Origin of the sequence: Microcoleus sp. D2_18a_D3 (assembly GCF_036702455.1) — a bacterium.
GTDB lineage: Bacteria > Cyanobacteriota > Cyanobacteriia > Cyanobacteriales > Microcoleaceae > Microcoleus.
Genome location: NZ_JAUBTK010000007.1, coordinates 1 through 57671, shown reverse-complemented (window position 1 = coordinate 57671; position 57671 = coordinate 1). Strand labels below are relative to the sequence as shown.

Here is a 57671-nt window from a genome sequence, read left to right as displayed (position 1 = left end):
CTCTCGGTTTGGTAATTGCTTTGGTTTTTGCGATCGCCGGTATCGCCTTCAAAATCTCTGCGGTTCCCTTCCACCAGTGGACTCCTGACGTTTATGAAGGTTCTCCTACACCCGTTGTTGCCTTTCTTTCTGTCGGTTCCAAAGCAGCAGGTTTTGCCCTAGCAATCCGCTTGTTAACAACTGCTTTCCCCGCACTTATCGAACAGTGGCAGTTCGTGTTCACGGCCTTAGCCATTCTCAGCATGGTGTTGGGAAATGTGGTTGCCCTCGCCCAGACTAGCATGAAGCGGCTTTTGGCTTATTCGTCGATCGCCCAAGCCGGTTTTGTAATGCTGGGTTTGATTGCAGGAACAGAAGCCGGTTACTCCAGCATGATATTTTATATGTTGGTTTACCTGTTTATGAACTTGGGTGCTTTCGCCTGCATCATCCTGTTCTCGCTGCGGACTGGAACCGACCAAATTAGCGAATACTCGGGTTTGTACCAAAAAGACCCGCTGTTAACTTTAGCCTTAAGTATTTGCCTGCTTTCTCTCGGCGGAATTCCGCCCCTAGCTGGATTTTTTGGCAAAATCTATCTGTTCTGGGCTGGCTGGCAAGCAGGACTTTACGGCTTAGTTATTCTGGGATTAATTACCAGCGTAGTTTCGATTTACTACTACATCCGCGTTGTCAAGATGATGGTAGTAAAAGAACCTCAAGAAATGTCAGACGCGGTGAAAAATTATCCCGAAATTCGCTGGAACCTTCAGGGAATGCGGCCTTTGCAAGTCAGCGTTGTACTCACTTTGGTTGCGACAACATTGGCGGGAATTTTGTCGAACCCTTTGTTTAATTTGGCTAATGATGCTATTACCAAAACTCCCATGTTGCAGTCGGCATTGAGTCATGTGCAACCTGTTGTGGGTGCGAAACTTGAATCTAACTTGGTGTCTCGCCGGGATTAATTTTTCCTGGTTTTGAAATAGTGGAAAACGCCTGACTCTTTGAAGTTGGGCGTTTCTTTTTTGTTGTGATATACTTAGGACTAATGCCAACTGGGGACTATCGACTTGTAGGGTGCATCAGACTTTCATTATCAACGGGTAATCAAGAGTTTACGCTATGACGCACCTTACTAATTATGACACTTGCGTAACTCCTGATACTGTTAATTATGATTTTTAAGCGCAGATTAACGCAGATTAACGCAGAGAAAAGTGGGTAATTGAGAATGACTAAAGAACACCTATACCGCATCAACACTGTTTGGACTGGTGCCAGTCAAGGTTCTACTTCATCTTACGACGCTTATTCTCGTGAGTATGCCATAAATATTGAGGGTAAGCCACCATTTGTGGGTTCGGCAGATCCGACTTTTCGGGGCGATGCTTCTCTGTACAATCCCGAAGATTTGTTGTTGATGGCACTGTCAGCTTGTCATATGTTGAGCTATCTTGCTTTGTGCGCTCGTGCTGGCATTAGGGTAGTCTCTTACTCGGATGCAGCGACGGGCAAGATGGCGCAAAAGGATGGAAAGATTCGGTTTACCGAGGTAATTTTGCATCCGCTGGTAACAATCGAAGCTGGTGACGATTTGGAAAAAGCCCGCAGTTTGCACGACAACGCACATCATGTTTGTTTTATTGCTAATTCGGTGAATTTTTCGGTGCTGCATGAGGCAAAAATGCTAGTAAAAAATCAGCCCAACAAGTTTTATACTGCAGATGAGTATAGAAAGTTAGAGGAAACTGCCGAGTTTATAAATGAATACCGCGATGGAGAAATTGTACAAATTGCAGGCAGCACGATTAATCGCAGCCAGATTAAAGGCAATATCTGTGCTGGTTTGCATACTGCTTTGCGGGGGAAGAATGCAAAAGTATTTATCAGCGGTTTGCGGTTGTGGATTCCTCGGTACCGACGCGGAACTTACCCGGATCTGATGGTGATTGAAGGGGAGCCAGTTTTTACCGAGGGGCGCAGTGATGAGATCCTCAATCCGATGCTCATCGTGGAAGTGCTTTCTAAGTCTACCAAAAATTTTGATCCGGAGGATAAGTTTCGGCTTTATCGATCTATCCCTGAATTCCGTGAATATGTGTTAGTCAATCAATCTGAGTTTTTAGTCGCACAATATATTAAAACCGAATCAAATGAATGGTTGTTTCGGGAATATGAGGGAGAATCAGCAATAGTTTCCTTCGCTTCAGTGGAAGTGCAAATGTCGATGCTCGATATTTATGAGCTGGTTGTATTTGAAACCCTGGAAACGGAAGTACAAGAAGAAAATTAATGCTATTGGGGGATGCGAATATCAAGAAACTCGACTGCTGAATCAAATTTATTCAGTAGTAATCGAGATTGTTACCAAGAAGTCGGGGATTTCGTTGGTTTGCACGTGAGTTTCCAAATTTAAATTAAGAGGAAAATTAGATGAATGTAATTTGGTTACTGTTAAAGGCTTCTTGGTTAAATGTTTCCATCGCCATACTCACAGGCTTAATCAGCGGCGGTTGCAGCGCTATGTTAATTTCCCTAATTAATCGTGCAATCAGCGACAATTCCAATGGTAATTTAGTCGGGTATTTTGCGGGATTAGCAATATTGGCTCTTTTGAGTGGCTTTGTATCCCAATTTTTGTTAATCTACCTTTCTCAAGAAGCTGTTTACAATCTGCGGCTGAGTTTGAGCCGTGGCATTTTGTCTACTCCTTTGCGGAATTTGGAAGAGTTGGGCGCTAACCGCTTGCTGGCCACTCTCACGGATGATGTGGGAACTCTTTCTAATACTATATTTTTGATTCCTTTTCTCTGTGTTGATATCGCTGTTGTCGTGGGCTGCTTAACTTATTTAAGCACGATTTCTGGGACGGTTTTTGTTGTGGTATTTGGTTTTCTGGTGCTGATGATTGGCACGGTGCAGTTGTTGCTCAGCAAAATGCGGAAATTCTTCGATTTAGCCAGAGAAGAACAAGATATATTATTTAAGCATTTTCGCAGTATTACGGATGGAATTAAGGAACTAAAACTGCATTCCTTGCGCCGCCAAGAGTTTTTTACGGAACAATTGCAGGTGAGTGCTGATGCTTCCCGCGATTATAACGTGACTGCTTTGAATACTGGTGCAGTTGCGATTGGAGTGGGTCAGTTGCTGTTTTTTATGCTGATGGGTTTGTTGTTATTTGCCTTACCCAAATTTGTGCCTGTTTCTACTCCGGTTTTGTCAGCTTACATTCTGACAAGTACCTATTTGATGTCTCCGTTTAACAATATTTTGCAAAGGTTGCCGGCGATTTTTCGTGCTAATACTTCTGTGGAAAAGATAGAGAGAATGGGATTGGCTTTGGCGAGTCAAGCTGAGATAAATTCTGTGGTTAAAGCGCCTGACACGGCTCAGTGGGGTACGCTGGAGCTAAATCGAGTAATTCACAGCTATCCGGGAGAAAAAGAAGACAGCAATTTTAGTTTGGGCGAGCTGAATTTGAAGTTTCATCCGGGTCAATTGGTGTTTATAATTGGCGGAAATGGCAGTGGGAAGTCTACTTTAGCTAAGTTAATCACTGGTTTGTACATTCCTGAATCGGGAAAAATTCTCCTAGATGGTCAGCCAATTACTGAGGAAAATCGAGAGTGGTACAGGCAGCATTTTTCTGCGATTTTTTCTGATTTCTATCTGTTTGAAAGGCTTTTGGGGATGACTAATCACGATTTGGACAAGCAGGCTGCTGAATATTTGCGAGAGTTTCATTTGGAAAATAAAGTTGAGGTGAAAGATGGAGTTTTGTCAACTACGGCTTTGTCTCAGGGACAGCGAAAGCGGCTGGCTTTGCTGACGGCGTATTTGGAAGATAGACCGATTTATTTGTTTGATGAATGGGCTTCGGATCAAGACCCGTTTTTCCGCGATATTTTTTACAAGCAGTTGCTACCGGAGTTGAAGCGGCGGGGGAAAACGGTGTTTGTGATTAGTCACGACGATCGCTATTTTGATTTAGCCGATCGCGCAATTAAACTAGATTACGGTAAAGTAGAGTATGACCGATCAAATGGATAAGTACCGAATTGTCGAAACTTTGACCGAAAGCCAGGTTTCCGACTTGATGGATTTGTACAAAAACGAGTTTTGGAGCGACAAGCGGACGCGGGAGGATGTTGTGAAAATGCTGGCGGCGACTGATGTTATCATTGGTTTTGTCGATGAGAGCGATCGACTAATTGGCATTACCCGCGTCATTACCGATTTTGTCTACAGAGCGATGATTTTTGATGTCATTATCAAGCCTACACACAGAAAAATGGGACTGGGTGCGAAGTTGATGGATGCAGTTTTAACTCATCCCGAATTGCAAGCTGTCGAGCATTTTTATCTGAATTGTTTGCCGAACATGATGCCGTTTTACGAGCGTTGGGGTTTCTCGGATGATGTGGGCGAACTTAAGTTTTTGCGGCGAACAGCAGGCTGAACTCAGCCCTTTGAAAGCCCCAATCTTTCTAGAATTACGTCTTCTTTGAAACCCACTAAAACAGCCGTTCCATCTTTAACGAAAAGAGGACGTTTCAGCAGCATCGCATCCTTAGCAAAAGCCTCTACCCAATCTTCGCTAGTCCAATTATTCTTGTCGTCGCCCAAAGCGCGGTAAGATTGACCGGAAGTATTTCGCATGGGTTGAAAACCCAAAGCAGCTACCCAGCTTTGAATTGTTTCGCGAGTCGGCGGCTGTTCTTTTGTGTTAATGAACTCGTAATTAACATCGCTATCTTTGAGCCACTGGAAAGCTTTTTTGCAGGTTCCGCAGTTCGGGATTCCGTAAACTTTAATTGACATAATAATGAGTGTTGACTGTTGACTGTTGACTGTTGACTGTTGGCTAATAACAACTAGCAAATGACTACTGACTAATGACTACTGACTAATGACTACTGACTAATGACTACTGACTAATCTAGCTTGTTGAACCCATTTTTGCACGCGATCGACTGAAGGAGTCAAGTCATTGCGCTGCATTGTCGCTACGTGCAGCCTTAAAACTTGTTGGTGTAATCTCTCCACGGGCATTTGAGCCAATTGAGCCGGAGAAGCAACGCCGGCGTGAAGTAACAGCCCGCAATATTGACAGCCTACACTCGGAATTCGAGCCAAATTTGCCATCGCTACCCATTTATTAACATATTGAATGTTAATCTGTAATTGATTGGCTAGCAACACTTTCGCCGCTTGCGTTTTCGTCAGGCGAATTAGTTGTCCGGTTGTGGTGATGCTGCACTCTTCCAGTTGAGATTGGTTTTCCTTGCTCAATCCCGGTAAATGTGCGATCGGCCAGTCGCGTACTTGCAAGGAACTTTGAGGAGCTTTCTGAGCAGTTTTCATGTTTTTTCAGTGAATTTTACTTATACTTTAAAGTCTAAATTATAAAACAGTCAATAGAGGCGATCGCTCATGTCACAAAATCAACCACAACCAAACAAACGAATTTGGCTGGTGGCGGCTGTTGCCGCCTTGCTGCTAATTGTCGGTGGAGTAGCACTTTCAGCCTTTTTGTCCTCGCGTCCAGACAGCATCCCGGCCCAAGAAAAGCAGGATGATGATGACGACAAAGACGATAAAAAAGACAGCAAGCAAGACGATAGCCAGAAAGAAGATAAAGATTAGACTTTGTGCAAAAATGGCTGCTAATTTTGACCTCTGGACTTTATTTATTTAATGCCAAGAATTGAATGACTGAAGTCCTTACTGCAAACCCAAGTCTAAATAATCGGTTTTTACCCATGAAAATTACAAACAGCGATAAATTGTTAGCAAATAGTTTACACCAACGGCGGCAAAAACTGGCTAGTTTAATTAATTTTCCGGTAATTTTATGGTCAGGGCGCAGCATTCCTCGCAATTATCCGGCACTTACTTATCCCTTTCGTGCCAGCAGTCACTTTCTATATTTTGCTGGTTTGCCCTTAGAAAATGCTGCCATTCGCTTAGAATCGGGCAAATTAGAATTGTTCTTAGATGACGCACCTGCTAGCAGCACTCTTTGGCACGGAGAAATGCCGAAAAGAGCTGAAATTGCCGAAATAATTGGGGCTGATGCTGCTTTTCCAATGGCCGAATTGAAATCGCGAGCGACAAATGCAGCAACAATAGCAATTCAGGATTCTTGGACTCAGTTGCAACAGTCTCAAATTCTCGCTCGCCCTCTGGCACCGCCCAACTCGCCAACCGGAATCGACCTAGAATTAACCAAGGCCATCATATCTCTGCGCCTGAGCCACGATGCAGCCAGTTTGGTCGAATTGCGTCAAGCTGCCGCTGTCACTGTAGAAGCTCACAAAGCGGGAATGGCGGCAACTCGAAATGCTCAAATTGAAGCAGGGGTGCGCGCTGCAATGGAAAGTGTCATCATCTCCAAAAATATGACCTATGCGTATCCTAGTATCGTGACTGTGCACGGGGAAGTTCTGCACAGCGAACATTATCACAATCCCCTACAAACCGGAGATTTGTTGTTAGCAGATGTTGGTGCAGAAACATCAACAGGATGGGCGGCTGATGTGACTCGCACTTGGCCGGTTTCTGGGAAGTTTTCTCCGACTCAAAGAGCGATTTATGATGTAGTTTTGGCAGCACACGATGCTTGTATTGATAAAATTAGTCCGGGGGTGGAATATCAAGACATTCACCTGTTAGCTGCTCGAATTATGGCGGAAGGATTAGTTGATTTGGGTATCTTGCGCGGCTCGGTTGAAGATTTGGTAGAAATGGACGCTCACGCGCTATTTTTTGTGCACGGAATCGGACATTTAATCGGTTTGGATGTTCACGATATGGAAGATTTAGGAGATTTGGCTGGCTATGAAGAAGGAAGAACGAGAAGCAGTCGGTTTGGGTTGGGGTTTTTGCGGCTGAATCGAGTTTTGCGTCCGGGAATGCTGGTATCGATCGAACCGGGATTTTATCAAGTTCCGGCAATCTTAAACAACCCCGAAAACCGCGCTAAATATGAAGATTTTGTTAAGTGGGAGGAGTTGGAAAAATTCGCCGATGTGCGGGGGATACGCATAGAAGATGATATACTTGTCAGCGAAAAGGGTAGAGAAGTATTGACAGGCAAATTGCCCACAAAAGCTCCGGAGATTGAGGAGTTAGTTGCGCTAAATACGTAAGTAGAGCCGAGTTCGATCGCACATACGCAGTTCTATACAGGTGTGAAAAAAGATAAAAATGAAGAAGGGTTGGTCAAGGAATCTTTTGATATTAGTTAAAAAAGTGGTCTCGCAAGTCAGAAAATTCGCTGCACTAATACTTCCACGCATTGTTCGCAAACCTATATCCTCGCGGCCGCCGATGCAAGCTGCACCTTTGCCCAGCAACGAAGAAGAGAGAATAGAAGCACTTCACCGCTACAACATTCTCGACACAGAAGCCGAAGCAGCTTTTGATGATCTAACAGCTTTAGCATCCTATATTTGCGGCACTCCTATTGCTTTAGTAAGCTTAATAGATTCTAACCGACAGTGGTTTAAATCAAAAGTCGGTCTGGAAGCGCCCGAAACTCCGAGAGAGTCAGCTTTTTGCGCCCACGCTATTTTAAATCCCAATGAATTGCTAGTTGTACCCAATGCTCTAGATGACGATCGCTTTGTCGGCAATCCGCTAGTAACTTCCGATCCAAATATTCGGTTTTATGCTGGAGCACCGCTAGTAACCCCTGACGGTTATCCGATCGGCACTTTGTGCGCGATAGATACAGTTCCTCGCAATCTCACCCCAGAACAGCTAGAAGCGCTGCGGACTTTAGGACGGCAAATTATTACCCAAATGGAGTTGCGAATAAATATAACTAAATTAAAGCGCGCACAGCTCAAGCACAAACAAGTAGAAGAAAAACTCCGTTCTACAGACGAGCAAATTGTCAATTTTTTAGAAGGAATGAGCGATGCTTTTTTTGCTTTCGACACCCAGTGGCGATTTACTTACGTCAATTATAAAGCAGCGCAATTTTTGCAGCGCTCGCCGGAAGAACTTTATGGTAAAAATTTTTGGGAAGAGTTTCCAGAATTAGTTAATTCTGATTTTTATGAAGAGTATCATGGAGCTGTAGCGAAACAAGTTGGAGTGAGTTTTGAAAAATATTATCTTCCCTTAAGAGTGTGGTTGGAAGTCCGGGCTTTTCCTAGTCACGACGGCATTTCTGTGTTTTTTCACGACATTTCCAAGCGCAAGAAGATGGAATCTGCACTCAAGAAAGAACAGAGGAAAACTGACGGTTTACTGCTAAATATTTTGCCCGGACCGATCGTGGATCGGTTGAAGCACGAACCGGGGGTAATTGCAGACAAGTTTGAAAAAGCAACAATTCTTTTTGCTGATTTGGTGAATTTTACCCAAATTTCTACCACCATGTCCGCAACTAAATTAGTGTACTTGCTGAATGAAATTTTCTCAGCTTTTGACCAACTGAGTGAGAAGCACGGCTTAGAAAAAATCAAGACGATCGGGGACGCTTACATGGTAGCAGGCGGCATTCCCATTGAACGCCCAGACCACGCAGAGGCGATCGCCGAAATGGCGCTGGATATGCTAGCAACAATTCAGAAATTAAATGTGAAGCTAGACGCGAAATTTGACCTCCGCATCGGGATTAATAGCGGCCCGGTGGTAGCAGGGGTAATCGGCACTAAAAAATTTATTTACGATTTGTGGGGAAATGCGGTAAATACAGCCAGCCGCATGGAATCTCACGGCATAACAGGTCGCATTCAAGTCAGTCACTATACTTATGATTTGCTGCAGGATAAATATGAATTTGAAGATCGCGGCGAGATCGAGATTAAAGGTAAAGGGCCAATGCAGACTTATTTGCTGACGGGTAGAAAAACAGCAAGCGATCTCAAAATTGCAGATATTGACTAAAGTGCCAAATAGTTTGCTAAAATTCTCCATAGTTGATTATTGAGAGGAAGTTTTGTGTTTGCTATTAAACGAGCGCTCAAACTGAATAACAGAGAAGCGACCGTGATGGCAAAACACGCAGGATTCCGGCGCGTAGTATTTAACTTTGGGCTGAGCTTGCGGACTCAAATGTATAGCGAAGGGAAATTTACCGACTCGAAGGTGATAGGCGAAGTCAAGAAAGTTCTCACCAACTACGTCAAGAAAAAGCCTGAATTTGCTTGGATGAACCAGTTATCTAGTCGAGTTTACCAAAATGCGTTAATCGATCTAAAAGATGCTTTCAATCGTTATCGCTCTGGGAAAGCAGGTCATCCAAGATTCGCCAGCCGCAGAGACAGTCAATCCTTTACAGTCGATTCGTCTAACGGCAAAGTTTTGTTGGTCGCTGGTAGCACCATTAAAATCCCTACGCTGGGAACTTTTCGGCTTTTTGAACCATTAGAATGTGGTTTTATTTCTCAAACTTTTACGGTTTCAAAAGAAGGAAGTCGTTGGTTTGTGTCATTCTGTGTTGATGCAGAACGTTTGCCTGTTCAACAATCTGAAAGCTCTGTAGGAATCGATGTAGGCATTAATTCTTTTGCCACGCTGTCAAATCAGCAGGTATTTGATGCGCCAAAGCCGTTAAGAGCCAGTGCGAAAACCAAACTTGCTAAATTGCAACGCCAAGCATCAAAACAGGTAAGAGGTTCTCAAAACCAGCGTAAAACCTACGATAAAATCCGTCGGCTCCATGCACGGCTAGCTAATATTCGTTTAGATTTCCTTCACAAGTTGACAACTCCCACCGTTAAAACTTTCAAGCTAATCAAGATTGAAAACTTGAATGTTCAAGGAATGATGGCGAATCACAAGTTAGCTGGAGCAATATCTGATCTCGGTTTTTACGAGTTCAAACGTCAACTTGACTACAAGTCAAAAATGTATGGAGCTAATTTAGTGTTGGTAGACCAGTGGTTTCCTAGCACTAAGACTTGTTCCAATTGTGGTACAAAAAAAGAGATGCCACTAAGCGTTCGGACTTGTGATTGTCCTGCTTGTGGCATATCTTTGGATCGTGATTTTAACGCAAGTTTAAATATTTTAAACTGGGAACCCTCGGCAGCCAGGGGGATAGCCTACTTATCTTGGGATTAGCCGTCTACCCAACAGCGTAGGAAGTAAACTCCGAATTGTGTCTAAAAATGGGTTTAGACAAGTTTAGGTAAGTTTTACAAAGCAGTAAATAAAACTAAGACTTGAAAGTACCTGATTGTTGAGGGAAACTCTGCAGGCTGCGATTAATCGCCTCGAAGGCGCCATCGCCCGCTCGGCAGAACGGCTGCAGCAGAGCAGCCAAATAAGATTATGCTATAGACAGAGATATCGCAGCAATCCGAGGCGCGGTACTCGACCTTATAAAAATACTAAGTTGAAGTCGTCGGAGCCTTTAATAATGGTTCAATTTCATATTCAAACCGATAGCGATATTCCAGCATCCACCCAACTATTCAATCAAATCAGGTTTGCGATCGCCTCGCGACAATTTCCGCCCGGACACCGCTTGCCCAGCACCAGACAGCTAGCCATGCAGACGGGTTTGCACCGCAACACCATCAGCAAAGTATACCGCCAGCTCGAAAATACCGGACTCGTAGAAGCCCAAGCAGGATCGGGCATTTACGTCCGCGCTCAAGGCAACGAAGTTGTAGGCAACAAACTCAAATCTCCGATCCTCGAAGAATATCCCCTTGCCAACAAAATAGTGCAAGGAAGTATCGATCAACTGCTGGAACAGGGCTGTACGCTCAACCAAGCGAGGGAATTATTTTTGGCCGAAATTGACTGGCGGCTCAGGTGCAGCGCCCGAGTGGTCGTCACAGCCCCCACAGAAGACATCGGCGTGGGTGAACTGATGGCGAAAGAACTCGAACAAGCTCTCCGCATTCCCATACAGTTAGTGCCGATGGAACAGCTAGGTACTTTTTTGGATCAAATCTCTTCGGGAACTGTGATCACCAGCCGGTATTTTATCGGAGAAGCAGAATCGATTTCGGCACCTCGTTCGGTGCGAGTGATTCCCGTAGACATCTACGACTACAGCCAGGAAATCCAGTTAGTCGGGGGTTTGCCGAAAGACAGTTATTTGGGTCTCGTCAGCCTGAGTCCGGGAATGCTACGATCGACCGAAGTCATCATCCACAGCATCCGGGGAGAGGATTTGCTGGTGATGACGGCCTTGGTGTCAGACGAGTACAAGATTAACTCGATCGTGCGATCGGCCAGAACAATTTTTTGCGACCAACCGAGTTTTGCTACAGTTAAAGCTGCCATCAATGCGGCTAGAGAAGATATTATTCGTCCCCCGCAACTGATATGCTCCGAAAATTACATCGGATCTAAGTCGATTAATTTGCTCAAGCGCGAGTTGGGCTTGGGGTAAGTCAGCAGTCATTAGTCATTAGTCATTAGTCATTAGTCATTAGTTATTAGTTATTGGTAGCCACTCACAAATAACATCGGACAAATAACAAATAACAATGCCCAATGCCCGATGCCCGATGCCCAATGCCCAATTCCGAATGCCCAATGCCCAATGCCCAATGCCTAATGCCCAATTAGCAAATACAATTATCCATGACAATTGAAATCCAACCTTCAATTAATGTTAAAACGGCGATCGAAAGCCGACGGGCCGCGCGCAGCTTCCAACCCGATCCGATTCCCCCAGCAATATTGGCAGAGATTTTGCGATTGGGAGTGCGATCGCCCTCTGGTTACAACTTGCAGCCTTGGCGGTTTATCGTACTTCAAGACCCAGCCAGCAAAGAAAAATTAAAAGCTTGCGCCTTCGATCAGCGCCAAGTGGTAGAAGCCCCAGTAGTATTAATCTGTTGTGGCGATCGGCGCGCCGCCCGGCCCGAAAACACCGAAGCCGTCATCGAATTGGGCAAAACCACAGGCGCAATGAATGACAATTTAGCCGGTTATATGCGACAAGCAATCCCGCAATTGTTCGATAACCGTCCCTGCTTCGACTCCCTAGAAGCTTGGACAAACAGACATACAATGCTCGCAGTAGCCCACTTAATGATTGCAGCTAAAAGCTTTGGGGTAGACAGTTGTCCGATGGAAGGTTTTGTCAGCGCTAAGGTGAAAGAAGCCTTTCAAATTCCCGAAGAAGTAGATGTTTGCTGTTTGCTGCCGCTTGGTTATGCAGCAGCACCTTTGAAACAATATGGCGGACGTTTTGACGTGACTCAAGTTTATTACAGCGAAAGTTATGGACAGGCTTTGCAAGCTGAGATTTGAGAGTTAAGATTTTGTGGCGACTTGAATTTTCAGAGTTAAGATTTGGAATGAATCGGGGTCAAAGTTCAAACAAATCAAAAATCCCGACTGTTCTGCAATCTAAAATCTAAAATTCAAAATCTAAAATCGAAAGTGGTGAGATTAGACAGAGGAGAAAATATGACAGCAGCAACGCGACAAAGCAACGCCCAAATTCTAGAAGTAAAATTGCAGCAACACTTGCAAGCAGCCGGATTTAAAAACTTACCGCTTTATATTAGTTGTGATTTTCGAGATGAATCTTTAACGGTTGTGGGAGAACACCCGCGCAGTTTAGTTCTCAAAGCCAAACCGACTTTTGCGGTGTTAGAAGCAGCAATTCTCGAAATAGAACCCGAATCTATTCAACAGATTGGACTTTGCCTAAAAATTACCGGGCAAAAACAGCCTTATGCTTTCCATTCTTTTACCATGCACCACCCGGTTTTGTCAAGACCAAAAGCAGTGCTGTTGTTCAAAAAAACCGAGAATCCCCCCGCCGAAGAAACCGGGATAGTCTTAACAGAAAATGCGACCCAGACGGCGGATGTTGAGGAGGAGATACCGTTAGAAACCGATGAGAAAGATGCGTGGGATGAAGAATATTTCCCCAATTTGTCTGAGAGTTCCAGCAATTCCGAGCCGATCGCCTTTAAGGTAGCTGCAATCCCGGCAGATATTGCAGACAATCCCTTCAATCCGCTGGATATGGAAGCGGTAACAGTTGCCCAAAAACCCAAGCATTCACCGTTGGCGATGCTGGCTGCAGCAGGAATGGTCAGCATGGCGGCGCTAGTTTTGGCAGGCGGTTATTATATGCTGAGTCGGCCCTGCGTCATCGGAGGATGTAGTGCTTTAGCTAATGCCAAACAGTTGAGCGAGAATTCGACGAAGACGCTGAAAACGTCAAAAGTTGCCAACAGCCCCCAAGAAGCGCAGCGACAGTTAAAACAGGCGATCGCCCTTTTGGAACCGATTCCCTCATGGTCAATTCATCGCGGTGAAGCTCAAAGCGCTCTGGAAATCTACCGTTCGCAAAATCAGAATTTAAACTCTGCGATCGATGCAGCGCGCCTCGCACAGTCAGCAGCCCAGAAAACCCAAAATCCGCCTTATTCTGCCGAGGACGGGCAAAAAGCGCAAGCTCTGTGGCAAAGTGCGATCGCCGAACTCGGAGAAATCCCCCCAGACAGCCCTGTTTATCCATTTGCTCAGAAAAAGTCAAAAGAATACCGGAAAAATTTAGCAACTGGAAATCGGCAGTTAAGCACAGAGAAACAAGCCGAAAAAACGCTGCTCGCCGCCAAAAGTACAGCCCAAATAGCAGAAGCTCGCGAAGCAGTAGCTCATACAGCCGAGACTTGGGCTCAAGTGCAATCAGGTTGGGAAGAAGCCCTAGACATCCTATCAGCAATTCCCACTAGCACGACATCTTACCAACAAGCTAAACTGCTAGTTCCCAAATACGAAACCAAACTTTCAGAAGCTCGCGAGCGCAAAAATGTCGAAGGAATTTCGGAAAATGCGTATACTCAAGCTGTGACTTTAGCAGCGGAAGCTCAAATTTTTGAAGGCAAAAACGCCTGGTTTAAAGCATCTGAATACTGGCGGAGAGCTTTGAGTTACGCGGAGCAAGTGCCGACGGCAACTTCCTATTCCCAGAAAGCCCAACCGCTGATCGCTTCCTACAAAACTTCCTTGCAGCAAGCAGAAGTAAGGTTGCAGGAAGAAAGAAACCTGCAAAAAGCCCGCACCGATTTAGATAGAACTTGTAAAGGCAACCCCAAGATTTGCGACTATACTGTTAGCAAAGATTTGATTGCGGTGCAGATGACTCCAGGTTACGTGCAGAAACTGCAACAAACTTTCATCCAAGCGAACAACAACAATGCTACTAAGACTCGTCAAGCTGTAGAAAAGCACGTTCAAACATTGCAAAAAGCTTTGGAGGCGATCGCCGAAAACGCCAAAATCCCGATGCAGGTGTACGATGGCGAAGGCCAGCGGATAGGGAGTCACGAACCGAAGTAAGCTTTTACGGCATTTAATTTTAGTTTTTGGGGCGGGCTAGGAGCAACGCCCCACTCATTGTTTCAAGAAACAGGATAGTTAAAATTAGATCCGCGCCAACAACTTAGAACATCCGAACACACACTACAATTTCGGCAATCAAACTGTATAAAATAATATTAGCAATCAAATGCTAGAAAAGCTCAAACTTCATAACTTCAAAAGTCATCAAAATACAGAACTTAATTTTGATAATTCACGCCTACACGCACTCGTAGGACAAAACAGTTCTGGTAAAACATCTGTTTTGCAAGCATTGCATTATCTCAGTCGGCTTGCTAATTCATCATTTGACAATATTTTTCAGCATGAAAGAGCGCCTCAATTTATTACAACAATTGGGCAAGATAATATGTCTGTTACTGCAACTGGTTTTTGGAAAAACCCCGAGCGAAATAATTGGGAAGCTTCCTATAACTGGATACAAAAAGTTAATCATTCTTGGTATCCTACAGCATCATGGAAGGCCGATAAAAACCAGGAAGATAGGAAAGTAATGTCTAAAACTTCCTTCATCACTACGGAAGAGCCAATTCAGCAATTTTTGAGAAACGCAGTTCATCTTAAGCTCGTAGCCAGTAATCTTGCTAAAGCAGCTTACAGTGATGCAATTACACCGCGAGTTGAGTTCGATGGTTCAGGCTTAGCACCTACCTTAGACTATCTTCGTGACGAAGCTCCAGATAAATTTCAATCTTTAGAGAAAATGTTGAAACGGATTGTACCAGGTGTACGCGAGGTAGGGGTGAGGCGAGCTAAAGTTATGGTCAATCGCCAACGCTTAATCGAAGTCGATGGCAAATCTATCTCCTACGAAGAAAGTCAGGAAATTGTAGGGAAAGAAGTTGTCCTAGATATGAATACTGGTAAGCGTATTCCAGCCCATGCTATTAGCGAAGGAACAATGCTCGCTCTCGGATTATTGACTGTTTTGATGAATCCCAATCAACCTAATTTAGTGTTACTAGATGATGTCGAACAGGGACTCCACCCAAAAGCGCAACGAGAATTAATCGCTGTTTTTAAGGAAATTATTCAAGAAAACAGCAACCTGCAAATTATTTTTTCGACACATTCTCCTTACATTGTCGATGAACTTATTCCTTCTCAAGTTCATGTATTAAGTAACAACAATTCAGGTGTGACTCGTTGCAAACGCTTGGATGAACATCCTGATGTAGAATGGGCAAAACAAACTTTAACCACCGGAGAATTCTGGGATGCGGAGGGAGAAGATTGGGTGGTTGCAGGAGAAATAAATGATTGAGTTTGTGGTGATTGTGGAAAGTAGCGCAGATGCAAGAACCGCTACTAAATTAGCCGATCGCGTTTTAGTAGAAAAAATTGATTGGTTAGAACCTGAGATGCTGCAACATCTATTTCACTGGAGTGGTTTAGAAGCTGGCACAGACAATTCTTGCTGGAAAAATATCGATGATATAACTAAACGTTTTTCCGATCAATTTAAATTCCCCACCATCAGATCAAATGGAAGGTTTAAAACGGATGGTCAATCAGCTAATAAAATTATGAAGTTAATCAGCTTTATACAACACAAACAAAAGAGAGATATTAAAGCCGTTATTTTTATGCGTGATTTAGACAATCAACCTCAGCGAAGAGAACATATCGAGCAAGCACGTTTAGAACAGATCGATCAACAACCTAAATTAGCAATTATTATTGGTACACCCGACAGAATGCGGGAAGCCTGGGTTTTGAATGGGTTTATTCCATCTAATCAACAGGAAAAACAAATTCTTCAAGAGATAACGACCGAATTGACGTTTAATCCTTGTGAGGAGTCACACAGACTACGCTCTAACTCATTGACAGAACCCGATCGCATTAGAAATCCTAAAGTTGTTGTCGAAAAGCTAACAGGTGGCAGAATGGAGCGCGAACAACAGTGCTGGGAAGAGACGCCTCTGGAATATCTGCGAGAAAAAGGTGTTCATACAGGCTTAACAGCCTATATTGATGAAATCGAGGAACGATTAATTCCAATCATTGGATCTGCTGAGTAAGATCAGCCCGATATTCCCTAAACCTCTCCCGACCGGATCTTGTGGTCGATAAAGTCACGGGCGCGGCGGGTTTATGATATTTATCATTTGTATGGGAGACATTGGTGAACCCGCCACTACGGTAATCATAATCAATTTACATCTACAATTACCAATTAACAATTACCATTTTATCAATTGTGCATCTTGATTGAAAAACTTCCGGGACAATCCCTCAGTCAACAGCCAAGTTGCAATTACAGTTGCCAGCGCTAACACAAACATAATCAAAATTTGGTAAGATGCTGCATCGAGAGGACTGACACCGCTCAGCATTTGACCTGTCATCATCCCGGGTAAACTTACGATTCCTACCACCGTCATTGTATTTAAGAGCGGGATTAATCCAGCTTTGATGGCATCTTTGCGGTACTGTTTTACTGCTTGCTGCGGCGTCGAACCTAAACTTAAATGCGTTTCTATTTCTAACTGGCTGCTATTAACTGTACTGAGAAGTCTTTCGCCCGCGATCGCCCCGGAGTTCATGGCATTGCCCAAAATCATACCCGCTAAGGGAATCAGGTATTGCGGTTCGTACCAAGGGTCAGGTTGTAAAATTAGCAAGTTTGTATAGGCGAGAGTCAAGGCCGTACTGATAAAAATTGAACCCCAAACTAAGGGCAGTAAGTTCTTGATTTTTTTGCTGATGCGGTTGCTGGCAACCATGCTAGCTGTTGTCAGCATGATTGCTAAAACTGCTAAAACCAGCCAAGGATTTTTTCCCTCCGGATCAAATACGACTGCGAGCACGTACCCGACTAAGATTAGCTGGATCAGGGTGCGCCCTGCCGCGATCGCGATCGCCCCCTCCAATCCCAATCCCTGCCACGCCGAAAGCCCGATCGCGATCGCCACCATCCCCAAAGCCCAACCCAAATCTGTAAAATCTAGCAGAATTAACACCGGCCCACCCTTTCGATAATGTGATTGTTTGACTGTCCAAATATAAGATATTGCAATAAAGGTTTCTGAGAAACAGTTTTGCTGCAAGAATTTGCTTTGATAATGCTTGAAATTTATGGTGTGAAGAGTGAATAATGTTCCCCCCCTCGACTTAACCCGCCAATACGCCCAGATTGGCGACGAGATAACCGCTGCGGTGCAAAAAGTGCTTGCCTCTGGCGGCTACGTAGGCGGCCCGGCCGTGAAGAGTTTTGAACGAGAGTTCGCCGACTACACTGGAGTTTCCGAGTGCGTTGGCTGTAACTCTGGCACGGATGCGCTGATTTTGGCCTTGCGAGCTCTCAAAATTGGCCCTGGCGATGAAGTGATTACCACTCCTTTTACCTTTTTTGCTTCGGCTGAGACAATTAGCGCCGTCGGCGCAACTCCAGTATTTGTCGATATTGACAGCGATACTTTTAATCTGGATGTCGAGCTCCTCGAAGCGGCAATTACCGACAAAACCAAGGCAATTATGCCAGTGCACATCTTCGGTCAACCGGTAGACATGACTCGGTTGATGGAAATTGCGACTCGACACAATTTAGCCGTAATTGAAGATTGCGCCCAATCTGTCGGGGCCGAGTGGCAGTCTCGAAAAGTCGGCAGCATCGGCCATGTCGGCTGCTTCAGTTTTTATCCGACCAAAAATTTAGGCGCTTGCGGTGACGGTGGCGCGGTGACGACAAACGATCCTGCCCTCGCAGCTTCGATGCGAGTGCTCAAAGAACACGGACAGTCTTCTAGGTATTTCTACGAAGAAATCGGGTACAACAGCCGTTTAGATGCCCTGCAAGCGGTGATTCTCAGCATTAAATTGCGGTATCTCGACAGTTGGAACGCCCAACGGCGGGAGAAAGCGGCACTTTACAGCGAATTTCTCTCCCGCGTGCCCGGAGTTGCCGTCCCCAAAGAATTGCCGGAAGCAAAAGGAGTTTGGAATCAATACACGATCCGGCTGACAAGTCCAGAAGAGGCGCAAAATTCCTCTGGCAATTTCCGGGACTTGGTGCGGGCTCAGTTGCAGGAAGCTGGCATCGGTTCGATGGTTTACTATCCGTTACCTTTGCACCTGCAACCTGTTTACAAATCTTTGGGCTATTCTGCCGGTCAATTGCCACAGGCTGAGCAAGTTTGTCGCGAAGTCTTGTCTTTGCCGATGTTCCCGGAACTGTCGAGGGATCAACAAGAGCGGACGATTTATGGTCTGAAAGATTGCTTGGCAAAGGCCGATCGCATCCGGTAGCTTGGGCGCGATGGCATCAGCGAGGGAAATGCAGGAGGAGAAAAGAATTGCAGGGTTGCATTGCTGCGAGAATGTGCAGCGGTCAGGGAGAGCTGTTAAGTATTTTGACTGATCACTTGTACTTTTATGTACTATATTTAATGAAAAGAAACAAATTTAGGCTAGCAATCCGCCTCGAACGGGTGCATTTTCCGCTCGCCTAAAACTTGAAATGCGATCGGTCAATGATGAAGAAGGAAGTTCGGCAACGGATTCTGTAACGGATGTAACGGATGTAACGGATTTCAGGAAGAAGGAAGAAGGAAGAAGGAAGAAGGAAGAATAAAGAATAAAGAATGTTGGAACTTTCGACTTCTAATCCCCGATGCCCGATGCCCGATGCCCAATGCCCGATGCCCGATGCCCGATGCCCGATGCCCGATGCCCGATGCCCGATGCCCGATGGCCGATGCCCAATTCTCAATTTAACCTGTAATTTTCAGAAGATAAGAGGAAAATAAACGAGTGCCTCAGTATCAATTCACTCAGGCTAGACGCTACGATCCACAAGCGATCGCTCAGTATTACCGCAACCGTCCTTGGAAAGCAATTTGGCGCGCAATAACCGTTATTTGGTCTTTGGCAGGCTTTGTGCTAGGGATGCTGTGGGACAGTTGGCAGCACGAAGTCGCAGCACACCAGCCGGAACGGGCCGCCCACCTGCGACAAATACTCACTCGCTTGGGCCCCACTTTCATTAAAGTCGGTCAAGCCCTTTCTACCAGACCGGATTTGATCCGCAAAGACTTTCTTGAAGAATTGATCAAACTTCAGGATCAATTGCCGCCGTTTGACTCGGTGCGCGCTTTCGAGATTATTGAAGCGCAACTCGATCGCAAAATTAGCGAAACCTACAGCGAAATCTCCCCCGAACCTGTCGCCGCGGCAAGTCTTGGTCAAGTCTACCGAGCTCGCCTCCTCACCGGGGAAGCAGTAGCAGTCAAGGTTCAGCGACCGAATTTGCTGCCAGTCTTGAGCCTTGACCTTTATTTAATGCGCTGGGCCGCTGGATGGTTGGGCCCCTTGTTGCCGCTGAATCTCGGTCACGACCTTTGTTTGATCGTCGATGAATTCGGTATCAAATTGTTCGAGGAAATTGATTATATCAATGAAGGCCGCAACGCCGAGAAATTTGCTACAAATTTTGCCGACGACCCGACAGTAAAAGTTCCGAGCATTTACTGGCGTTATACTTCAAACTGCGTTCTGACTCTCGAATGGATTGACGGCATCAAGCTGACAGATATGGAAAGTGTTAAAGCCGCAGGTTTGGATACCGATAGTTTAATTGAAGTCGGAGTCCGCAGCGGTTTGCGGCAGTTGCTGGAACACGGATTTTTTCATGCTGACCCTCATCCGGGAAATCTGTTTGCCTTAGCGGACGGCCGCATGGCTTACATTGATTTTGGGATGATGGATCAGATGGAAGAAACAACTAAAGAAACTTTGGTTGATTCTGTCGTTCATTTGATCAACAAAGATTACTTACAATTAGCCAAGGATTTTGTCAAACTTGGCTTTTTGACACCAGATACAGATATTATGCCGATCGTTCCGGCGTTGGAATCTGTACTGGGTGATATCGTCGGCGAAAAGGTGTCAGATTTTAACTTCAAGACGATTACAGACCAGTTTTCGGAGTTGATGTACGATTATCCTTTCCGGGTGCCGGCGAAATTTGCCTTAATTATTCGCTCTCTGGTGACAGAAGAAGGTTTGGCCCTGACGCTGAATCCGAATTTCAAGATAGTCGAGGTGGCGTATCCTTATGTAGCGCGGCGTTTGTTGAACGGAGAATCTCCGGCACTGCGGCGGCGACTGATTGAGGTATTATTCAAAGATGGCAAATTCCAGTGGAACAGGTTAGAGGACATGATCGCGATCGCCCGATCGGATCGCAGTTTCGACTTGCTCCCCACAGCACAACTAGGCTTGCAATTTTTGCTGTCCGAGGAAGGCTCGTTTTTGAGACGCCAGCTAATGTTAGCTTTGATTGAGGACGATCGAATCCACACCGAAGAAGTTCGCAGCCTGTGGAACTTAGTCAAGGAAGATTTGCAGCCCAGTCGCCTGTTCAACGTTGCTCTAGGCGCTTTGACGGAGTTTTCCACAGCAGGAGCAGCCGCGCTAACTCGATTTTAATTAGAAGGAAGAAGGAAGTTCGGCAACGGATTCTGTAACGGATGTAACGGATGTAACGGATGTCAGGAAGAAGGAAGAGGGAAGAAGGAAGAAGGAAGAAGGAAGAAAAATAATTCTACTCTTGCCCATTCCCATTCCCAATTCCCCATTCCCCATTCCTAATTCCCAATTCCCAATTCCCCATTCCCAATTCCCCATTCCCAACTTCCAATTACCCAAATTAAGGAATTATTCGTGTATTATTTTCCAGAACCTCCCTATTTTTTAATGTCGGCTGGATTACTAGCAGGTATGGCTTCCGGCGTAGCATTTGAAGCAACTCTCAAACAATCGGTACAACAATGGTCTAAAAATCGTTCTACTCGCACCTTGGCTAATCTGCCAAGGCTGCAATTGGTCATACCTTTTCTGGGAATGGCGGGCGGTATTTGTGTATTTTTAGCTTCTGGGATGGAGATTTTTGGCTTCCCAAAACTACTTTGTTATGCCCTAGCTTTGCCACTGACGGTACTCACTGGCTGGCTAGTTTGGACTCAGCTAGGTAAGCTTTTGATCGAGTTAGAACGCGGAGGTTCCCAAGCGCTGGATTTAGATTCTTTTGAACAATGAAAGTTAACTATCAACCTCTTTTGTGAGAAGCAAGGGGGTTGATAGTTATCTAAGATTATCCTATTTGATGCTTTTTGAACCGCAGAGAACGCAGAGAACGCAGAGGAATAGAAAGAAGAAGATGACAACTTAGGCAATAATTAGTGTAAAACTTTTAAAATCTAAAATCTAAAATCTAAAATCTAAAATCTAAAATCTAAAATCTAAAATCTAATGAGTATTGTTATTGTTACGGGTGCGGCGGGATTTATTGGCTCTAACTTAGTAGAAACTCTTTTAAATCGAGGGGACACTGTGATCGGTGTTGATGAGTTCAACGATTATTACGATCCGGATCTCAAGCGCAAGAATATTGCACGATTTGAAAAGTATCCGGGTTTTGAATTGGTGGAAGGGGATATTTTGTCTCTAAATTGGCGAGGTCTTTTATCTGATGCTAAGGTAATATTTCATCAGGCGGCGCAAGCAGGAGTTCGTGCTAGCTGGGGCGATGGTTTTCGCAGCTATACCGATCGCAATATTAACAGCACTCAAGTATTATTAGAAGCGGCTAAAGATGCGCCAAGATTGCAAAAGTTTGTCTATGCTTCTTCTTCTTCAATTTACGGCAATGCTGAATCTTTTCCCACGAATGAAAACGCTTGTCCGCAGCCGGTTTCTCCCTACGGAATTACGAAATTAGCCGGTGAACGTTTGTGTGGGCTTTATTACAAAAATTTTGGTCTTCCGACTACTTCGCTGCGCTATTTTACTGTTTACGGGCCGAGACAGCGCCCCGATATGGCTTTTCACAAGTTTTTTAAGTCGATTTTGTTTGACGAGGCGATTTCAATTTTCGGCGACGGATTGCAAACGCGGGATTTTACTTTTATCAGCGATTGCGTTGCTGCAAATTTAGCGGCGGCTGAGGTTGCGGAAGCTGCGGGGGAAGTTTTTAATATTGGTGGGGGAAGTCGGGTGGTTTTGAAAGAAGTTATTGATACAATAGAGAGAATTGTCGATCGACCTATTCGGATAGATTTTACTGAAGCTGCTAGGGGAGACGCGCGGCACACTAGCGCGGATGTGTCCAAAGCCCAGAAAATCTTAGGTTATCAGCCGCAGGTTGCTTTAGAAGAAGGTTTAAGGCGCGAATGGGAGTGGATTCAGTCTTTGTACAGTTAGATGCTATCTATCCCAGAAATTCCGCAACTTAAATTGAACATTATTAACTTTTTGAATTCCCCAACTTTTGAGATTTCTCTGCAAGCGAACTAGCAAATTTGGAGGCGTGAGTTTTGGTTGTGTTTGCGGCGAATTCAAATAGCGGTAGTGCAGAAATACATCTCGGTACGGAATCTCAATATCTTCGCCAGCACACAATCGAGTAAACTTTGCAGCCGAAATACTCATGTAGTGCAAGTAAGTCAGCCGCCGCCCTTTATCGTATAGAACATAATCTATCACATCAAATTGAGAAGACCAATGATTGCCCGTTACCTCTGCAGGTTGACGATAAGCAAAGTTATAAAAAGAGATGTCGCTACAGGCGACTAAATAGTTAAATAAAGGTTGGTCAGTTCCGCGCAAAGACAAAATTTCTGCTTCGCCTGAAGTTAATTTATCTAAAAGTTGGCTTGAGTTATGCCGATTTAAAATGCCTTTTTTTGAAGCAAACCAACCCGCACAAAAAATATGAGATTGCAGTTGGTTAATGTTTAAAATATTGGGCAGTCTTTCCGAGGATAAGTCAAATACATAATTCATGTCTGATTTGTATTGAAAATCGTTGGCTACCCAATCATATTCATCAAGTTTTTGATAGATGTAATCCAGAGAACCCATTAACAGAGTGTCGCAGTCAAAATAGACAAATTTGTCAAAAGGGCCGTCAAAACAGCAAAATTTTCGGTGCATTTCCAAACAGTGAACTTGCCGCCAACCTTTAGCCTGCCAAACTTTTTGAGCCTTGCAGTGAGATGTCCAAGCTTGAGTCGCAAAGTCTTCCCAGAAATCGATGGAATCGGTATTTTCAAAGAGGGTGACATTGCGTAGGGTGGAAATGTGCGATCGCACTTTTTTCAAGTTATCATCGTAGGGAATGATGCAAACAGGAATATTTTTTGCCCCATTGACTTCGAGGCTGTTCAATAAAGCGACTAAGTGGTCAAAAACAACATCGTTTGCTAGAATATAAATGCCATCAGTCATCGGATTTTAGATTTTAGATTTTAGATTTTAGATTGAAGAATTGTACTCATTCAAAACTTGTCTGGTGTCAAAAACACCCCCAAATTTATGAATTGTGGAACAGGCATCTTGCCTGTTCTTCAAAGCTTGTCTGGTGTCAAAAACACCCCCAAATTTATGAATTGTGGAACAGGCATCTTGCCTGTTCTTCAAAGCTTGTCTGGTGTCAAAAACACCCCCAAATTTATGAATTGTGGAACAGGCATCTTGCCTGTTCTTGAAAGCTGGTTGATAATAAGACAACATATGATTTTATCCTCACCTAGTGAAAGCACGAAATATTTTTTGCACGAAATTTGGTGGTTCCTCATTGAGATAACGATAATGTTTCCAAAGATTCCAATAAGGACTACCCGATTTAATTGTTATTCCCGCCCAGTGAATATATTTTAACCTTTTGCCTTGGTCATAAAGAACATAATCTATTTCTTGAAAATGCTTGGAACCAGCCCAGCTTCCCGGTTCGCTTGCTGAATCTTTAACAAGGTTGCAGCGCTTGGGAATCAGCTTAAGAATCATATAATTTAGTAGAGGTTGGTCTGTAACATTTTGAGTAAAGTCAAAATATTCTCGATGCTGCGAACATTCTCGCAAAATTCCATACATTTGCGCTTCTGTAATAGTTCCTTTTCTAGAAGCCCAAAAACCGCTGTTGAATACATCTTGAAGCTGTGAGTCGGTAAAGATATTCTGTTCTTTTACAGCGGGTGAAAATACATTTCGCAGTTTTTCGCTGAGGTGGTGGTAGTCGCAGCAAAAAAAGTCTACTTCTGATAGTTTGTTTAAGTTGTCTGCGATGTCTTCAAAGACGATGATATCGGTATCGATGTACAGAAATTCGTCAAGGGGGCCAAACCAGGCGGCGAGTTTTCGCATTTTGTTGGGGAGGGCTAAAAAGTTGCGATCGAACATTTGGCCAATTTCTCTGGTAAACTGTTCCACCAACTCCAGATTTGGGAACAATTGCACCCCGTGGAGACTGCTGAGTGCGGCTGCGACTTGCTGATAATTGTCGTCGAAGGGAATCATAAAAATTGGTACTTGACAATTGTACAGACGTATGCTGTTTAAAAGGGCGATCGCGCTTTCGAGCACTTTATCATTCGCAACAATATAAATACCGCGACTCATACATTTATCCTCAACCTTCTCAATACCCTTTTTAACAAATTCGGCGCAGAAACCTCAGTATAAGACTTTGGCGCTTGGGCAAAAATCGGACGCTTGGACGGTTCGCGGAGATAGCGGTAATGCAGGAACAAATCGCGATAGGGAAACTCAATATTTTCGCCCGCACAAACTCTCCGAATTAAATCCGGCGGCACACCAATATAATGAATGTAAGTAAGTCGGTTTCCCTTGTCGTACAAAATCTGATCTTGCTCTTCAAAATGTTTGGAAGTGACGCTGCACCCAGTTTTTTCGCCATCCGGGAGGCTATAAGCAAAATTATAGCTATTCATCCCCGTTTTCATCACCATATAATTGATCAACGGCTGTTCTCCCGCACCTTCATAGAGAATTTCCACCTCGCCCGATTGCAGTTGAGCTAACAGCCATTCCCTAGTATTTATATCAAACAATCCTTGCTTGCTGGCGTAAAATCCAGAACAAAATATTTCCGAGTCGATCCGATTTTGCTCAAAAACTTCGAGGAGTTTTAGTGACTGAATATTGTAGACTTTAGTGGGGTCGCGAAATTGAAAATCATAAACCACAAAATCCGATTCCTCTAACTTCTGAAAAACCGCATCAAGGGAATTCATCACCAAAGTATCGGCATCCATGTAGATAAACTTGTCAAACGGGCCGTCGAAAGCGCAAAAGCGTCGGTGTGCGCCGTAAAGCCGGAATTTTTTGCGGTTCAAACGCTCGGGTGCGGCTGCTTCCATGAATTTGTCCCATCGCTGAATAGATGCGCTATCTTCATAAATAAAGACGTTGGGACGGTTAACAATTTCAGCTTGGATTTGCTGTATCTGGTCGTCGAAAGGATAAATACAGACCGGAGTATTTGAGCCTAAGATAACTTCAACACTGTTGAGCAAGGCAATTAGTTGGTCGTAAACTGTATCGTTGGCTAGAGTGCAAATTCCATTCATATCTATAGTCTCGCGAAGGCGGACTTTCTTTGTGTCGTTGCGGTTTCAACCGCCGAATCATTTAGTAAAATGGTAGAGAAGGGCGATCGGGGGAAAACTAGGAAATAGGAATATCCAAAGAACAGGCTACGCGAAAACCCCAGTATTTGCTCCCAAGACTTGACAAATACCAATAACGACTCATGCTACGGCAATAGAAAGCATCATCTTCCCAGGAACCGCCACGCAGAACTCGGTTATCATCTGTACCAGTTTCCCAAGAACTCCCGTCACAAGGCGCGTCGATGTAGCTACTGTGCCGCCTATCACTACACCATTCACAAACGTTCCCGTGCATATCGTAAAGTCCAAAAGCATTCGGAGGAAAACTCCCGACATTAGTTGTTCGAGGAAAACTCCCGCCATTAGTTTTTTTTCGACGGTTAACTCGCGATTTTGGAAAACGACAGAACTTATTGGGCGTGTAATTCGCTAGATTGAATGTAATAGTTTCCCCAAAATGAAATGGGGTTGTTGTGCCGGCTCGACAGGCGTATTCCCATTCTGCTTCACTCAGGAGGCGATACTTTTTCCCGGTTTTTTGCGATAGTTTGCCACAGAATTCGACGGCATCATTCCAGGATACTTGTTCTACAGGACGTTTTTCACTTCTGAAATGGGAGGGTCTGTTTCCCATCACTGCTTGCCACTGTGCTTGGGTGATGGGATATTTGCCTGCATAAAAAGCGGGTACTGTTACTTGATGCTGCGGACTTGCAAAATCATCTATAAGTTTCTCTGTTACGGGCGAACCCATTATAAATGTGCCACCTGAAATATAAACCATTTCCAGCATAACTCCGTTACCTAAGTCTTCTGGGAAGAAGCGAGCAGAGGACGTATTACGACTATTTTCTGTTCCTTCAGCATCAACGGTAATGACATCAAACTCAAAGATAGGCAAATAGTTTGGTAAATGCAACTTTTCCTTTAAATCTTCTCTATTTTGCAGGACCCAATATGCAGCCAACTTCACCTTCATTGATTCATCTTGCAGTGCCCCCATTATTAAATCTAAACCTGCATCTCCATATTTGAGCGCTTCAGACAGTGCAGCAATCTTCACCTCGACAATCGGTGAAGCCAAACGACTCTTAACGCCGGGAATCCCTCCTAAAACGGCTGCACCCAATGGCACTTGAGATTCACCGCCGAGCACGGCATCGTATTCTCTGGGTTGATTTTGGTTTTCTGTCATGGCGCTATTTCCTAAGATGCAAAGTTAGACAGCCAATTGAGCAAGTTTAATTCATGGAGAATGATTTGTCTGGCTTCGGCAATTTTATCCCTGGCTTCATGCCAATAATCCGCATTAGCCACAACCTCTTTAATAAATTCTACTCCTTTCTCATCCAAACTCGGCAGCCGCAGAAAACTCCCTGCCGGCAACAATTTATCTGCCGCCGAACCGCCGTAATAAATTGGCAAACACCAAGCTAACAAAGCATCCCAAAGCTTCTCGCTGACATACCAATCGTTTTCGGCATAATTTTCAATAGCTAAGTTGTAATAGTATGGCGCGACAGCGTGCCATTTATTGTTCATAGTGCCGTTCCCGCGCGCCCAAGTTGGCAAGTTTCGCCCGTAAAGGTCAAAATCCAATTCTTCTGATCGCAGCAATTTAATAAAGTCTAATCGGTGGCGGTGATTGGCGCTGCGGCTAACACCTGAAGTAATCCAAGAACAAGATTTAGTTTTCGGCGGCGCAGGCATTTCATCGAGTTCTCGAAACGAGTTAGAGTGATACCAAATCGCGGGCATATAATCGGGTTTTGGGGCGAAGTCGTCGGGCCCGGAAACGTAACCGCAATAAAGTTTGGCTTGTTCGTAGTTGGCTTTGGTAATCTCAATTACTTCTGGTAATGGCGGCTCGCGGATCAGGTAAATTATGCGTTCCTTGGGGACACCGCGCAATTTTTCTCGAACGTCATTTTCTTGGTTTTGATGCCTGTACCGACGTATTTTCTCGACCCACGATTGCTTTTTGGGCTGTTGGGGAAAGTCGAATTGATACATGAGTAAAAAGTCTGGTTCTGGGTGGTTAGCGAGCATTTGAATGTTGCCCCATTTGCCGAAGTTTTGGGGGGTTTGTTGCCACAGCCAGTCGCTTTGGTTCATGCCTGGGTAGGTGGTGATTGTGCCGATGATTTTTTGGTTCATATCTAATAATAAATCGGGTTTTTGCGTGTGGGCGGGGCGGGTTTATGAGATTATTAATTTTAGGCGATGATTGTTGGTAAAACCCGCCCCTACGGATTTTAAAATTATCGGAGGAGGATTAATGAATGATTTGCGATCGCACTTGGTCATCCACATAACCCATAATTTTTTGTATCCTATTTTCCCAGGAAAATTGCTTGACCAAATTCAATGTTTCTGCATAGCCTTCGCTTTTCCTCGGATATTTGGTTAAACAATCTCGAATGCTTTGCGCGAACTGGTGCGGGTTATCCGGTTGGCACCAAGTTGCTGCTATATTTCCCGATTTAAATTCCTTTAAAGATGCAATCTCCGTCGCTACAATCGGAGTTCCCGATGCCATATAATCGAAGAATTTTAAAGGAGATGTGAACGTCGCAGCCTCTGTCAAACAGTGAGGGTGAGTCAAAACATCGGCTGCTTGCAGCAAGCTAGCCAGTTGATTTTGAGGGAGGTAGCCGAGAAATTTAATGTTGTTAACTTGCTTGGATTGGGCTAATTGCTGGTAGGCTGTTACTTGGGATGAATCACCGCCCGCGATCGCAAATTGAACCAGCGGCAGTTCCTTAGCCACATCCACCAACATATCAACACCTTTAAACGGGTAAAGTCCCCCTGCATAAACTGCTAAATGCTGTCTGTCATCTTCTAATAATTGCTGTCGCCAATTCTGGGCAGCTTCTGTTTGTCGGGCGTGAAACAAATGGTTAAAACCGTTGTGCAGCGTAATTACTTTTTCCGGCGGCATTCCATTCTTAATCATGCTTTCTCGGACAGTATCGGCAACAGTTACAGCAATTTGAAAGAGAGGATTGCGAACGATTTCTGATTCAAATTGCTTGTTTTCATGGTGGTGCTGTTCGTAGATAGCGAGAATACCGTTTTTAACTGCTGCTTTGACAAAGTTCCAGTCGCGGGTGTGGACAATTTTAGTTGATTTAAGTAGGTGAATCGGTAAATAGTATTTTGATACTATTGTACTGGAACTCGTCCACTTGCTGTCCCAAAGGTCGATCGGCCACGGCATCGGTAAATCTGCTACTTTTAATTTATCTTGAATATTGTAAATTTTGGCAAGTTTGTCATCGGGTTTCCTGGGTTGAAAAGGAAAAAGCAAATCAACTGGATTCAAAGCACTCCAGCCTTTGCGGAGGTATACCAAGACTGCTGGATAACCGAGATTTGCTGCGGCATTAGCAGAGTGTGCAACTTGAACTAAGCTGGCTACATTGGGTTGCGGCAAGATATTTCGGGTAAAAAATACATAATATTTGGACATGGTAATTGGTAGTTAGTAATTAGTAATTGTTGACTGTTGACTGTTGACTGTTGACTGTTGACTGTTGACTAATGACTAATGACTAATGACTAATGACTAATGACTAATGACTAATGACTAATGACTAATGACTACTGACTACTGACTACTGACTACTGCCAACTGCCAACTGACTACTTTTTAACAGCCTGACGCTTAATAGTATTTTCTATAAATTCTAAAGTCGTGAAAATATTAGCAGCCGAGTGAAATGATTCTCTGATTAACTCGTCTCTTTCTTCGGGAGAGTCTACCATTTCATCTACTAGCATTTTGAGGTAAGCTATCATGGGAGTCAGGCGAGTGCGAATTTCGTAAGAACCTCTAATTAGAGCTTCATCGCGAGCGGTTTCTTCGGCAAATTGCACTGAATACAAGCGAGTGTAGTATCCTCCTTTTGCTAGCAATTCTTCGTGGGAACCCATTTCTACTACTTGCCCGCGATCGATCACGGCGATTTTGTTGGCTTTTTGGACTGTGGAGAGGCGGTGGGCGATTACCAACGTTGTGCGATCGCAGCTCAATTTCTCGATCGCCGCTTGCACGTACCTTTCCGAAACCGTATCCAGCGAACTCGTTGCCTCATCTAAAATTAAGATTTCCGGGTTTTGCAGCAGGGCTCTAGCAATTGAAATTCTCTGACGCTGCCCTCCCGATAAAATCACGCCCCGATCGCCAATTTGAGTATCTAACCCATCGGGCAACAGTTGGATAAACTCGTAAGCATTCGCTCCCTTCGCCGCTTCCACAATTTCTTCCTCAGTCGCATCGGGCTTAGCATAAGCAATATTTTCGCGCACTGAAGCATTAAACAAAAACGTATCTTGGCTAACAATACCCATCGCTTGTCTGAGACTTTTCAGCTCAAATTCGCGCAAATCCCTGCCATCTAGCGAGATATGACCTTCAGTAGGATCGTAAAATCTCGGCAGTAAATCTGCCAAAGTTGACTTGCCAGAACCCGAAGTTCCTACCAAAGCCAAAGTAGTGCCGTGAGGTAGAAATAAATCAATTCCTTGCAAAACTAAATTTTTGTGGTTAGGATAACTAAAAGATATTTTATTAAAATGAATTCCCGATCGCAAATGAGTGTAAGGCACAGAACCGTTGAGCATAAATGGCTTGTCCTCGCAGCTCAAAAAATCATTAACCACCTCTACACTAGCCGAGGTATTAGCAAATTGACTGCGCCCGCTATTCAACTGAGAAATTAAAGGAATTAACCTAAAAAGTACCAATAAGTAGGTTAATAAAATTGTAGCAATAGACTCTATCTCATTCGCAAATATTGTGCGACCTATAAATACAATCAAAATTATAACTATCAAATTAACAACTTCGTTAATTGGGGCGATCGCCGCATAATTTACCTGAGCCTGAAAATCCGCTTGTTCTCGCCTTTGAATTAAATGCTTGATCCGCTGATACTCCCTTTCCTCGTTCCCAGTTGACTTGACCAGCCGAATCCCCGTAATGGTTTCGAGCACCCTAACCGAATAATCTTTCGACATTTCAGAAAGCAGGTGGCCAAAATGCTTGGAACGGTTAATAATATATTGATTTGCCCAAGCAACTAACGCCAGCAAAACTGTAGCTGTCACCGTCAGTTTCCACGAGATAGAAAGTAGCAGACCCACAAAAACCAAAACCGTGATTGACGTAGTAAACATTCCGATGGCCGTACCAACTGCACTAGCAGTCCGACCAATCTCTCCGCCCAATCTATTAATTAAATCCCCGACTTTAGTTTTAGAGTAAAAATCTAGATCTACTTCTAACAACAACCGCAAACCTGCTTCTCGCAAATCAAAAGTCAGAGAGCGCGTCAGAGAAGTAGCTACTAAAGTATTGATATAACTCGCAACATTTTTTAAAAAAATTGCCAGCACAACCGCCCCGGTCATCAACATTAAACGCTGATTTTCGGGCATTCCCTCAAAGGGATACATCAAAGTTTTAATGAGAGATGGAGCGCCGCGCAGCTCGATAGCGTGATCTAAAAAACTTAAAAGCACTGGTACAATCAGAGTAGTGCTGATACCGTTGAATAAAGCGCCAGAAAAGCCCAGCATCACAGTTAAGATAATCCTGCCGGGATATCGTCTGGCAAATTTTAGGAGTAGCTTATTGGCAGACATGAAGCATTCCCAGCTAAACAGTACGGCCTCTCAAAATCTTCTTTAATAACAGCCAGCTTTTCTTCCTCCCGTGAGTCGGTTTAAAATAACATTTACATACCTGCGATTATATCTGAAAGTATCGGTTTCATTGCTTGAATACTATATTTTTTCACACATCTTTCCCGAGCTTTCATTCCTTGTAAATTAGCCGCTGTCAAATTTTGAAATATCCATTGAATTTTTTGTGAAATTTGAGCGGGAGAACCCGGATCGACTAAATAACCCGTTCCCCCTAAAATTGCTGGAATATCCCCCACTCGCGTAGACAAAACAGGCTTAGCCATTGCCATGCCATCTGTCAGCTTGAGCGGAAACTGAGCCACGGCTGTGAGAGTTTCTCGCTGAGGAACAACGACAACATGAGCCGCCGCTACAACCGACGGCATCGTCTCCACTGGAAACCTTGGCAGTTTAATAATCCAACGCCCCCATTGTTTCACAAGTTTATCATCATAATCATCATAAGGACTCCCGCCGACGATCGCTAATTTTAAATCGGGTTCATTTAACTGTTCGAGGGCCATCAAAACATCCTCAACACCTTTGTGAGGTCGCGGCGCACCGGGAAACATTAAGATTCTATACCCGGACAAGCCGTAACGCTGTCTGCTCAATTCAGGATTGTATTTAGCAGGGTCGAACATTGCAGTATCCTTACCATTAGGCAAATATACGCCACCAAAACGCTGTTTTAGAAACTCAGTATCAACGGTGACTGCATCAGCGCGGGAAACTAAACTTTCCATCCACTGAATATACAGCGGATGATCGGGTTCTCTCAACTCACCATTGTCTTTAAAAATATCTCGATAAAGCTGTTTAAAAGAAGGACGGTATTTCCATTCATCTCCGCCGTACCAGCTAAGTTCCCAGTCGTCTATATCTAAAATCACAGGGCGGTTAGTATCCATTTTTTTTAGCAGTGATAAACCCAAGCTTGTAGGTTTAGGTTTGACTGCATAAATAATATCCCCATCTATTTTTTTCAAAAGTTTTTGAGCATCCATCAAAAACCCCGGATATTTTTTACCAGGTATCGCACATACCGGGATGTCTCGCGGAGGAATAGCATACAATTCCTTGCCACACTGAAATCCAACAACTTCTACATCACATTTAAGATTGAGCAAGACTTGAGCTAAGAGAAAAGCACGAATTGCACCTCCTCCTGACAAATCGCTCACTACTAATGAAACTTTCACTGAGTATTTTGTTTAAAACCTTGGTTTGATTTTCCTGCTTAACCGAGCTTTTGTCAAGGCTATTAGGACTGGCGCCCTCCAGACCAAAGAAACCGGGTTTGAACCAGGGGAAAGGACAGCAACGAAGTATTTGGGTAAAAAACCCAGTGATGCACTTGGGAGTGTTATTCCAGCCAGCAATACTTATTCTCAGTAATTTTTGGGTATGTTGAGGCTAATTTATTTTTAATTTTTGCAGAAATTTTGTTGCTTTTGATGCCGTTTGATAACAAACTTTAATTATTTTAAACGCCAGGGATTGTTAAGTTGATTTGGTAAAAATATTTTAGCTGTGCGATCGACTATTCTAGTAAAGAGCGATCGCGTCACGTTCTTCGCGTACTGAGGGCGGTAAGGATAAGTGCAGTGCATTACTTTAATCGGTTTGTCGATCGTATAAACATCTTTCCACTTATCCAAGTAGTTGTAAACCGGGGACAAAGTTGTCATTTTCGGTTTCACCGATTCAACAGCCGCCGCAAAAGCGCCTTGGTCTTTCAATAGTAGCACATTTTGATGCGCCACTACCCTATCGAAATATTTCTTAAAGTTTGTGAACAATTCCTGAGTTTTACTGCTTTTCGTAAAAGCGATAAATCCGCCATTGTATTGAATGCTATTTTCATTTAGCGGCAACCCGACAGACTGCAAAGTTGACAGAATATCCTGCTTGACTCTTAATAAATTTGCTGCTTTAGCAATCGCAGGCTGCACGTCTTCTGTTACCAGCAAATCTACTTCATCAAGATAGTCAAAAACTTCATATATTGGCGATAGCAAACAAATATCGCAGTCCAGATAAATAGTTTTCTCAAAAGGAGATTGTTGATACAAAGCCAGCTTAGCTTGTCGCGATGCTAAAACAGGATTTTCGTGTTTCGGTGCGGCCTGCAATCTCACATTTCCGAACACCAAAAGTAAGGGATATAAAAATCGCGGGACTCTATCTATTAAAATAATAATTGGTTCGCTGTGAAACTTCCTGACTGAAGCTAGAAAATGTATGCAGTCTTGAAATGAGTACAATCCAATTAAAATGGTGATAAATCCTCTCTCCATATCTTTTATCTAGCGATAGTAAAAATCGAAATTTAATAAGGCAATTAACTGTGTTTTTAATAACCGATAGAGATATTGCCAATGCTCAAACTGCAATTTCTCCCCAACTTTATCCCAAAAGGTTCTTACTTGATTTTTTTGCCAGTCCCAATGAGCAAAAGAATGCTCCATAATTTGAGCGAGTTCCTGCCACCCGTCATTACGAATATTCCACCCAACTTTAGCAGTTGCTAACCCAATGGGATTACCGTCTTTTGTTTTGACTTTTTGCACTTCAAAAAATCTTCCAATCTTTCCCCATTCTTGAATAAACTGAATTTCTTTCCCATTGTCTCTGGCAATTACGAACAAATTTTCTTGAACAAAACTTACCTTTTTCAAGGGTATTTCTAGCTTTTTTGCTAATTTATGAATTGCCTCTTTTCTCCCAGGCAATGATTGATTTGGTGGATGTTCTAGAATGGGAATAAACCCTTTACAAGTAATTCCTGACATCCATTCTCTCTCCGGCACTTTTCCTAGGATTCTTGTATCTGCATCCACAAAGATTGTCACTCGGCATAATTCTAAGGCTTTTTTTAGTGCAAATCGTTTATCATTATAACAATAATCTACACCTTCGCGACTTTTTTTAAAGGCGAAAACATTCGTCAAATTTTGAAAGTCATTTGGGTAGTCAGTACAAACAACTAGCATCGTCCCTAGAGAATGAGTTTCTAAGTCGGCTGCTAGTTGTTTGGCTAATTCGCGATACTTTTTCCCAAAAGCTAAGGTGCAAAAACAAAAATCTTTGTGACTGTTTAACATTATTTTTGACTCAATTTTTGCACTTGTTTTATTTGAGTTTATGCTAACTGTGACGCTTTTGATGCCACTGCCAAGCATGGGAGATAATATCCTTGATGTCTGGATATTCAGGAGACCAACCCAAGGTTTCGATCGCCTTTTTGCTGCTACCAACTAAAGAAGGCGGGTCTCCTGGACGCCGATCGCACTCAACAGCCTTAATCTCTTTTCCCGTCACTTGACGAGCCGCTTCTATCACCTCTTTCACCGAAAACCCGCCGCCGTTGCCCAAATTAAAGAAATCTGATTTGCCACCATTTAACAAATATTCTAATCCTAAAATGTGAGCCGATGCCAAATCGTTAACGTGAATGTAATCCCGAATGCAAGTACCGTCAGGAGTATCGTAATCCGTGCCAAAAATCGCGATCGAATCTCGTTTCCCCAAAGCGGCGAACAACACCAGCGGGATCAGGTGAGTTTCTGGATTGTGATCCTCTCCTAACAACCCGTTAGGGTCAGCCCCAGCCGCGTTAAAATAGCGGAAACAAACAGACTTGAAATCATACGCAGCGTCAAAATCAGACAAAATCCTTTCTACCATTAACTTAGTAGCACCGTAGGGATTGATCGGGTTTTGTGGGTGGTCTTCTGTGAGCGGAATTTTCTGCGGTACACCGTAAGTCGCGCAAGTAGAAGAAAACACAAATTTCTTCACCCCAGCAGCGATCATTGCTTCCAAAAGCGTAATAGTGCCGATGACATTGTTGCGATAATATTTAGCTGGGTCGGTAACAGATTCGCCCACGTAAGCGTAAGCAGAAAAGTGCATTACCGCATCAATCTTGTGCGTAGCAAACAAGTTGTCTAGAAGAGTGCGATCGTTCGTATCGCCAACTACCAACTCGACCTGCAAAGCCTGATCTACTATATCTCTGTGACCGTAAACTAAATTATCCAAAATCACCACACCGTAACCGGCGTTTTTCAGCGCTAATACCGCGTGAGAGCCAATATATCCAGCTCCGCCCGTCACCAAAATAGTTTGTTTTTCTGAACTCATTTTCTTCTGCCTGTTTTTGTAGCTGGGATTGCCAAGAGCCTTGTTACTTTGAGACTTCCACATCAGACGCTTTCACACTCCGCGTGAGCCGGAGAATTAAAGCGAAATATATAGGCTTTGCTGTGCGGGACGGGACGATCGCACTCCTAAAAAACGCTTTTTACACTCCAGATAGATGCTGACTGTGCAAGTCTTTCTGTTCACTCGATAAACTTGAGGCGACCAATTTGGATATAATCAAATATCCGATTGATTTGATGTCGATCCTCTTCTGAAATTTTATCATCTGACAGGATAGCCGAAGTCAAAACTAAGTGTTCCCTGCGAGTGATCTTGCCAGACGCTACAATCCGATCGACTTTTTGAGAAATTGTTAAGTTCGATTTGTTGTGAGATGTTCGCATTTATTCGATCGCTTTTATGCCAAAATAGTTAAAGCCGATTGCAGTTCATGACCCAAAAATGGTGCGTACCCGACCGCAAATCAATTTGCTCAACAGCAGAAATAACGTATCAGAAACGTATCAGAGTTTTACTTCCCAAGATAGATATGCGGACTTAATAAATCTGCAATCAGCCTTCGGATAGCGTTCAGACTAACTTAATTATATAATATTTTTCCTAGAGAGGCACTTTTCTATGCAGGTTTATCGGCTTCCGGTACTGTCCGACAATTACATTTTCTTGCTGCACGACCCCGATAGCCACACAGCAGCAGTCGTCGATCCAGCGCGATCGCAGCCAGTGTTAGAGCAACTGCAAGCACTCGGAGCCGAATTAACCGCAATTTTCAATACCCACCACCACAGCGACCACGTAGGCGGCAATCAGGAACTGATCGATCGCTTTCCCCAAATTAAAGTTTACGCTGGCGCAGAAGATAGAGGCAGAATACCCGGACAGCAAGTGTTTTTACAAGCGGGCGATCGAGTTTCTTTCGCCAACAGAACCGCCGAAGTCTTCTTCCTACCCGGCCACACAAAAGCTCACATCGCCTACTATTTCCCCCCCAACAACCCCAGCGAAACCGGCGAGTTGTTCTGCGGCGACACTTTATTTGCTGGAGGCTGCGGCAGGCTCAAAGAAGGCACTCCCGCCCAAATGTTAGCCTCTCTGCGGCAACTGCGAAACTTGCCTGATAGTACGAGAGTCTGGTGCGCCCACGAATACACGCTGAACAACCTGCAATTTGCCTTGAGTGTGGATGGCGACAATCCCGATTTACAGCAGCGCTTCGCCGAAGTCAAGGAAGCGCGCAGTCGATCGCAACCTACAATACCATCATCGATCGGCCTCGAAAAAAGCACAAACCCATTTTTGCGCTGGGATTTTCCCAACCTCCAATCAGCCGCCAACACCCGCGATCCAGTGCAAACCTTCGCTCGATTGCGCGGCATGAAAGACCAATTTTGACCGAAAGCATCCAGGATACAAGCCCCCGGATTCATCCGTGGGGTCAATGCTTCAATGCTTCAATTCTAAAATCTAAAATCTAAAATCTAAAATCGATTGACCTTAACGTTTTTGTTGTTTCAGGTAACTCTTAAACTTGAGTATCGGTTCGCTCAACCACCTGTCAAGTCTTTGGTATTTTAGGTGAAAGCTCGACAGCCCCTTAAACTTATTTTGGATTTTTTCCAGTTCGTCCTTAAACGGTGTCTGAGACAACATATCGAGCCATAATTGATTGGGGGCGGAGCTTTCCCACGGTTTCGGTCTTGACATAAAGTGCATCACTTTACTTGACATATCATCAGTCTTGTGGTTGTTCCATATTTGGTCTAATTGCTTCCACCTTCCCACTAAAACTGAATTTAATGCACCTTGATCGCGATCGCCCCAAACGTAGGTTATAGCGTTTTGGAGCAACTTTTCCGACAGTTGCTCTTCCTCCCAAAGCTTCATGTTGTAAACTAAAACACCACTATTGAAATAAGGGTTTAGATCTTGATAATTGTTGGGATTTCCCCAGACGTTGGCTGCGGCTGCTATCGGCAGAGTTTGAAAATCTAGGTTCCACAGCGGCTCTAAGTTCCCCAGAACGATCGTGTCGCTGTCGAGCCAAATCAGCCTTTCTGTTTCCTTGGTATATTTTCGCGGCTCCAATTTAACGTAAGGAAGTTTAGAACCTGATATCGAAAGAAGTTGGTCGTAATTAGATTGCAATTCTTGCCATTCAATTTTGTATTTGCAGCAATTCTGTAACTGTTCCTTTTCCTGTGAATCTATCCTAGTAGATACAATGCTAATTTTTACAGGCTGATCCCCAGATTGGCTAACATTGATATCTACAGACTTGAGAAGTGCTGCTAACCCCAGAATATAGGTGCGATCTGCGGCTGTGAATATGTGCATAGGATTAAATTTGTGAGATGAACAGCAAACGTGACACAAACGCTGCGATTGGAGGAAGCAGGCGGCCCTGTATTGGGGTAAATACGATCGCCCGTTTACCGTTGAGACGAACATACTATTGCCTAAATTTCCGATCGCATTTACACAAAGAAACTGGGTTTCTAAGTAGGTAGGCGCAAATAAAGTTTACAATGTAACAGAATGTACGGCGGGCGTAACAAGAGTGATTGCTTCGTTTCATTCGCTCCCAGAGAGACCTTATGTATTTTCAAGCTTCATCCACTTATTTACCTGTGCACAAGTTTCATCTGTTCGCGCCCGAAAACGAGCAACCGCCGTTGGTAATATGCAGCAACGCAAAAGCCGATGAGACTGACCTCGCATTTGAAACAGCGAGAAATTTGCCCGTCGCCTGTGCTGAATCTTGCAACTGGTTAAGACGTGGGATTTTACTATAAAATAAATTGTCTCCATCTGGATATTACCGCAGGACGATCGACATCCATCTTAGGTTTGAAGTGTCACCCTGCTCACATCAAAAGTTCCTCTGGTTATTTCCCTATTATTGAGCGCGATTTGCTTTGCCCAAAGTAAAAGGAGCGTTGTTAGAAACCGATGCAAAACCCACGCAATACTGAACTCCAAGCAAAAATCGACCCCTCTGTTTCAACGGATTCTAACAAAGCGCTCTACCCAGCCGCGCCTTTGCCAACTGATGTAGGGATGGTTCTGCAATTGGCAGATGGTAGCATTCAGGGGTGCAATTCTCACGCCCAGGATCTGTTGGGGATGACAGCACAACAGATGCTCTTATGCACTTCAATCAACAGTCGGTGGCAGACTCTGCATGAAGATGGCTCGGATTTTCCCGGCGAGACACATCCGGCGATGGTGGCGTTGCAAACCGGGCAACCATGCTCAAATGTCATCATGGGCTTTTATCAGCCACAGGGAAAATTGATTTGGTTGACGCTCAATTCTCAACCTTTATTTCAGGGAGATCGATCGACTCCCTATGCGGTAGTAACAACCTTCACGGAGCTCGCTCAACCTCAGCCTGAACCAGTCTGTAACGCGCCCGCGGCACAACTGTCAGACACCCTCGAAAGCATTTCGGACGGGTTTTTTACTTTGGATCGAGATTGGCGATTTACCTACCTCAATTCGCAAGCGGCGCGGTGGCTAAATCGACCCTCAAAAGATTTGATTGGCAACAACATTTGGGAAGAGTTTCCCGAATCAGCGGGCAGTTTGTTTGAGCTCGCATCTTGCACCATTCTCAAGAACGGGCAAGATGCCCGTTCCACAAAAGATGAATTTTCTTCTTGTGGAACAGGCATCTTGCCTGTTCGGGAACAAATTACGGTTAGTTTTGAATCTTTTTATCCGCCACTCAATGCTTGGTATGCGGTACGAGCCTATCCGATCGCCTCGGGACTTGCCGTTTATTTTCAAGATGTCACCGAGGAGAAAGCGGCTCGGGCTGCTTTTGTTAAACAAGCGCAAACGGCACACCAACAACTAGCAGAAATCGAGGCGATTTATGCTAGTGCGCCGATCGGACTTTGCTTCCTTGATACTGAGTTGCGGTTTGTCCGCCTCAACGATTGGCTAGCAGAAATTAACGGAGTTCCAGCCGCCGCCCACATCGGCAAAACATTGCGCGAAATCTTGCCAGAAATGGCAGATGATTTAGAGCCGCTTTACCGACAAGTTATTGAAACTAAAGTTCCACTCCAACAGCTCGAAGTTCGCAGGACGAACTCAGCACAGCCGGGAGTCGATCGCGATTGGCTGTTGAGTCTCTATCCGCTCAGGGCGGAGGACGATCGCGTTTTGGGCGTGAATGTGACGGTGCTAGAAATTACCGATCGCAAAGCTACCAAAAAAGAAATTCAACGGCTCAACCAAGAACTAGAGCGACGAGTTAATGAACTGCAATCGATACTGGATGCTGTACCCGTTGGCATTACGATCGCCGACGACCCACAGTGTCAAGTAATTCGCGCTAACCGGTTTGCCCTGTCGATGTTGCAAGTGCCGGCCGATACCAATGTTTCTGGAACCGGAGAGCAAGCGGCAGTCCTTCCGTTTAGACGATTCCGCAACGGAGAAGAAATTCCGGGAGAACAACTCCCCATGCAACTAGCCGTAGCTTCCGGCGTCGAAGTGCGAGATGTGGAAATTCAAATGGTGCGCGAGGACGGGGCGGCCTTTGATTGGTTGGTGAATGCGGTGCCGTTATTTGACGAACAAGGCGCAGTTCGCGGCTGTGTGGCGGCCTTTATGGATATTAGCGAGCGCAAACAAGCTATTGCTGCTTTGCGCCGTTCCGAGGAACGCTATCGCACTTTGTTTGAGTCCCTAGACGAAGGCTTTTGCATCATCGAAATGCTGTTTGATGCCAACGAAAAGCCGATCGATTACCGCTTTTTAGAAGTCAATCCGGCCTTCTTGAAACAAACCGGACTCGAACAAGCTGTGGGTAAAACGGCGCGCCAGATGCTTCCGGATCTCGAAGATTATTGGTTTGAGATTTACGGCCAAGTCGCGCTGACAGGGGAACCCCTGCGCTTCGAGCAGGGATCGGAAGTCCTCAACCGCTGGTTTGAGGTTTCGGCGTTCCGCACTCCTGAGCCGCAGAGCCGAAAAGTCGCCTTACTTTTCAAAGAAATCAGTGAGCGCAAACAATCAGAGAATCGGCTGCGGCAACAGGAAGAACAACTGCGGCTGTTCGTGAAACGTTCGCCTGCGGGGGTGGCGATGTTTGACCGCCAGATGCGGTATATGCTGGTAAGCGACCGCTGGCTATCAAGTTACGGGCTCGGCGATCGAAACATTGTGGGCCGATCGCACTACGACATCTTTCCCAATTTGCCCGAGCGTTGGAAACAAATCCACCAGCGCTGTCTGGCGGGAGAAGTCGAAATCTGCCAAGAAGATCAGTTTCCCCGCCCTGATGGCTTGATCGACTGGGTGCGCTGGGAAATTCACCCTTGGCGAACCAACACCAATGAGATTGGCGGTATCATGATTTTTTCCGAAATCATCACCGATCGCAAAAACGCTGAACTCGCGGTGCAAGCGGCCTCCCAGCAAGTCAGCAATATTCTAGAAAGTATTACCGATGCCTTTATCGCGATCGATTCACAATGGCGCTATACCTACGTTAATGCCACTGCTGAAAAACTGCTTTCTCGATCGAGAGCCGACTTGTTAGGTCGATCGATCTGGGAGGTATTCCCCGCCGAGAAAGAATCCAATTCAAGGGTCTATCAAGAATTTCATCGAGTCGTTAACGAGCAAGTTTCTGTCAAATTTGAAGAGTTTTCGCCGTCGCTCCAGATATATATAGAAGTGAGCGCCTATCCAGCCGCAGAAGGATTTACGGCTTATTGGAGCGATATTAGCGATCGCAAACGCACTGAAGAAGAACTGCGGCAAAAAAATGCGATTTTGAATGTGATTAACGAGTCAGCGCCCACGCCAATTTTTGTCAAAAATCGAGAAGGACAGATTATTTATGCAAATCCAGCCACGCTGGAAATAATGGGCAAATCTGCTTCTGAAGTAATTGGTGGTCGCGATATCGATTTATACCCAGTAGTAGAACTTGCAGTCACAGTCACGGAAAACGATCGGCGCATTATGGAATCTGGACAAACAGAAGTCCTCGAAGAATCTCACGATGGCATTCGGACATTTCTGGTAATGAAAGCTCCCTACCGCAATCAGGCGGGAGAAGTCATCGGCTTGATTGGCATCTCCAGCGACATCACAAATCGCAAACGAGCAGAAGTCGCCCTGCAAGAACAAACTAAGTTACTGCAAGTAATTATTGACAGCATTGGTGATGGTTTGATTTTGGCAAACCAACAAGGGGAGTTGGTGCTGTTTAACCGAGCCGCCGTGGGGATATTCGGTCAGCTATCGAATGAAAAATCTTGTGAGGAATGGTCGATTACCTACGGGCTATTTATGACTGACAAAAAAACCCTCTTTCCCGACGGTGAACTACCTCTAGCCAGAGCAATCAAAGGTGAATATGTCAATGATGTAGAGGTATTTGTGCGCCGTGAAGATTCCGAAGAACGTTGGATCAGTATCAGCGGTTATCCGGTAGTTGATACTAGCAGCGAAATCAAAGGCGGAGTCATTGTCTGTCGGGATATCACAGAACGCAAACAAGCTTTATCAGCGCTGCAAGAAAGCGAAGAACGATTCCGCACTATGGCTAACAACGCTCCATTTATGGTGTGGGTAACAGACTCCACAGGCTATTGCACTTTCTTGAGCGAAACCTGGTATGAATTCACAGGTCAAACTGAGGAAACAGGTTTGGGATTGGGTTGGATCAACGCCTTGCATCCAGAAGACCGAGAATACGCCAAGAACGCATTTTTGACCGCCAACGAACGCCAGGAACGGTACAGCGTGGAATATCGCGTCGGGCGCAAGGATGGCGGATATTCTTGGGCGATGGATGCGGCTGCTCCCAGATTTTCCGAACAGGGACAATTTGAGGGTTATATCGGCTCTGTTATCGACATTACAGAGCGCAAACAAGTCGAAACCGAGCGTGATATGGTTCTTAAATTAGAACAAACTGCCCGCACGGAAGCCGAGCGAGCTAACCGCATTAAAGACGAGTTTCTGGCGGTGCTTTCTCACGAGTTGCGATCGCCCCTGAATCCGATTTTAGGCTGGTCGCAACTGCTCGTTGGCGGCAAGCTGAACAGGACTCAAACTGCCAAGGCTTTTGAGACGATTGAGCGCAACGCCAAACTGCAATCTCAATTAATCGAAGACTTGCTCGACGTGTCTCGGATTCTGCAAGGAAAACTCAGATTGAATGTGGCTCCGATGAATCTGGCAACCATTATTCCGTCTGCTGTGGAAACCGTGCAATTAGCCGCCGAAGCTAAAAAAATTCAAATCCAAACAATCTTAAATACCGATGTCGGGCAAGTAGTTGGCGATACAAGTCGCTTGCAACAAATAGTGTGGAATTTGTTATCAAATGCGGTGAAGTTCACGCCCGAAGGCGGTCGAATTGAAGTTCGATTAGAGCAAGTCGAACACCAAGCTCAAATTCAAGTCATAGATACTGGTAAAGGCATTCTTCCCGATTTCTTGCCTTATGTTTTTGACCATTTCCGACAAGAAGATGGCGCCACAACTCGCAAATTTGGCGGCTTGGGATTGGGATTGGCGATCGTCCGCCAACTGATCGAACTTCACGGCGGAACGGTGTTTGCAGAAAGCGCAGGAGTTGGTCAAGGAGCGACGTTTACGGTGAGATTACCGCTATTAAATGATGATTCTAGAAGGCAGGAGGAGGAAGAACGTCATGGGGCTGCTAGTCCCGATCTCTCATCCAGGCCGCTAGCTGGATTGAGAATTTTGGTGGTAGATGATGAACTCGACTCGCGAGATTTTGTCGCTTTTGTGCTTGAGGAAGCGGGTGCAGAGGTGATTTCCCTGGCATCTGCTGCTGAGGCGCTGGAGTCGATCGAACAAACTGCACCGGATTTGCTCGTCAGCGACATTGGAATGCCCCAGATGGACGGGTATATGTTGATCCATCGCATCCGCACTCAGCTTGCGCCTGAGTATCGGCAGTTGTTGGCGATCGCCTTAACGGCCTATGCTGGAGAAGCGAACGAGCGCCAAGTTTTGCAAGCCGGATTTGACAAACACTTAGCCAAGCCGATCAATTCGACCCAGTTAGTTGCTACTGTAGCGCGAGCGATCGTCGCCCAGCGCCTTGAAAATAAAGCCTGACTTCTCGGTAAGACAGGGCAATTTAGTTGATTTGGCTCATTACACCACCCCAGTTTGGCGTATTTTAAAACTGAATTTGCCCGTTAAAAATATTATCCCTGTCTCTTCCCTCGATCCTCGAATCTCAACATCCATCCGTTAAATCCGTTACATCCGCTACAAAATCCGTTGCCGAACTTCCTTGCGATCGCCCCTCAAACTTCGCTATTATAAAAAGTTGCAGTTAAAACCCCACAACCCACGATCATGGCCAAGCGCGTTCAATTAGTTTTAAATAAAGATGTCAGCAAACTCGGCAAAGCTGGCGACGTAGTAGAAGTAGCCCCCGGCTACGCCCGCAACTACCTAGTACCCCAAGGAATGGGATGTAGAGCCACTCCGGGCATTCTCAAGCAAGCAGAGCGCCGCCGTGAAGAAGAAAGAGTGCGCCAGCTAGAGCTCAAGCAGCAAGCTGAAGTCCGCAAAACCGCCCTCGAATCGGCTGGGCCTTTCATCATTTCCAAGCAAGTTGGCGAAGCAGACGCGATTTTTGGTACTGTCACCAACCAAGAAGTAGCAGAACTGATTTTCAACTCTACCAGTCAAGAAGTCGATCGGCGCGGCATCACTCTGCCCGAAATTCGCCAAACTGGTACATACAAAGCTGAAATCAAACTACACGCAGAAGTTACTGCCGAAGTTGATATTCAAGTTGTTCCGATGTAATTAAGAGTCATCAGTCATCAGTCATTAGTCATTAGTCATTAGTTGTTAGTCATTAGTCATCAGTCATTAGTTGTTAGTAATTAGTCATTAGTCATTAGTCATTAGCTAAGAACTGAGTACCCCTAACTAAGAAGTGAGTCACGCTAACTAAGGACTGAGGACTGCTAACTTGCCGATTTAAAACTGACGACTAATCACTGGCAACTAATAACTATAGGATTTACGCAAAAAATGGTTTAAGCCGCTATAGGTAGGAATAAGGTGCGCCCATAAGCAGCCTACAGATAGAGTTGGTGCGTAAGTCCTAAACTAATGACTAATAACTAATGACTAATAACTAATGACTAATGACTAATAACTAATGACTAATGACTAACAACTAATGACTGAGGACTATTGACTAATGAGCGATTTGATGCCGACAAATATAGAGGCAGAAGAAGCAATTTTGGGCGGGATTTTAATTGACCCCGAAGCTATTTCCCGAATTGCCGAACTGCTGCGACCGGAGTTTTTTGCCATCACCGCTCATCAAGTCATTTATCGATCGGCATTAGGGCTATTTTTACAGGGTCAACCTACCGATTTAATGACGGTAACAACTGCGCTAACCGACCGCAACCAGTTAGATCAAGTAGGAGGACTAACTAAATTAGCACAATTAGTCGATCGCACAGTTTCCGCAGTCAACATCGACCAATATGCAGTTTTAGTAGAAGACAAATATCAGCGCCGCAAATTAATCGAAGCTGGCAACAACATAGTACAATTAGGTTACGAGACAGCCGTACCGCTAGAAACAGTCTTAGACCGCGCCGAACAAGAAATTTTTAGCATAACTCAAGAACGCCCGCAACAAGATTTAGTATCGATCGGCGAAACATTAAACCAAACATTTCAAGACCTAGAAAATCGCAATGAAGGCCTCACACTTCCCGGTATTCCGTGCGGTTTTTATGACTTAGATGCTATGACAGGAGGCTTTCAGCGATCGGATTTAATCATCGTTGCAGCTAGGCCGGCGATGGGAAAGTGCCAAGCAGCCTCTACCGTAATAGTAGAAAGTGATGGAAGTGTTTCTAGTATAGAACAAATCTATCAAAAACGTCAAGCTGAATTACTAACATTAGGAGAAGATTGGCAATTTCACCTAACTAGACCATCAGCTTTTATAGATGATGGAATTAAGCCTGTATTTCGGGTAACAACAAGACTGGGACGCTTTATAGAAACTACAATTACACACCCATTTTTAACAATTAAGGGCTGGCGGCAGTTGAGGGAAATACAAGTAGGCGATAAGATTGCTGTTCCCCGCAGGATGAATCTTTTTGGTAAAGAAACCATCCGAAACTGTGAAGTTAAATTATTGGCTTATCTAATTGGCGATGGGTGTTTGACACGCAGCGCGCCACACTTCACCAATGGAAATACTGCTATACTACAAGATTTTGCTGAAGCTGCTACTAGCTTCGGAGGTCTTAAGCTGCGATTCAACGATAAAGGGAGACGCGCACCAGAATATTATGTCATGGGCGATCGAGAAAGTTACACAGATAGTATAAAAAACTTTGGTTATAATTTAGAAATAATCCTTTTAAAACGAAATTTTGACTCTAAAAAATTAGCGCTAGAATTGGAAGTTCCACCGCGATTAGTCCGGTCTTGGGTGGAAGGAAGAGCATTTCCCAATCAAGAATTATTTAGTGGCATTTGCAGAGTTTTAAGACTAGATCCAGAACACCTAGCCGATGAGGGAATGGATGTTATTAATACAAGTCATAAAAATCCCCTGAGAAATTGGTTAGAAAAGTTAGGTCTGATGGGAAAAAATGCTCATGAGAAAACTGTACCAGAAATAGTTTTTAAATTGCAGCGATCGCAAGTTGCCCTTTTCCTCAACCGCCTCTTTTCAACAGACGGCTGGGCAACCCTACTTACCAGCGGTCAATCTCAACTAGGCTACTGTTCTGTCAGCGAAGGACTAGCCAGACACGTACAGCATCTACTGCTGAGATTTGGCATCATTGCAGCCCTCAAAAAGCGTTCGGTTAAATACAAAAATACTCGCCGACCAGCTTGGCAAATCGATATTACTGACGCAAAATCCATCAAAACATTCATATCAGAAATTGGTATTTTTGGCAAAGAGGTAGCATTATTTAAAGTAAAAGAAGCCTTAGAAAATAAAGAATACCAAACTAGCCGCGATTTAATTCCTGTCGAGGCGTGGGAATACCTAGCATTAGCAAAAGGCAACGAATCTTGGGCATCCTTAGCAAAACGCGCAGGCATCAAAGGTCACTCAAATATCCACGTTGGTAAACGTGCGCTGTCCAGAGAAAGATTTTTAGTTTTAGCAACGGCTTTAGATAATTTATGGCTGAAAAAACTGGCAGATAGCGAGGTTTACTGGGATGAAATAGTTTCTATCGAACCGATGGGAAACAAGCAAGTTTACGACTTAACTATCCCGGAGACACACAATTTTGTGGCTAACGATATCTGCGTTCACAATACAGCTTTCTGTACCAATATCGCCCACCACATCGCCGCCGGACAGCAAAAATTGCCGGTTGCCGTTTTCAGCTTAGAAATGTCGAAAGAACAGCTAGTGCAGCGTATTCTGTCCAGCGAAGCCAAAATAGAAAGCAACCGATTGCGATCGGGTAGAATCAGTCAAAACGAATGGGAACCAATTAGTACAGCCATTGGCAATTTATCAGAACTACCACTATTTATTGACGATACTCCCAATATTACCGTCACAGAAATACGATCGAAAGTCCGCCGCCTCCAAGCAGAACAAGGCGGAACCCTAGGATTAGTCTTGCTAGATTACCTGCAATTAATGGAAGGTACCAGCGACAACCGCGTGCAAGAACTATCTCGAATTACCAGAAGTCTTAAAGGTTTAGCCCGCGAACTCAACGTGCCGATTATTGCCTTATCTCAGTTGAGTCGGGGTGTAGAAGCGAGGACAAACAAGCGGCCGATGATGTCTGATTTGAGAGAAAGTGGGTGTCTCGGTGGCGATAGTTTAGTTACCCTGGCGGATAGTGGATTAGAAGTCCCGATTCGTGATTTAGTCGGCAAATCTGGCTTTGCTGTTTGGGGATTAAATTCAGATACTCTGAAACAGGAAAAAGCGATGGTGACTAATGCTTTTTGTACTGGAGTCAAGCCCGTCTGGGAGATGACGACTTGCTTGGGAAATTCGATTACAGCAACAGGCAATCATAAGTTCTTTACATCAGATGGTTGGAAGCGGTTAGATGAATTAAAAATAGGCGATCGAATTGCTACACCTCGATCAATTCCTTGTAGTGAACTGCAGACGATGGGTAATGCTGAATTAGCTTTACTAGGACATTTAATTGGTGATGGTTGTACTTTACCCAGACATACCATTCAGTACACGACGCGAGAATTAGATTTAGCTGAATTAGTTGCTCATTTGGCTAGAGAAGTATTTGGTGATAAAATTAATTCCCGCATTAAACGCGAACGCGATTGGTATCAAGTTTATCTCTCCGCTAGTTATCGTCTCGCTCCCAATATTAAAAATCCGATTACTAAATGGCTCGAACAATTAGAAATATTTGGTTTACGTTCCCATGAAAAATTTATTCCCAGTTTAGTATTTACCCAACCGCAAGAATTGATCGCTCTTTTCCTTCGACACCTATGGGCAACTGATGGTTGTATCAAACCGACTAAAGGGAAGAAATGTCTTTATCCAGCTATTTATTATGCTTCTAGTAGCGAGAAGTTAGCCAGAGGAGTCCGTTCTCTGTTGCTTAGACTGAACATCAATGCGGCTGTCAGAGTTATTTCTCAAGGTAAAAAAGGGCGCGCACAATATCAAGTTTGGTTAGGAGGGAAATCAGACATAGAAATATTTGCGAATGTAATTGGTGCAGTTGGTAATTATAAAAAATCTAGTTTGGAAGAGGTAAAAATATATTTAAATAATGCTGATAGTGGGAAGACTAATCGGGATTTAATTCCGAATGAACTTTGGCGAACTCAAGTCAATCTTGCCCAAAAGCGCCTTGGTTTAACCGTCAAACAGATGCAAGATTGCTTAGGTATGCGTTATTCAGCCACAACGGATTACAAATGTGATATTGGTCGAGAACGCGCATATCAGTTGGGGAATATTTTGGATGCCGAAGAGATATTCAAGCTAGCTGTTAGCGATATCTATTGGGATAAGGTGAAAGAAATCAATTTTTGTGGCGAAGAAATGGTTTACGATATGACAGTAGAAAATATTGAAAGCTTTGCCACACAAGGTTTGTATGCCCATAATTCCATAGAGCAAGACGCCGACTTAGTAATTATGCTGTACCGCGATGAATATTACAACCCTGATTCCCCCGATCGCGGAATTGCAGAAGTAATTATTACCAAACACAGAAACGGCCCCACAGGAATCATCAAACTATTATTTGACGCCCAATATACCTGCTTTCGCAATCTGGCATCTCCGAAGCGATCGTAAATCAACCAGAACATACACAAAAACCCGGTTTCTTAAAAAAAACCGGGTTTCTAAACACCGTAAAAGTTTTACGTTGAATTAGATTGAGCTACCTAGCCACCGATTCTCAACAATTCCACATCAAAAATCAGCGTAGCATTAGGAGGAATCACCCCGCCCGCACCGCGAGCGCCGTAACCGAGTTCAGGGGGAATAATCAACTTGCGCCGGTCTCCAACTTTCATCGTACCGACACCTTCATCCCAACCCTTAATTACTTGACCCACGCCAATTTGGAACTCAAAAGGAGAATTGCGATCGCGCGAACTGTCAAACTTCGTGCCATCCTCCAAAGTTCCAGTGTAGTGCACCACAACCTTCTGCCCGGTTTTGGGAGTCGCCCCATTACCCTCTTTCAATTCAACATATTTTAGACCGGAATCGGTGGTGACAGTTTTCTCAGTATTATCAGTCATGTTATTGCCAGCGATAGTAGCTGGTACCTTCGGTAAAGTAGCATCAGCTACTAGCAAGCTATTTTCATTCAAAGACGGCGCTGACAACTTCTCAATAGCAGTCTCGGGTAAAAGATTGTTCAATTCGGCTGCAACTGCTTGGGACCCAGAACCGCCCATTTGAGCGACTATCAAAAACAAAAAGCAAACCAGCATTACTCCCAAGCTGACTAGAACTCCTCGCAAAATTAATCCTCCTAATACTTTTAACCGCGATATCTCAGATATCTAAGACATCTAGTACAACAAGAACTACCAAATGTTATCTGAACTTTTCCACCAAAAAACGGCAGCTACCAGATAATTTTAAAGGCAAAAGTATGAAGTCATAATGTTTGTAATTCTACATAAATGGCTTCTACATAAGTGCCTTTTTTAGCCTTCTGCCTTCGGGTGACAATCTTATCACAAGATAGCCGCGAACTTCTCGCGGGCGTTAGCGAAGCCCTCGAAGAGGATCGAACTCAGCGCCAGTTACGGTTTTCTAAATCCCGCATCTGACGTTCCAAACGATCGAGCCTTCCGCGCAACTCATCCATTTCCGACTGTCGGGGAACTCCCATATCTTGCAGCATATTCCGTAGTTGCCGCTGCAACTGCGTATCCCAATTGCCCTGTTCAGACTTGAGGTGCTCCGTCACGTCATCGACAAAGGTTTTGGCTTGCTCGGGATTGATTTTGCCATCTTTGACCCATTGCTCGCTAGCTTCCTGCAATTTCTCGGCTACCAGAGAGGTAGTACCAATGCCCAGCATTACCAGTTGTTTGAGTAAGTTGCTATTGTTATCCATAGATTTTTCCTACTGTTTGCCCTTTCATACCCGATCGGCTCAGGTCGCCTGCTGTCGCTGCGAAACCATCTGTAAACTTAAAGTTACATCAGCGCACACCTACCTTTCTATTTTGGAGCATCCAGCCGCCTGATGGCGAGGCGATCGCGCTAATCGGCGTTCGGAAAACCCGCTAATGAGCCTACCCACCACATTACCCCATCACCCTGCTGTCTATGCCTGATTGCCCCCGCTGTCACCAACCTGTAGACGCCCAAGCGCTCGCCTGTCCACACTGCAAAATCCCCCTCAAAGCTTTCGGTCATCCGGGTATCCCTCTTTATCGATCGAAACCCGAAGAATTTCTGTGCACTACCTGTATTTATCACGAAGACGACACTTGCAACTACCCGCAGCGTCCCTTTGCCAAAGAATGCACGCTTTATCACAATCAAGCTGAGCCACTTGTGCCACAGACGATCCGTTACAGCAGCGGCGGCTGGCTGCAATCAATCAAAAATTGGTGTCAGCGCCATCTGGTTTGGTTAGCATTATTAGGTTTAATTATTATTAGCATTGCTCTCTCGATTTAATCTCACATCTTGCACCATTCTGAAGAACAGGCTGTCCGGTCTGTTCCACAAAGAGTAGATTTTCTTGTGGAACAGGCCGGAAAGCCTGTTCATAAAAGGCTTATTGACACTGGTGCAACATCTCAGTTTAATCTGATTGTACAAAGCGTAGAATAGAGAGATATCTGTTAATCTGGGTTGCTCTATTATTCTCTAAATTATTCATGAGTTACGTATTCGGCATCGACGGCGGCGGCACTAAAACTATCTGCCTTTTAATGGATGACAACCACCTTGTTTTAGGACGGGGTGAAGCAGGGCCGTCAAATTATCAAACCCTGGGAATAGAGACAGCCAAACAATCCATTCAATTGGCGATCGAACGAGCAGTTCTGTCCGCTCAGGTCGAGCCTGTAGGCAATCTCAACATAGAAGCAATTGGTCTGGGACTAGCAGGCGTCGGGCGTCCAAAAGATCGTGAAATAGTGCAATTTGTAGTGCAGAACTTGCAGTTGACGAATACTTTACCAGTAACCCGATCGTTCCTGCCCAGGAATATAGTAATTTCCAGCGACTGCGCGATCGCACTTGCTGGCGGTACAGGCCATCCAGTGGGTATCGCCGTTATTTCAGGAACCGGTTCGATTGTTTTTGGGCAAAACCGTCAAGGGAAAACTAAACGAGTCGGCGGTTGGGGATACATTTTAGGCGATGAAGGCAGCGGATATAACATCGCCCTTCAGGGTTTGCAAGCTGCTTTGAAGTTCTATGACGGACGCGAAGATTTTACTGTGCTTGCGGAAAAATTTCAAAAGCATTTAGGCCTCAATAACCTAGAAGAATTGGTAGAAGTCGTTTACGGGCGCGGTTGGGGAGTCAAAGAAATTGCTGCTTTAGCGCCGATTGTCGAGGGAGCAGCAGCAGAGGGCGATCGCGTCGCTGACTGCATTATCAATAATGCTGTGGCCGAATTAACCTATTCAACAAAAATAGCCATTTCAGCGCTATTTAACCAAACAGAAGAATTTGAAATTGTGATCGTAGGAGGTGTGTGGGGTGGAGAGGCAAATTGCCGAGGTCGGTTTGAAGCAGCCATAAGTGCGATCGCCCCAAAAGCTAAGGTAATTTCGCCCCGATACGAACCAGCTTTCGGTGCTGGATTGCTAGCCTTAAACGCTCTCAACAATTAATTGTTGACTGTTGACTGTTGACTGTTGACTGTTGACAAGCGAAATATTTTACACCTACTTTCCAGCTTCCCGATCCATCTGTGGAGTCAAATCTCAAATCTCAAATCTCAAATCTCAAATCTCAAATCGACTGGCTGTTGACTGTTGACTATCTTCCTTATCTTCCCGATCGCCCCTGTATTGGGGATTTCCTCGATTTTTCCAAATTTTCAACTTCTTGATTATCAACCTTATCTTCCCAACTGGTAGGATTCCAGCCTGCCATAATCAAAACATCAGATGAATGCGAAACCAGAAACAAATTTAGCAGTAGTGCGTTCCTAAGTAAACAAAAACCGAAGCAAGGAGACAATTTATATGATTACTTCTCAAAAATGGCGTTCAGCAACAGCAGCAATCCTCGCACTGGGCATTACAGTTGGAACCAGCGTGCCGCTAGTGGTAGCTACTCCCGCAGAAGCCCAACAACGAATTTCCCAATTTGATAGCATCCGAATTCCATCGGGCAGTGTAATTCCAGTTAGCTATGAAAAAGACAAAATAGTTGTCACCCGCGAAGAAACTGCACCTTTAACTTTAACAGTAGCGCAAGACATCCGCACAGCTCAAGGCAGAGTATTAATCCCCAGAGGCAGCGAGATAGTCGGGGTACTGCAACCTGTCAGGAGAGGCAATCAAAGTGGTACTCAATTTGTTGCCAGAGAGTTAATTATCAGCCGCCGCCAACGCTATCGGATTGACGGAAATTCAGGAATTATTACCAGAACCGAAAGAGTCCAAAAAGGTGCTGGCACAGGTTCAGTAGCGCAAGGTGCAGCCCTGGGTGCAGCCGCAGCAGCAGCACTCGCAGGCATTACCGGCGACAAAGCGATCGCGACTGAAGAAGTATTAGGAGGCGCTGGGATTGGCGCTTTAGCGGGAGTATTGTTGGGGCGGCGCAGCGTTGACGTACTCGTGATTCGCCCGGAACAAGATTTGGCAGTGAGATTGCGATCGGACATCGTGCTCCGCTAATATTGGTATCTTCCGATCAATTATTTGCAGTAAAACATTGTCGATCGCTAACTTGTGGTCTCCCGATCATTGGCTAGGCATACTGTTAAGGTTGTGCCTAGCCATGTTTGTTGGCGGAATTATTGGATGGGAGCGCCAACTCAGAAACAAACCAGCGGGATTGAGAACTCATATGCTAGTTAGTATGGGTTGTGCGCTGTTTGTTTTAATGCCGCTGGCAATGGGTAAAAATGAAAACGGAGGAGATGCTGTAGCGCGCGTAATCCAAGGCATTGCTGCGGGAATTGGGTTTTTGGGAGGCGGAGAAATCCTGCGGCAAAATCACCAGGAAAGAGGCAAAGTTGAAGTTCACGGGCTCACATCTGCCGCCGCTATTTGGGTATCAGCAGCTTTAGGAACTGCTGCAGGATGCGGGTTGTGGCAACTGGCATTAATTGGCGCTTTAATGTCGCTGTTTGTTCTGAGAGTAATTAAAGAGTTAGAGCGACGAGCTCGTAGGAAATAGTCTTAATAAGGATATAAAATCGGGTATTATAACCGTTATAACGTTTGTAGTGACGGGAAGTACGAGCGAGTTTTATGACGGTCAAAGTCCTCACTACCAACTAATTTTATTGCGGTCGATGGAGGGTAAATAATATTAGCTGTTTCATACCAAGTCCAGTTAATCATTGAGCATAAATTGTTGGCCCTCATCCCAGCCATACCTCTCAAGAAAGTGAAAAATGAGCCTTACACAATTTGAGGATGATTATTGTGGGCATTGGTGTCAACTTAACGTTAAACCCTCATTCCGGCAGGGGTTTCAGCAAGAGTCTCAAAGTCAAAGTCCTCTCAAAGAGGACTAATGAGTTCTTCAGTCCTCTTTGAGAGGACTTTCGCTATGAGACAGGGAATTCATTCCCTGGCGGACTTCCGGGTGAGCGGGAGGACTGGCGGACTAAAAGCTTAAGTTGACACTAATATATTGTGGGGTGTTCCGCCTGGTGTGAAAATACACGCCTTCGGACTACGAGAGCCCATCCCACAAAAAAACAATCAAAATTATCCCGCAATTATGCAACGCCTACAAAGTGGCTCAAACGCTTGAAATCTCTGCTTGGGGCGATCGATAAATCTTCCCCATTTGATAGAGTATTAACAATAAGCTGTTGTGCATCTAAATCGTGTTTTTTGTGCGGGCTTTCTGGCCCACCCCACAAGAACTTTATCAAATTTTAGTTCACAGTTTAAATGTGCAACAGCTTACATAACTTTTCAAGAATAATGCTCAACTTTTACGAAGCAAACACTGTGACTACACATTGACAGGTCTAGTCATCCAAGCCTGACCTTTGACGAGTGAAGTCCTCACTATCCACTGACATATTCATTTTAATATTTATTTCAATTTTATTTAACTTGCTCAACACCCATTGAACCCAAATACCAATATTTTTTAAATTAATGAGTATATAAATCAGCAAAATAACTATACATAACCAGCCTTTAGTGAGTATAAGAATTAATATCTACCTGACCAGATAACTGAAAAAAAATTAATTCCTATCTGGAAAAACTGGCATTTTTATCAATTCCAAAGACTCTTGCCTCACCCGACCAGCCATTGCAGCTAACTGCAAGCTCATAAAAGCATTCAAATCTTCCAAATCACACTTGGCTGAAGAAAAAATCTTCTGCATTTCATTTTCTGCTTCCAAACTCAGATATCCAGCGGCAATAGCTTGTTTTACAACTTCACGAACCTGCACTGTAGAAATGTCCCTTACTAAATTTTAACTAATCAAAAGCCAACTAATTACTAAAAGGAAGTTTCGGAAGCCGTCTCGCCAAAGATTTCAAATTTTTTCAGCTCGCGAGACTCTTGTTTCACTCCTCCGGACATAGCTGCTAGTTGCAAAGCCATAAAAGCATTTAAGTCTTCCAAGTCATATTTGGTGGTAGTTAACATCCGCCGCAGTTGATTTTCGGCTTCAAGGGTTAGATAGCCCAGAGCCAGAGCTTGCTGGGCGAGGTCGCGAATTAGTACCATAACACTTCGGGATTTTATTGGTTCAAGCCTAAGTATCGAATGTTTTCACAGAATCAGCAGTGACGGCTATTGCTCGATAGGTGTGACATTGTTACGGGCCACTCGTGACAGCCGGAGTCGCAGAGTGTGACTAAGTATTGGCACTGTTGTGACGGAGATCACGCGGGGGATGCCAGAGGAGGAGTCGGAGAGTGGGGAGTCGGAGAGTGTCCGGGTGTCTGGGTGGGGGAGTCGGAGAGTGTCCGAGTGGAGGAGTCGGAAAGGGGGAGCATTTTTCTTTTTCCCTGGGACTAATGACTGATGACTACTGCCTTCTACCTTCTGAAGACGCTCAACGTCTATAATCAGCAAGTTAAATATTTACTGCAAGACCCATATGGAATTAGCTCATAAAGATTTGCTACAACAAATAGCCCGACTATCGGAAACTTATGCTAATTTGGCCGATCGCCTATCCCAAGCAGCAAAACAACTGCAAGAGTCCGGCCTTCCTCCCTCTGACAGCTTGCTGCAAGAAGTAGCCGCCTACAGCCGCAACTTTGCAGCAGTCCAAAAACAAGCTCTCGAACTCAACAAATCCGCGATCGCACCGGGGGAAATTGCTTCCCTCAAAGACATTCAAAACTTAGTCGAGACTGCCGCAGCTTCTGAAGGTAAAGCAGAAATTCGCGATGCAGCATTGAAAGTGATCGATCGAGTATTGGCGATCGCCCACCGCGAACAAAGCGACTTCGCCCCCTTACAATCAGTTCATGCCAGAGCCCGCGAACTGCAACGCGCGATTTCCGAATCAACCCCAACTCAACTGCATTCCGACGCAGAATCCTTAGTCAGCGGCAAACACCCAGTTTCAGCAGTGCTCGCCCTGGTGGAACAGCAAGACAAATTAGATGACGAACAGTGGGTAATCCTCGAAGAAACAGTCAGCGCCGCTTTTGGCAAACAAATAGCCGTAGCCATTTCCAGAGGCAAATTAACCATTGCTGAGATGGTAAAAGCAGCACCTGCAAAAGTCGAACCCGCATTTAAACCAGCGCCCGAACAAAAAATCAGCGCCGAACCTTTGCCAGAAGTGATTGTCATCCCGTCAGGAAATGTGGCACCGAAACAAGTTACAGTTGCGCCACAGATCCAGATTTTGGAATCCCCCGCACCTTCTGTCCCCATGCACGAGGTGATTATTGTTCCCAGCGTGGAAGTACCTAAGTCTCTTCAGACAACCGGTTCCGGGAACATTGTTTTTGGGGCACCTCGGGACATTCAACAAGCTCCTGTAGAGGGCGGTTTGGGAATCAAAGTTTTGGTGCACATTCAGGGAATTGGCGATCGAACTTTCGGTGCTCAAGAATACGCGGGTTCTAAGGGTCAAGGGCGGCGCGTCGAAGGATTTCAAATTAATATCGATCCGCCAATTGCCGGCTTAAATGTCGAGTACATGGCTCACGTCGAAGGTGTTGGCGATACTCCTTGGCTCAGCCAGGGAGAATTGGCAGGTTTTCGGGGTCAAGCGAAACGAATTGAAGGATTTGCGGTGCGGTTGAGCGGGCCGCAAGCTGATAAGTACGACGTATTTTATAGCGCTCACATTCAGAATATCGGCGACAGCGACGTGTCCTCCAACGGCGAATATTGCGGCACTCGCGGCAAAGCTTTGAGAATCGAGGGCATCAAAGTTTGGATCGCGCCGTCTGCGAGTTCCCAAGCAGTGGCGCCTGTGGGTTTAAAAGTGTTGGCGCACATTCAAGGAATTGGCGATCGAACTTTTAGCGATCGAGAATACGCGGGTACTAAAGCTCAAGGCCGCCGCGTCGAAGGATTTCAAATTAAAATAGAGCCTCCCGTGGCCGATTTAAATTTGCAGTACATGGCTCACGTTGAAGGAGTTGGCGATACTGCTTGGATCTCAGAAGGGGAGTTGGCCGGTTTCCGGGGCAAAGCCAAGCGCATTGAGGGATTTGCCGCCCGCCTGACAGGGCCGCAAGCTGATAAATACGACGTATTTTATACGGCTCACATTCAGAATGTGGGCGATACTCCTGTTACTGCTAACGGTCAATATTGCGGCACTCGTGGCAAAGGTTTGAGGGTTGAAGGGATGACGGTTTGGGTTGAGCCGAAAGCGTAAAAATTGAGAATGAATGGAAAATTGGTCCTTGCATTTTCCATTCATTTGAAACCGTTCTTTTTAAACCCAAATATGCCATGACAGTCAGGGGTATTAGGTGAAAAAATCCGGTTTATGGCCACCCAACGACAGGAATTAGATCGCACGCTAATCTCAGAAACCGGGTTTCTGAGTGTATTTTTCGTACTCAACCGAAATTGGTCGCAGAAACCCGGTTTCTCGTCACCTGCAAAGTCTTGGCGCACGCTAATCTCACTACTATTTGTTAAATTGGTTGAAAATAATGCTTGAACAATAAGTAAAAGCTTCAAAAACAATAGTTAAGTTTAATTAGGGCTTGCTGAAAAAGTAAGAAAACAGGATTTAGAAAGATGAATGAACTCGCGAGTCCCTTGATACTATAAGCTTTGTTTACGCTTTTTTGTATAAAGCATAATTTTTATTAATCATCACAGGTGGAAAACAGGAAAAAAAGTGTATATTCTGAAAGAGACATAAAAAAAGCCAAAAAACCTGCCGTAGCAGGGCCGAAAGATTCATCACCAGAAAAGTTATG

48 protein-coding genes (1 of these 48 running past the window's edge) are annotated in these 57671 nt (G+C 44.7%); 26 read left to right on the top strand and 22 right to left on the bottom strand.

Annotated features, from left to right (window positions below):
* From QUB06_RS05410 to QUB06_RS05395, 4 genes are all read left to right on the top strand, one after another.
* Nucleotides 1–947 carry the 3' portion of an NAD(P)H-quinone oxidoreductase subunit N gene (locus QUB06_RS05410; protein ID WP_333434496.1) on the top strand. Its footprint begins 625 nt before the window's first position, so the window shows 947 of its 1572 coding nt (coding positions 626–1572); its start codon lies off the left edge, out of view; it ends in the stop codon at nucleotides 945–947.
* 266 nt (nucleotides 948–1213) lie between these two features.
* Nucleotides 1214–2275 (top strand): Uma2 family endonuclease, encoded by a 1062-nt coding sequence (locus tag QUB06_RS05405; protein WP_333434435.1) that lies wholly within the window; start codon nucleotides 1214–1216, stop codon nucleotides 2273–2275.
* Nucleotides 2276–2415: 140 nt separating this feature from the next.
* Nucleotides 2416–4035, top strand: a complete 1620-nt coding sequence (locus QUB06_RS05400; protein ID WP_333434434.1) for a cyclic peptide export ABC transporter — start codon at nucleotides 2416–2418, stop codon at nucleotides 4033–4035.
* On the top strand, nucleotides 4016–4444 hold the full coding sequence (locus QUB06_RS05395) for a GNAT family N-acetyltransferase (RefSeq protein ID WP_333434433.1): 429 nt from the start codon (nucleotides 4016–4018) through the stop codon (nucleotides 4442–4444). The genes QUB06_RS05400 and QUB06_RS05395 overlap by 20 nt, the downstream gene beginning before the upstream one ends.
* A gap of 2 nt (nucleotides 4445–4446) precedes the next feature.
* Here the strand turns inward: QUB06_RS05395 and QUB06_RS05390 are convergent, their stop codons facing one another.
* Both QUB06_RS05390 and QUB06_RS05385 read right to left on the bottom strand, forming a co-directional pair.
* Entirely contained in the window at nucleotides 4447–4806 is a 360-nt protein-coding gene (locus QUB06_RS05390; RefSeq protein WP_333434432.1) for a Spx/MgsR family RNA polymerase-binding regulatory protein, read from the bottom strand.
* A 99-nt stretch (nucleotides 4807–4905) separates the two neighbouring features.
* On the bottom strand, nucleotides 4906–5349 hold the full coding sequence (locus QUB06_RS05385; RefSeq protein WP_333434431.1) for a DUF4332 domain-containing protein: 444 nt from the start codon (nucleotides 5347–5349) through the stop codon (nucleotides 4906–4908).
* Nucleotides 5350–5418: 69 nt separating this feature from the next.
* On the opposite strand from QUB06_RS05385, the gene QUB06_RS05380 reads away from it, so the two are divergent.
* The 9 genes from QUB06_RS05380 (at nucleotide 5419) to QUB06_RS05340 (ending at nucleotide 16334) form a co-directional block, all read left to right on the top strand.
* Nucleotides 5419–5631, top strand: a complete 213-nt coding sequence (locus QUB06_RS05380; RefSeq protein WP_333200791.1) for a hypothetical protein — start codon at nucleotides 5419–5421, stop codon at nucleotides 5629–5631.
* A gap of 116 nt (nucleotides 5632–5747) precedes the next feature.
* Nucleotides 5748–7136 (top strand): aminopeptidase P family protein, encoded by a 1389-nt coding sequence (locus tag QUB06_RS05375; protein WP_333434430.1) that lies wholly within the window; start codon nucleotides 5748–5750, stop codon nucleotides 7134–7136.
* 181 nt (nucleotides 7137–7317) lie between these two features.
* Nucleotides 7318–8886 (top strand): adenylate/guanylate cyclase domain-containing protein, encoded by a 1569-nt coding sequence (locus QUB06_RS05370; RefSeq protein ID WP_333434429.1) that lies wholly within the window; start codon nucleotides 7318–7320, stop codon nucleotides 8884–8886.
* A gap of 54 nt (nucleotides 8887–8940) precedes the next feature.
* Complete coding sequence (locus QUB06_RS05365; protein WP_333434428.1) at nucleotides 8941–10065, top strand: RNA-guided endonuclease TnpB family protein; 1125 nt, start codon at nucleotides 8941–8943, stop codon at nucleotides 10063–10065.
* A 298-nt stretch (nucleotides 10066–10363) separates the two neighbouring features.
* Nucleotides 10364–11350, top strand: coding sequence for a GntR family transcriptional regulator (locus tag QUB06_RS05360; RefSeq protein WP_172185941.1), 987 nt, complete (start codon nucleotides 10364–10366; stop codon nucleotides 11348–11350).
* Nucleotides 11351–11544: 194 nt separating this feature from the next.
* Nucleotides 11545–12219, top strand: coding sequence for a nitroreductase family protein (locus tag QUB06_RS05355; RefSeq protein ID WP_333434427.1), 675 nt, complete (start codon nucleotides 11545–11547; stop codon nucleotides 12217–12219).
* Between the two features lie 159 nt (nucleotides 12220–12378).
* Nucleotides 12379–14268 (top strand): hypothetical protein, encoded by a 1890-nt coding sequence (locus QUB06_RS05350; RefSeq protein ID WP_333434426.1) that lies wholly within the window; start codon nucleotides 12379–12381, stop codon nucleotides 14266–14268.
* Nucleotides 14269–14437: 169 nt separating this feature from the next.
* A complete protein-coding gene (locus tag QUB06_RS05345) occupies nucleotides 14438–15574 on the top strand; it encodes an AAA family ATPase (RefSeq protein WP_333434425.1) in 1137 nt (378 codons plus the stop codon).
* Nucleotides 15567–16334 (top strand): hypothetical protein, encoded by a 768-nt coding sequence (locus QUB06_RS05340; protein ID WP_333434424.1) that lies wholly within the window; start codon nucleotides 15567–15569, stop codon nucleotides 16332–16334. Before QUB06_RS05345 ends, QUB06_RS05340 begins: the two co-directional genes overlap by 8 nt.
* 162 nt (nucleotides 16335–16496) lie before the next feature.
* Here QUB06_RS05340 and QUB06_RS05335 read toward each other — a convergent pair whose 3' ends face one another.
* Nucleotides 16497–17276, bottom strand: a complete 780-nt coding sequence (locus QUB06_RS05335) for an ABC transporter permease (protein WP_333434423.1) — start codon at nucleotides 17274–17276, stop codon at nucleotides 16497–16499.
* A gap of 127 nt (nucleotides 17277–17403) precedes the next feature.
* Here QUB06_RS05335 and QUB06_RS05330 point away from each other — a divergent pair, with 127 nt between their 5' ends.
* Nucleotides 17404–18561: a DegT/DnrJ/EryC1/StrS family aminotransferase gene (locus QUB06_RS05330; RefSeq protein WP_333434422.1), complete on the top strand. Its 1158-nt coding sequence runs from the start codon at nucleotides 17404–17406 to the stop codon at nucleotides 18559–18561.
* Between the two features lie 504 nt (nucleotides 18562–19065).
* Nucleotides 19066–20742 (top strand): AarF/ABC1/UbiB kinase family protein, encoded by a 1677-nt coding sequence (locus QUB06_RS05325; RefSeq protein WP_333434421.1) that lies wholly within the window; start codon nucleotides 19066–19068, stop codon nucleotides 20740–20742.
* Here QUB06_RS05325 and QUB06_RS05320 read toward each other — a convergent pair whose 3' ends face one another.
* Nucleotides 20743–20940: a hypothetical protein gene (locus tag QUB06_RS05320; protein WP_333434420.1), complete on the bottom strand. Its 198-nt coding sequence runs from the start codon at nucleotides 20938–20940 to the stop codon at nucleotides 20743–20745.
* Nucleotides 20941–20976: 36 nt separating this feature from the next.
* Between QUB06_RS05320 and QUB06_RS05315 the strand changes: the two genes are divergently transcribed.
* Nucleotides 20977–21351 (top strand): hypothetical protein, encoded by a 375-nt coding sequence (locus QUB06_RS05315; RefSeq protein WP_333047934.1) that lies wholly within the window; start codon nucleotides 20977–20979, stop codon nucleotides 21349–21351.
* Between the two features lie 213 nt (nucleotides 21352–21564).
* Complete coding sequence (locus QUB06_RS05310; RefSeq protein WP_333434419.1) at nucleotides 21565–22515, top strand: NAD-dependent epimerase/dehydratase family protein; 951 nt, start codon at nucleotides 21565–21567, stop codon at nucleotides 22513–22515.
* A gap of 3 nt (nucleotides 22516–22518) precedes the next feature.
* Here QUB06_RS05310 and QUB06_RS05305 read toward each other — a convergent pair whose 3' ends face one another.
* The 13 genes from QUB06_RS05305 to QUB06_RS05245 form a co-directional block, all read right to left on the bottom strand.
* Nucleotides 22519–23541: an Npun_R2821/Npun_R2822 family protein gene (locus QUB06_RS05305; protein WP_333434418.1), complete on the bottom strand. Its 1023-nt coding sequence runs from the start codon at nucleotides 23539–23541 to the stop codon at nucleotides 22519–22521.
* Between the two features lie 27 nt (nucleotides 23542–23568).
* On the bottom strand, nucleotides 23569–23826 hold the full coding sequence (locus tag QUB06_RS05300; protein ID WP_333434417.1) for a hypothetical protein: 258 nt from the start codon (nucleotides 23824–23826) through the stop codon (nucleotides 23569–23571).
* A 12-nt stretch (nucleotides 23827–23838) separates the two neighbouring features.
* Complete coding sequence (locus tag QUB06_RS05295) at nucleotides 23839–24711, bottom strand: Npun_R2821/Npun_R2822 family protein (protein WP_333434416.1); 873 nt, start codon at nucleotides 24709–24711, stop codon at nucleotides 23839–23841.
* The gene (locus tag QUB06_RS05290) at nucleotides 24708–25682 is read right to left on the bottom strand and encodes an Npun_R2821/Npun_R2822 family protein (protein WP_333434415.1); all 975 of its coding nucleotides are present in this window, start codon (nucleotides 25680–25682) and stop codon (nucleotides 24708–24710) included. The genes QUB06_RS05295 and QUB06_RS05290 overlap by 4 nt, the downstream gene beginning before the upstream one ends.
* Nucleotides 25683–25779: 97 nt before the next feature.
* On the bottom strand, nucleotides 25780–26919 hold the full coding sequence (locus QUB06_RS05285) for a formylglycine-generating enzyme family protein (protein WP_333434414.1): 1140 nt from the start codon (nucleotides 26917–26919) through the stop codon (nucleotides 25780–25782).
* Between the two features lie 11 nt (nucleotides 26920–26930).
* Nucleotides 26931–27881, bottom strand: a complete 951-nt coding sequence (locus QUB06_RS05280; protein WP_333434413.1) for a glycosyltransferase family 10 domain-containing protein — start codon at nucleotides 27879–27881, stop codon at nucleotides 26931–26933.
* Between the two features lie 118 nt (nucleotides 27882–27999).
* Nucleotides 28000–29199 (bottom strand): glycosyltransferase, encoded by a 1200-nt coding sequence (locus QUB06_RS05275; protein ID WP_333434412.1) that lies wholly within the window; start codon nucleotides 29197–29199, stop codon nucleotides 28000–28002.
* Between the two features lie 173 nt (nucleotides 29200–29372).
* Complete coding sequence (locus QUB06_RS05270) at nucleotides 29373–31376, bottom strand: ABC transporter ATP-binding protein (protein ID WP_333434411.1); 2004 nt, start codon at nucleotides 31374–31376, stop codon at nucleotides 29373–29375.
* Nucleotides 31377–31468: 92 nt separating this feature from the next.
* Nucleotides 31469–32620, bottom strand: a complete 1152-nt coding sequence (locus QUB06_RS05265) for a glycosyltransferase family 4 protein (RefSeq protein ID WP_333434410.1) — start codon at nucleotides 32618–32620, stop codon at nucleotides 31469–31471.
* A gap of 279 nt (nucleotides 32621–32899) precedes the next feature.
* Nucleotides 32900–33718, bottom strand: coding sequence for a putative nucleotide-diphospho-sugar transferase (locus QUB06_RS05260; protein ID WP_333434409.1), 819 nt, complete (start codon nucleotides 33716–33718; stop codon nucleotides 32900–32902).
* A 9-nt stretch (nucleotides 33719–33727) separates the two neighbouring features.
* A complete protein-coding gene (locus QUB06_RS05255; protein ID WP_333434408.1) occupies nucleotides 33728–34372 on the bottom strand; it encodes a hypothetical protein in 645 nt (214 codons plus the stop codon).
* 196 nt (nucleotides 34373–34568) lie between these two features.
* Nucleotides 34569–35567 (bottom strand): UDP-glucose 4-epimerase GalE, encoded by a 999-nt coding sequence (gene galE / locus QUB06_RS05250; RefSeq protein WP_333434407.1) that lies wholly within the window; start codon nucleotides 35565–35567, stop codon nucleotides 34569–34571.
* 200 nt (nucleotides 35568–35767) lie between these two features.
* Nucleotides 35768–35971 carry a hypothetical protein gene (locus QUB06_RS05245; RefSeq protein ID WP_333285563.1) on the bottom strand — a complete coding sequence of 68 codons (204 nt, stop codon included), beginning with the start codon at nucleotides 35969–35971 and terminating at the stop codon, nucleotides 35768–35770.
* Between the two features lie 235 nt (nucleotides 35972–36206).
* Here QUB06_RS05245 and gloB point away from each other — a divergent pair, with 235 nt between their 5' ends.
* Entirely contained in the window at nucleotides 36207–36980 is a 774-nt protein-coding gene (gene gloB, locus QUB06_RS05240) for a hydroxyacylglutathione hydrolase (RefSeq protein ID WP_333434406.1), read from the top strand.
* Between the two features lie 102 nt (nucleotides 36981–37082).
* Here the strand turns inward: gloB and QUB06_RS05235 are convergent, their stop codons facing one another.
* Nucleotides 37083–38036 (bottom strand): glycosyltransferase, encoded by a 954-nt coding sequence (locus QUB06_RS05235; RefSeq protein ID WP_333434405.1) that lies wholly within the window; start codon nucleotides 38034–38036, stop codon nucleotides 37083–37085.
* Nucleotides 38037–38537: 501 nt separating this feature from the next.
* On the opposite strand from QUB06_RS05235, the gene QUB06_RS05230 reads away from it, so the two are divergent.
* The 3 genes from QUB06_RS05230 (at nucleotide 38538) to QUB06_RS05220 (ending at nucleotide 48918) form a co-directional block, all read left to right on the top strand.
* Entirely contained in the window at nucleotides 38538–43706 is a 5169-nt protein-coding gene (locus QUB06_RS05230; RefSeq protein ID WP_333434404.1) for a PAS domain S-box protein, read from the top strand.
* A gap of 246 nt (nucleotides 43707–43952) precedes the next feature.
* Nucleotides 43953–44411 carry a 50S ribosomal protein L9 gene (gene rplI / locus QUB06_RS05225; protein ID WP_333434403.1) on the top strand — a complete coding sequence of 153 codons (459 nt, stop codon included), beginning with the start codon at nucleotides 43953–43955 and terminating at the stop codon, nucleotides 44409–44411.
* 403 nt (nucleotides 44412–44814) lie between these two features.
* The gene (locus QUB06_RS05220) at nucleotides 44815–48918 is read left to right on the top strand and encodes a replicative DNA helicase (protein WP_333434402.1); all 4104 of its coding nucleotides are present in this window, start codon (nucleotides 44815–44817) and stop codon (nucleotides 48916–48918) included.
* Between the two features lie 92 nt (nucleotides 48919–49010).
* On the opposite strand, the gene QUB06_RS05215 is transcribed toward QUB06_RS05220, so the two are convergent.
* Together QUB06_RS05215 and QUB06_RS05210 are read right to left on the bottom strand one after the other, a co-directional pair.
* Nucleotides 49011–49598, bottom strand: a complete 588-nt coding sequence (locus QUB06_RS05215) for an FKBP-type peptidyl-prolyl cis-trans isomerase (RefSeq protein ID WP_333434401.1) — start codon at nucleotides 49596–49598, stop codon at nucleotides 49011–49013.
* 278 nt (nucleotides 49599–49876) lie between these two features.
* Nucleotides 49877–50203: a phasin family protein gene (locus QUB06_RS05210; protein ID WP_265235356.1), complete on the bottom strand. Its 327-nt coding sequence runs from the start codon at nucleotides 50201–50203 to the stop codon at nucleotides 49877–49879.
* Nucleotides 50204–50418: 215 nt separating this feature from the next.
* Here QUB06_RS05210 and QUB06_RS05205 point away from each other — a divergent pair, with 215 nt between their 5' ends.
* The 4 genes from QUB06_RS05205 (at nucleotide 50419) to QUB06_RS05190 (ending at nucleotide 53463) form a co-directional block, all read left to right on the top strand.
* Nucleotides 50419–50775 (top strand): zinc ribbon domain-containing protein, encoded by a 357-nt coding sequence (locus QUB06_RS05205; protein WP_333434400.1) that lies wholly within the window; start codon nucleotides 50419–50421, stop codon nucleotides 50773–50775.
* Between the two features lie 203 nt (nucleotides 50776–50978).
* A complete protein-coding gene (locus QUB06_RS05200; RefSeq protein ID WP_333434399.1) occupies nucleotides 50979–51944 on the top strand; it encodes a BadF/BadG/BcrA/BcrD ATPase family protein in 966 nt (321 codons plus the stop codon).
* Between the two features lie 357 nt (nucleotides 51945–52301).
* Nucleotides 52302–52958: a hypothetical protein gene (locus QUB06_RS05195; RefSeq protein WP_333434398.1), complete on the top strand. Its 657-nt coding sequence runs from the start codon at nucleotides 52302–52304 to the stop codon at nucleotides 52956–52958.
* Between the two features lie 103 nt (nucleotides 52959–53061).
* Nucleotides 53062–53463 (top strand): MgtC/SapB family protein, encoded by a 402-nt coding sequence (locus QUB06_RS05190; protein WP_333144774.1) that lies wholly within the window; start codon nucleotides 53062–53064, stop codon nucleotides 53461–53463.
* 1033 nt (nucleotides 53464–54496) lie between these two features.
* On the opposite strand, the gene QUB06_RS05185 is transcribed toward QUB06_RS05190, so the two are convergent.
* Complete coding sequence (locus QUB06_RS05185; RefSeq protein ID WP_333285586.1) at nucleotides 54497–54709, bottom strand: hypothetical protein; 213 nt, start codon at nucleotides 54707–54709, stop codon at nucleotides 54497–54499.
* Nucleotides 54710–54759: 50 nt separating this feature from the next.
* On the bottom strand, nucleotides 54760–54990 hold the full coding sequence (locus tag QUB06_RS05180; RefSeq protein WP_333109616.1) for a hypothetical protein: 231 nt from the start codon (nucleotides 54988–54990) through the stop codon (nucleotides 54760–54762).
* Nucleotides 54991–55366: 376 nt separating this feature from the next.
* On the opposite strand from QUB06_RS05180, the gene QUB06_RS05175 reads away from it, so the two are divergent.
* Complete coding sequence (locus QUB06_RS05175; protein ID WP_333434397.1) at nucleotides 55367–57115, top strand: hypothetical protein; 1749 nt, start codon at nucleotides 55367–55369, stop codon at nucleotides 57113–57115.
* The last annotated feature ends 556 nt before the right edge of the window (nucleotides 57116–57671 follow it).

Excerpts from the sequence above, each read along its gene's own strand:
- galE (WP_333434407.1), bottom strand. The coding sequence starts at position 35,567 with ATGAGTTCAGAAAAACAAACTATTTTGGTGACGGGCGGAGCTGGATAT.
- QUB06_RS05195 (WP_333434398.1), top strand. The coding sequence starts at position 52,302 with ATGATTACTTCTCAAAAATGGCGTTCAGCAACAGCAGCAATCCTCGCA.
- QUB06_RS05310 (WP_333434419.1), top strand. The coding sequence starts at position 21,565 with ATGAGTATTGTTATTGTTACGGGTGCGGCGGGATTTATTGGCTCTAAC.
- QUB06_RS05245 (WP_333285563.1), bottom strand. The coding sequence starts at position 35,971 with ATGCGAACATCTCACAACAAATCGAACTTAACAATTTCTCAAAAAGTC.
- QUB06_RS05355 (WP_333434427.1), top strand. The coding sequence starts at position 11,545 with ATGACAATTGAAATCCAACCTTCAATTAATGTTAAAACGGCGATCGAA.
- QUB06_RS05390 (WP_333434432.1), bottom strand. The coding sequence starts at position 4,806 with ATGTCAATTAAAGTTTACGGAATCCCGAACTGCGGAACCTGCAAAAAA.
- QUB06_RS05375 (WP_333434430.1), top strand. The coding sequence starts at position 5,748 with ATGAAAATTACAAACAGCGATAAATTGTTAGCAAATAGTTTACACCAA.
- QUB06_RS05400 (WP_333434434.1), top strand. The coding sequence starts at position 2,416 with ATGAATGTAATTTGGTTACTGTTAAAGGCTTCTTGGTTAAATGTTTCC.
- QUB06_RS05270 (WP_333434411.1), bottom strand. The coding sequence starts at position 31,376 with ATGTCTGCCAATAAGCTACTCCTAAAATTTGCCAGACGATATCCCGGC.
- QUB06_RS05235 (WP_333434405.1), bottom strand. The coding sequence starts at position 38,036 with ATGTTCGTCTCAACGGTAAACGGGCGATCGTATTTACCCCAATACAGG.
- QUB06_RS05200 (WP_333434399.1), top strand. The coding sequence starts at position 50,979 with ATGAGTTACGTATTCGGCATCGACGGCGGCGGCACTAAAACTATCTGC.
- QUB06_RS05260 (WP_333434409.1), bottom strand. The coding sequence starts at position 33,718 with ATGGAGAGAGGATTTATCACCATTTTAATTGGATTGTACTCATTTCAA.
- QUB06_RS05320 (WP_333434420.1), bottom strand. The coding sequence starts at position 20,940 with ATGGGGAATTGGGAATGGGGAATTGGGAATTGGGAATTAGGAATGGGG.
- QUB06_RS05385 (WP_333434431.1), bottom strand. The coding sequence starts at position 5,349 with ATGAAAACTGCTCAGAAAGCTCCTCAAAGTTCCTTGCAAGTACGCGAC.
- QUB06_RS05305 (WP_333434418.1), bottom strand. The coding sequence starts at position 23,541 with ATGACTGATGGCATTTATATTCTAGCAAACGATGTTGTTTTTGACCAC.
- QUB06_RS05280 (WP_333434413.1), bottom strand. The coding sequence starts at position 27,881 with ATGAACCAAAAAATCATCGGCACAATCACCACCTACCCAGGCATGAAC.
- QUB06_RS05180 (WP_333109616.1), bottom strand. The coding sequence starts at position 54,990 with ATGGTACTAATTCGCGACCTCGCCCAGCAAGCTCTGGCTCTGGGCTAT.
- QUB06_RS05230 (WP_333434404.1), top strand. The coding sequence starts at position 38,538 with ATGCAAAACCCACGCAATACTGAACTCCAAGCAAAAATCGACCCCTCT.
- QUB06_RS05295 (WP_333434416.1), bottom strand. The coding sequence starts at position 24,711 with ATGAGTCGCGGTATTTATATTGTTGCGAATGATAAAGTGCTCGAAAGC.
- QUB06_RS05220 (WP_333434402.1), top strand. The coding sequence starts at position 44,815 with ATGAGCGATTTGATGCCGACAAATATAGAGGCAGAAGAAGCAATTTTG.
- QUB06_RS05345 (WP_333434425.1), top strand. The coding sequence starts at position 14,438 with ATGCTAGAAAAGCTCAAACTTCATAACTTCAAAAGTCATCAAAATACA.
- QUB06_RS05360 (WP_172185941.1), top strand. The coding sequence starts at position 10,364 with ATGGTTCAATTTCATATTCAAACCGATAGCGATATTCCAGCATCCACC.
- QUB06_RS05380 (WP_333200791.1), top strand. The coding sequence starts at position 5,419 with ATGTCACAAAATCAACCACAACCAAACAAACGAATTTGGCTGGTGGCG.
- QUB06_RS05205 (WP_333434400.1), top strand. The coding sequence starts at position 50,419 with ATGCCTGATTGCCCCCGCTGTCACCAACCTGTAGACGCCCAAGCGCTC.
- QUB06_RS05395 (WP_333434433.1), top strand. The coding sequence starts at position 4,016 with ATGACCGATCAAATGGATAAGTACCGAATTGTCGAAACTTTGACCGAA.
- gloB (WP_333434406.1), top strand. The coding sequence starts at position 36,207 with ATGCAGGTTTATCGGCTTCCGGTACTGTCCGACAATTACATTTTCTTG.
- QUB06_RS05300 (WP_333434417.1), bottom strand. The coding sequence starts at position 23,826 with ATGTTGTCTTATTATCAACCAGCTTTCAAGAACAGGCAAGATGCCTGT.
- QUB06_RS05340 (WP_333434424.1), top strand. The coding sequence starts at position 15,567 with ATGATTGAGTTTGTGGTGATTGTGGAAAGTAGCGCAGATGCAAGAACC.
- QUB06_RS05190 (WP_333144774.1), top strand. The coding sequence starts at position 53,062 with ATGTTTGTTGGCGGAATTATTGGATGGGAGCGCCAACTCAGAAACAAA.
- QUB06_RS05350 (WP_333434426.1), top strand. The coding sequence starts at position 12,379 with ATGACAGCAGCAACGCGACAAAGCAACGCCCAAATTCTAGAAGTAAAA.
- QUB06_RS05175 (WP_333434397.1), top strand. The coding sequence starts at position 55,367 with ATGGAATTAGCTCATAAAGATTTGCTACAACAAATAGCCCGACTATCG.
- QUB06_RS05405 (WP_333434435.1), top strand. The coding sequence starts at position 1,214 with ATGACTAAAGAACACCTATACCGCATCAACACTGTTTGGACTGGTGCC.
- QUB06_RS05370 (WP_333434429.1), top strand. The coding sequence starts at position 7,318 with ATGCAAGCTGCACCTTTGCCCAGCAACGAAGAAGAGAGAATAGAAGCA.
- QUB06_RS05285 (WP_333434414.1), bottom strand. The coding sequence starts at position 26,919 with ATGACAGAAAACCAAAATCAACCCAGAGAATACGATGCCGTGCTCGGC.
- QUB06_RS05275 (WP_333434412.1), bottom strand. The coding sequence starts at position 29,199 with ATGTCCAAATATTATGTATTTTTTACCCGAAATATCTTGCCGCAACCC.
- QUB06_RS05210 (WP_265235356.1), bottom strand. The coding sequence starts at position 50,203 with ATGGATAACAATAGCAACTTACTCAAACAACTGGTAATGCTGGGCATT.
- rplI (WP_333434403.1), top strand. The coding sequence starts at position 43,953 with ATGGCCAAGCGCGTTCAATTAGTTTTAAATAAAGATGTCAGCAAACTC.
- QUB06_RS05290 (WP_333434415.1), bottom strand. The coding sequence starts at position 25,682 with ATGAATGGAATTTGCACTCTAGCCAACGATACAGTTTACGACCAACTA.